The 57,443-nt window shown below is 69.8% G+C and carries 47 protein-coding genes and 1 pseudogene (2 of these 48 cut by a window edge); 22 read left to right on the top strand and 26 right to left on the bottom strand.

All coding sequences use genetic code 11. The features are described from left to right. The 3 genes from bpln_RS14135 to bpln_RS14125 form a co-directional block, all read left to right on the top strand. On the top strand, positions 1-523 hold the 3' portion of the coding sequence (locus bpln_RS14135) for a DNA topoisomerase IV subunit B (protein WP_042625695.1). The gene continues 1,460 nt to the left of window position 1, outside the view; 523 of the gene's 1,983 nt are visible here — the last part of the coding sequence; the start codon falls outside the window, past its left edge; it ends in the stop codon at positions 521-523. 74 nt (positions 524-597) lie between these two features. Then, the gene (gene parC, locus bpln_RS14130; protein WP_055139107.1) at positions 598-2,925 is read left to right on the top strand and encodes a DNA topoisomerase IV subunit A; all 2,328 of its coding nucleotides are present in this window, start codon (positions 598-600) and stop codon (positions 2,923-2,925) included. Between the two features lie 301 nt (positions 2,926-3,226). After that, the gene (locus tag bpln_RS14125) at positions 3,227-3,685 is read left to right on the top strand and encodes a CopD family protein (protein WP_042625693.1); all 459 of its coding nucleotides are present in this window, start codon (positions 3,227-3,229) and stop codon (positions 3,683-3,685) included. A gap of 188 nt (positions 3,686-3,873) precedes the next feature. On the opposite strand, the gene bpln_RS14120 is transcribed toward bpln_RS14125, so the two are convergent. The 7 genes from bpln_RS14120 to bpln_RS14090 all read right to left on the bottom strand — a co-directional run bounded on the left by bpln_RS14120 (position 3,874) and on the right by bpln_RS14090 (position 12,687). Further along, positions 3,874-5,076 carry a chromate transporter gene (locus tag bpln_RS14120; RefSeq protein WP_055139106.1) on the bottom strand — a complete coding sequence of 401 codons (1,203 nt, stop codon included), beginning with the start codon at positions 5,074-5,076 and terminating at the stop codon, positions 3,874-3,876. Positions 5,077-5,350: 274 nt separating this feature from the next. Beyond that, on the bottom strand, positions 5,351-7,711 hold the full coding sequence (locus bpln_RS14115) for a bifunctional diguanylate cyclase/phosphodiesterase (RefSeq protein ID WP_055139105.1): 2,361 nt from the start codon (positions 7,709-7,711) through the stop codon (positions 5,351-5,353). 563 nt (positions 7,712-8,274) lie between these two features. After that, the gene (locus bpln_RS14110) at positions 8,275-9,159 is read right to left on the bottom strand and encodes a PhzF family phenazine biosynthesis protein (protein ID WP_055139104.1); all 885 of its coding nucleotides are present in this window, start codon (positions 9,157-9,159) and stop codon (positions 8,275-8,277) included. Beyond that, positions 9,156-9,614: a RidA family protein gene (locus bpln_RS14105; RefSeq protein ID WP_055139103.1), complete on the bottom strand. Its 459-nt coding sequence runs from the start codon at positions 9,612-9,614 to the stop codon at positions 9,156-9,158. The genes bpln_RS14110 and bpln_RS14105 overlap by 4 nt, the downstream gene beginning before the upstream one ends. Positions 9,615-9,683: 69 nt before the next feature. Beyond that, positions 9,684-10,865 carry an aminotransferase-like domain-containing protein gene (locus bpln_RS14100; protein WP_055139102.1) on the bottom strand — a complete coding sequence of 394 codons (1,182 nt, stop codon included), beginning with the start codon at positions 10,863-10,865 and terminating at the stop codon, positions 9,684-9,686. An 80-nt stretch (positions 10,866-10,945) separates the two neighbouring features. Next, the gene (locus tag bpln_RS14095; protein ID WP_042625687.1) at positions 10,946-11,857 is read right to left on the bottom strand and encodes a DMT family transporter; all 912 of its coding nucleotides are present in this window, start codon (positions 11,855-11,857) and stop codon (positions 10,946-10,948) included. 110 nt (positions 11,858-11,967) lie between these two features. Continuing rightward, positions 11,968-12,687, bottom strand: a complete 720-nt coding sequence (locus bpln_RS14090; protein ID WP_042625686.1) for a VOC family protein — start codon at positions 12,685-12,687, stop codon at positions 11,968-11,970. Between the two features lie 349 nt (positions 12,688-13,036). On the opposite strand from bpln_RS14090, the gene bpln_RS14085 reads away from it, so the two are divergent. The 4 genes from bpln_RS14085 (at position 13,037) to bpln_RS14070 (ending at position 17,773) form a co-directional block, all read left to right on the top strand. Further along, entirely contained in the window at positions 13,037-14,530 is a 1,494-nt protein-coding gene (locus bpln_RS14085) for an aminotransferase-like domain-containing protein (protein ID WP_055139101.1), read from the top strand. 212 nt (positions 14,531-14,742) lie between these two features. Beyond that, positions 14,743-16,641: a molecular chaperone HtpG gene (gene htpG, locus bpln_RS14080; protein ID WP_055139100.1), complete on the top strand. Its 1,899-nt coding sequence runs from the start codon at positions 14,743-14,745 to the stop codon at positions 16,639-16,641. A gap of 14 nt (positions 16,642-16,655) precedes the next feature. After that, the gene (locus bpln_RS14075) at positions 16,656-17,282 is read left to right on the top strand and encodes a chorismate--pyruvate lyase family protein (RefSeq protein ID WP_420807361.1); all 627 of its coding nucleotides are present in this window, start codon (positions 16,656-16,658) and stop codon (positions 17,280-17,282) included. After that, the gene (locus bpln_RS14070; protein WP_055139099.1) at positions 17,279-17,773 is read left to right on the top strand and encodes a DNA-deoxyinosine glycosylase; all 495 of its coding nucleotides are present in this window, start codon (positions 17,279-17,281) and stop codon (positions 17,771-17,773) included. Before bpln_RS14075 ends, bpln_RS14070 begins: the two co-directional genes overlap by 4 nt. Positions 17,774-17,870: 97 nt before the next feature. Here the strand turns inward: bpln_RS14070 and bpln_RS14065 are convergent, their stop codons facing one another. Both bpln_RS14065 and bpln_RS14060 read right to left on the bottom strand, forming a co-directional pair. Next, a complete protein-coding gene (locus bpln_RS14065) occupies positions 17,871-18,458 on the bottom strand; it encodes a hypothetical protein (RefSeq protein WP_055139098.1) in 588 nt (195 codons plus the stop codon). A 33-nt stretch (positions 18,459-18,491) separates the two neighbouring features. After that, complete coding sequence (locus bpln_RS14060; RefSeq protein ID WP_244131959.1) at positions 18,492-19,211, bottom strand: hypothetical protein; 720 nt, start codon at positions 19,209-19,211, stop codon at positions 18,492-18,494. 88 nt (positions 19,212-19,299) lie between these two features. Between bpln_RS14060 and bpln_RS14055 the strand changes: the two genes are divergently transcribed. After that, the gene (locus bpln_RS14055) at positions 19,300-20,238 is read left to right on the top strand and encodes a class I SAM-dependent methyltransferase (RefSeq protein ID WP_055139096.1); all 939 of its coding nucleotides are present in this window, start codon (positions 19,300-19,302) and stop codon (positions 20,236-20,238) included. A 132-nt stretch (positions 20,239-20,370) separates the two neighbouring features. Here the strand turns inward: bpln_RS14055 and bpln_RS14050 are convergent, their stop codons facing one another. From bpln_RS14050 to bpln_RS14030, 5 genes are all read right to left on the bottom strand, one after another. Next, the gene (locus bpln_RS14050) at positions 20,371-20,808 is read right to left on the bottom strand and encodes a VOC family protein (protein WP_055139095.1); all 438 of its coding nucleotides are present in this window, start codon (positions 20,806-20,808) and stop codon (positions 20,371-20,373) included. Between the two features lie 182 nt (positions 20,809-20,990). Continuing rightward, on the bottom strand, positions 20,991-21,944 hold the full coding sequence (gene tal / locus bpln_RS14045; RefSeq protein ID WP_055139094.1) for a transaldolase: 954 nt from the start codon (positions 21,942-21,944) through the stop codon (positions 20,991-20,993). 194 nt (positions 21,945-22,138) lie between these two features. Beyond that, complete coding sequence (locus bpln_RS14040; RefSeq protein WP_055139093.1) at positions 22,139-23,350, bottom strand: benzoate/H(+) symporter BenE family transporter; 1,212 nt, start codon at positions 23,348-23,350, stop codon at positions 22,139-22,141. 156 nt (positions 23,351-23,506) lie between these two features. Beyond that, complete coding sequence (locus tag bpln_RS14035) at positions 23,507-24,682, bottom strand: vWA domain-containing protein (protein WP_042625676.1); 1,176 nt, start codon at positions 24,680-24,682, stop codon at positions 23,507-23,509. Positions 24,683-24,836: 154 nt separating this feature from the next. Continuing rightward, on the bottom strand, positions 24,837-25,679 hold the full coding sequence (locus tag bpln_RS14030; RefSeq protein ID WP_042625675.1) for an AAA family ATPase: 843 nt from the start codon (positions 25,677-25,679) through the stop codon (positions 24,837-24,839). 270 nt (positions 25,680-25,949) lie between these two features. Between bpln_RS14030 and bpln_RS14025 the strand changes: the two genes are divergently transcribed. Together bpln_RS14025 and bpln_RS14020 are read left to right on the top strand one after the other, a co-directional pair. Beyond that, complete coding sequence (locus bpln_RS14025) at positions 25,950-26,309, top strand: c-type cytochrome (protein WP_042625674.1); 360 nt, start codon at positions 25,950-25,952, stop codon at positions 26,307-26,309. 39 nt (positions 26,310-26,348) lie between these two features. Next, positions 26,349-26,717 carry a c-type cytochrome gene (locus bpln_RS14020; RefSeq protein ID WP_042625673.1) on the top strand — a complete coding sequence of 123 codons (369 nt, stop codon included), beginning with the start codon at positions 26,349-26,351 and terminating at the stop codon, positions 26,715-26,717. Between the two features lie 184 nt (positions 26,718-26,901). On the opposite strand, the gene bpln_RS14015 is transcribed toward bpln_RS14020, so the two are convergent. From bpln_RS14015 to rsxB, 3 genes are all read right to left on the bottom strand, one after another. Continuing rightward, the gene (locus tag bpln_RS14015) at positions 26,902-27,336 is read right to left on the bottom strand and encodes a DUF1841 family protein (RefSeq protein ID WP_055139092.1); all 435 of its coding nucleotides are present in this window, start codon (positions 27,334-27,336) and stop codon (positions 26,902-26,904) included. Positions 27,337-27,758: 422 nt separating this feature from the next. After that, positions 27,759-28,403 carry an endonuclease III gene (nth, locus tag bpln_RS14010; protein ID WP_055139091.1) on the bottom strand — a complete coding sequence of 215 codons (645 nt, stop codon included), beginning with the start codon at positions 28,401-28,403 and terminating at the stop codon, positions 27,759-27,761. Further along, positions 28,400-29,260: an electron transport complex subunit RsxB gene (gene rsxB / locus bpln_RS14005; RefSeq protein WP_055139090.1), complete on the bottom strand. Its 861-nt coding sequence runs from the start codon at positions 29,258-29,260 to the stop codon at positions 28,400-28,402. Before rsxB ends, nth begins: the two co-directional genes overlap by 4 nt. A gap of 242 nt (positions 29,261-29,502) precedes the next feature. Here rsxB and bpln_RS14000 point away from each other — a divergent pair, with 242 nt between their 5' ends. Beyond that, positions 29,503-30,135, top strand: coding sequence for a TetR/AcrR family transcriptional regulator (locus bpln_RS14000; protein WP_042625669.1), 633 nt, complete (start codon positions 29,503-29,505; stop codon positions 30,133-30,135). A gap of 154 nt (positions 30,136-30,289) precedes the next feature. On the opposite strand, the gene bpln_RS13995 is transcribed toward bpln_RS14000, so the two are convergent. Beyond that, a complete protein-coding gene (locus bpln_RS13995) occupies positions 30,290-31,810 on the bottom strand; it encodes a polyhydroxyalkanoate depolymerase (protein ID WP_055139089.1) in 1,521 nt (506 codons plus the stop codon). Between the two features lie 313 nt (positions 31,811-32,123). Beyond that, entirely contained in the window at positions 32,124-33,953 is a 1,830-nt protein-coding gene (locus bpln_RS13990; protein ID WP_055139088.1) for a glycoside hydrolase family 15 protein, read from the bottom strand. 224 nt (positions 33,954-34,177) lie between these two features. Here bpln_RS13990 and bpln_RS13985 point away from each other — a divergent pair, with 224 nt between their 5' ends. Continuing rightward, a complete protein-coding gene (locus tag bpln_RS13985) occupies positions 34,178-35,383 on the top strand; it encodes a lactonase family protein (protein WP_055139087.1) in 1,206 nt (401 codons plus the stop codon). 250 nt (positions 35,384-35,633) lie between these two features. Here the strand turns inward: bpln_RS13985 and bpln_RS38405 are convergent. Continuing rightward, positions 35,634-37,673 (bottom strand): annotated as a pseudogene (locus tag bpln_RS38405) (DNA translocase FtsK); the annotation flags it as partial. Between bpln_RS38405 and bpln_RS38400 the strand changes: the two are divergent. The 3 genes from bpln_RS38400 to bpln_RS38390 all read left to right on the top strand — a co-directional run bounded on the left by bpln_RS38400 (position 37,645) and on the right by bpln_RS38390 (position 40,901). After that, positions 37,645-38,376, top strand: a complete 732-nt coding sequence (locus bpln_RS38400; RefSeq protein WP_420807340.1) for a hypothetical protein — start codon at positions 37,645-37,647, stop codon at positions 38,374-38,376. The pseudogene bpln_RS38405 and the gene bpln_RS38400 overlap by 29 nt on opposite strands. Before the next feature lie 348 nt (positions 38,377-38,724). Beyond that, positions 38,725-39,627, top strand: a complete 903-nt coding sequence (locus bpln_RS38395; protein WP_208459460.1) for a hypothetical protein — start codon at positions 38,725-38,727, stop codon at positions 39,625-39,627. Between the two features lie 653 nt (positions 39,628-40,280). Beyond that, the gene (locus bpln_RS38390; RefSeq protein ID WP_420807339.1) at positions 40,281-40,901 is read left to right on the top strand and encodes a hypothetical protein; all 621 of its coding nucleotides are present in this window, start codon (positions 40,281-40,283) and stop codon (positions 40,899-40,901) included. Positions 40,902-40,906: 5 nt separating this feature from the next. Here the strand turns inward: bpln_RS38390 and bpln_RS13975 are convergent, their stop codons facing one another. Further along, positions 40,907-41,476 (bottom strand): META domain-containing protein, encoded by a 570-nt coding sequence (locus bpln_RS13975; protein WP_042625664.1) that lies wholly within the window; start codon positions 41,474-41,476, stop codon positions 40,907-40,909. Between the two features lie 210 nt (positions 41,477-41,686). On the opposite strand from bpln_RS13975, the gene purT reads away from it, so the two are divergent. The 4 genes from purT (at position 41,687) to bpln_RS13955 (ending at position 45,362) form a co-directional block, all read left to right on the top strand. Continuing rightward, complete coding sequence (gene purT, locus bpln_RS13970) at positions 41,687-42,901, top strand: formate-dependent phosphoribosylglycinamide formyltransferase (protein WP_055139085.1); 1,215 nt, start codon at positions 41,687-41,689, stop codon at positions 42,899-42,901. Positions 42,902-42,997: 96 nt separating this feature from the next. Next, a complete protein-coding gene (locus tag bpln_RS37160) occupies positions 42,998-43,159 on the top strand; it encodes a DUF6726 family protein (protein WP_042625662.1) in 162 nt (53 codons plus the stop codon). A 106-nt stretch (positions 43,160-43,265) separates the two neighbouring features. Continuing rightward, positions 43,266-43,652 (top strand): MliC family protein, encoded by a 387-nt coding sequence (locus bpln_RS13960; protein ID WP_055139084.1) that lies wholly within the window; start codon positions 43,266-43,268, stop codon positions 43,650-43,652. Between the two features lie 219 nt (positions 43,653-43,871). Continuing rightward, entirely contained in the window at positions 43,872-45,362 is a 1,491-nt protein-coding gene (locus bpln_RS13955; RefSeq protein WP_055139083.1) for a DEAD/DEAH box helicase, read from the top strand. Between the two features lie 456 nt (positions 45,363-45,818). Here the strand turns inward: bpln_RS13955 and gluQRS are convergent, their stop codons facing one another. Then, positions 45,819-46,763: a tRNA glutamyl-Q(34) synthetase GluQRS gene (gluQRS, locus tag bpln_RS13950; RefSeq protein WP_055139082.1), complete on the bottom strand. Its 945-nt coding sequence runs from the start codon at positions 46,761-46,763 to the stop codon at positions 45,819-45,821. Next, entirely contained in the window at positions 46,760-47,650 is an 891-nt protein-coding gene (locus tag bpln_RS13945) for a sulfurtransferase (RefSeq protein WP_042625658.1), read from the bottom strand. Before bpln_RS13945 ends, gluQRS begins: the two co-directional genes overlap by 4 nt. A gap of 270 nt (positions 47,651-47,920) precedes the next feature. On the opposite strand from bpln_RS13945, the gene dnaE reads away from it, so the two are divergent. Together dnaE and bpln_RS13935 are read left to right on the top strand one after the other, a co-directional pair. Further along, positions 47,921-51,460: a DNA polymerase III subunit alpha gene (dnaE, locus tag bpln_RS13940; RefSeq protein WP_055139081.1), complete on the top strand. Its 3,540-nt coding sequence runs from the start codon at positions 47,921-47,923 to the stop codon at positions 51,458-51,460. Positions 51,461-51,553: 93 nt separating this feature from the next. Beyond that, positions 51,554-52,738, top strand: coding sequence for a glycosyltransferase family 9 protein (locus bpln_RS13935; RefSeq protein ID WP_055139537.1), 1,185 nt, complete (start codon positions 51,554-51,556; stop codon positions 52,736-52,738). A gap of 97 nt (positions 52,739-52,835) precedes the next feature. Here bpln_RS13935 and bpln_RS13930 read toward each other — a convergent pair whose 3' ends face one another. The 3 genes from bpln_RS13930 to bpln_RS13920 form a co-directional block, all read right to left on the bottom strand. Beyond that, positions 52,836-54,116, bottom strand: a complete 1,281-nt coding sequence (locus tag bpln_RS13930; protein ID WP_055139080.1) for an O-antigen ligase family protein — start codon at positions 54,114-54,116, stop codon at positions 52,836-52,838. 205 nt (positions 54,117-54,321) lie between these two features. Next, a complete protein-coding gene (locus bpln_RS13925; protein ID WP_055139536.1) occupies positions 54,322-55,164 on the bottom strand; it encodes a glycosyltransferase family 2 protein in 843 nt (280 codons plus the stop codon). Between the two features lie 299 nt (positions 55,165-55,463). Then, the gene (locus bpln_RS13920; protein WP_055139079.1) at positions 55,464-56,243 is read right to left on the bottom strand and encodes a glycosyltransferase family 2 protein; all 780 of its coding nucleotides are present in this window, start codon (positions 56,241-56,243) and stop codon (positions 55,464-55,466) included. Positions 56,244-56,444: 201 nt separating this feature from the next. Here bpln_RS13920 and msbA point away from each other — a divergent pair, with 201 nt between their 5' ends. After that, a protein-coding gene (msbA, locus tag bpln_RS13915; RefSeq protein ID WP_042625653.1) for a lipid A export permease/ATP-binding protein MsbA crosses the window boundary here: on the top strand, positions 56,445-57,443 show its 5' portion. Its footprint extends 786 nt past the window's final position; 999 of the gene's 1,785 nt are visible here — the first part of the coding sequence; it begins with the start codon at positions 56,445-56,447; its stop codon lies beyond the right edge, outside the window.

Below are 57,443 nucleotides of genomic sequence, written 5' to 3'. Positions count from 1 at the left end.
CGATCCGCACGGCCCCGACGACACCGTCGATCTCTCGAACCTGCGCTACGGCAAGATCTGCATCCTGTCGGACGCGGACGTGGATGGCGCGCACATCCAGGTGCTGCTGCTCACGCTGTTCTTCAAGCATTTCCCGCAGCTGATCGAGCGTGGCAACGTGTTCGTGGCGCGCCCGCCGCTGTTCCGCGTCGATGCGCCGGCGCGCGGCAAGAAGCCGGCGCAGAAGCTCTACGCGCTCGACGACGGCGAACTTGAGGCGATCCTCGACAAGCTGCGCAAGGACGGCGTGCGCGACACGCAGTGGACCATCAGCCGCTTCAAGGGCCTCGGCGAAATGAGCGCCGAGCAGCTGTGGGACACCACCATGAATCCCGACACGCGGCGCCTGATGCCGGTCGCGCTCGGCCAGCTCGACTACGACGCGACGGTCTCGCGCATGACGATGCTGATGGGCAAGGGCGAAGCCGCCGCGCGCCGCAGCTGGCTGGAAGAAAAGGGCAACGAGGTCGAAGCCGACATCTGAGCGGCGGCACGCCCGCCCGAGATGAGCGCCTGCCGCCTCGAACCGATACGAGAAGCATACGGAAGCGATACCCGATGGACGACAACACTCCCGACTTTTTCGATCCGCCGCCGCCCCCGCCGCCCGACGGCGGCGAGGTGCTGACGCTCGGCCATTACGCCGAGAGCGCCTACCTCGGCTACGCGGTCAGCGTGGTCAAGGGCCGCGCGCTGCCGGACGTCTGCGACGGCCAGAAGCCGGTGCAGCGCCGGATCCTCTACGCGATGAACGAGATGGGCCTCGGCGACAACGCCAAGCCCGTGAAATCGGCGCGCGTGGTCGGCGACGTGCTCGGCAAGTACCACCCGCACGGCGACCAGTCCGCCTATGACGCGCTGGTGCGGCTCGCGCAGGATTTCTCGATGCGCTATCCGCTGATCGACGGCCAGGGCAACTTCGGCTCGCGCGACGGCGACGGCGCGGCCGCGATGCGTTACACCGAGGCGCGCCTCACGCCGATCGCGAAGCTGCTGCTCGACGAGATCGACCAGGGCACGGTCGACTTCATGCCGAACTACGACGGCTCGTTCGAGGAGCCGAAGCTGCTGCCGGCGCGCCTGCCGTTCGCGCTGCTCAACGGCGCCTCGGGCATCGCGGTCGGTCTCGCCACCGAGATCCCGTCGCACAACCTGCGCGAGATCGCGACGGCCGCGGTCGCGCTGATCCGCAATCCGAAGCTCACGCACGCCGAGCTGATGCAGATCGTGCCGGGGCCGGACTTCCCGGGCGGCGGCCAGATCATCTCGAGCGACGCCGACATCGCGGCCGCCTACGAGATCGGCCGCGGCAGCCTGAAGGTGCGCGCGCGCTGGAAGATCGAGGATCTCGCGCGCGGCCAGTGGCAGCTGGTGGTCACCGAGCTGCCACCGAACACCTCGGGCCAGAAGGTGCTCGAGGAGATCGAGGAACTGACCAACCCGAAGATCAAGGCTGGCAAGAAGACGCTCTCGCCGGAACAGGTCAACACGCGCAAGACGATGCTCGACCTGCTCGACGCGGTGCGCGACGAGTCGGGCAAGGACGCGCCGGTGCGGCTCGTGTTCGAGCCGAAGTCGCGCAGCCTCGACCAGGCCGAGTTCGTGCAGTCGCTGCTCGCGCACACCAGCCTCGAATCGAACGCGCCGCTCAACCTCGTGATGATCGGCAACGACGGCCGGCCCGCGCAGAAGGGGCTCGGCACGATCCTCGGCGAGTGGGTGCGGTTCCGCCAGCTCACGCTGACGCGGCGCTGCCGCCATCGCTTGAGCAAGGTCGACGACCGGATCCACATCCTCGAAGGGCGGATGATCGTCTTCCTCAACATCGACGAGGTGATCCGCATCATCCGCGAGTCGGACGAGCCGAAGGCCGCGCTGATGTCGGCGTTCGGGCTGACCGAGCGCCAGGCCGACGACATCCTCGAAATCCGGCTGCGCCAGCTCGCGCGGCTCGAGAAGATCAAGATCGAGAAGGAACTGGAGGAGCTGCGCGCCGAGAAGGCGAAGCTCGAGGACCTGCTCGCCAACGAAAGCGCGATGAAGCGCCTGATGATCAAGGAGATCGAGGGCGACGCGAAGCAGTTCGGCGACGACCGCCGCACGCTGATCCAGCAGGAGAAGCGCGCGACGTTCGAGGCGAAGGTGGTGGACGAGCCGGTCACGGTGGTGGTCTCGCAGAAGGGCTGGGTGCGCGCGCTGAAGGGCCACGGGCTCGATCCGGCGAGCTTCACGTTCAAGGCCGGCGACGGGCTCTACGCGGCGTTCCAGTGCCGCACGCCGGACGTGCTGATCGCGTGGGCCAGCAAGGGCCGCGTGCATTCGGTACCGGTGCAGGTGCTGCCGGGCGGGCGCGGCGACGGCGTGCCCGTCACCTCGCTGATCGAACTCGAATCGGGCTCGCACCTGATGCACTATTTCGCGGCCAGCGCCGAGCAGCAACTGCTGCTGGCGTCGAGCAACGGCTTCGGCTTCATCGCGAAGCTCGGCGACATGGTGAGCCGCGTGAAGGCCGGCAAGGCGTTCATGACGATCGACGAGGGCGCCGAGCCGCTCGCGCCGATGCCGGTGATGCCGCTCGCCACGCAGGTGGCCTGCCTGTCCGGGCAGGGGCGCCTGCTGGTGTTCGGCCTCGACGAGATGAAGACGCTCTCGGCGGGCGGGCGCGGCGTGATCCTGATGGCGCTCGAAGACAAGGAGACGCTCGCGCAGGCGCTCGCGATCGACGGCCGCGGCGTCGTGCTGCTCGGCACCGGCCGGGGCGGCAAGGCGCAGGAGCTCACGCTGGCCGGCGCGGCGCTCGCGCCGTGTGTCGGCAAGCGCGCGCGCAAGGGCCGTGCGCCCGACGTGAAGCTGAAGCCGACCGGCCTGCGGCCGATCCTCGACTGACGCGGGCCGCGGGTGCCGGCCGCGGTGGCATCCGTGGCCCCGGTGGCGCCCCCTTACGGGCGCTCCCGGGGCTTTTTCATGAAGGCTTGGCGAGCGGGCACGCGTCTTCGTACATGACGGCCGGCGCGTGCCGCGCGCCGCGATTTCGGGCGATTTCACCCGAAATCGCGCGCCCGGCCGAACCGACCGGGCGCGCGGCGGTCGAACCCGGTCATGCCGCGGCCGTCGCGTCGCCGTTCGCGGCGATGCCGCCGGGTTTTCACCCCGTTTCATCCAATAACGACCCCCCACAGGATTGCTCATGTCCCACGCCATCGCCGTTGCGCTGTTTCTCCACCTTCTCGCCGTCGCGGTGTGGGTGGGCGGAATGGTGTTCGCGCATTTCTGCCTGCGCCCCGCGCTGTCGGATCTCTCGCCGCAGCTGCGGCTGCCGCTCGTGGAAGCCGTGTTCGGCCGCTTCTTCAACTGGGTGGCGGGTGCCGTGATCGTCACGCTGCTCACGGGCGGCTATCTGCTGACGGCGTTCGGCGGCGCGCACGCGACCTGGCCGCTGCACGCGATGGCCGGCATCGGCGTGCTGATGATGCTGATCTTCGGCCATATCCGCTTCGCGATCTTCCCGCGCATCCGTCGCGCCGTGCAGGCGCAGAACTGGCCGGATGGCGCGCGCGCGGTCTCGGCGATGCGCACGCTGGTGATGGTGAACCTTGTGCTCGGCGTCGTGACGATCGCCTTCGCGATCCTCTCGCGCGGCTTCTGACGCGCGCACGGCACGCGCTGCCGGTCGGGCACGACGCCGGCCCGGCCGGTTGCCACCGGCACCGCATCGCGCCGTCGCCACTTTCCCGCGCTCCTCCATCCGTTTTCCCCGCATCGCGCGTTGCCGGAACGGCGGCGCGCGATGCACGGCCCGATCACGCGGCCCGATCGCGCCCCGGGGCGCGCCGCTCAGTGCGCCGCGAACAGCAGCCATCCCCAGCAGCCGGCCGCCACGGTCCCGTACACGGCGTAGACCGGCACGCCGAAGCGCGCGAACGCGAGGCAGGCCAGCGCGCCGATCGCCCAATAGCCGGGCACGGCCGGCATGCCGATCAGGATTCGCACCACCGCGATCGCGAGAAATCCGGTGGTGGCCGCGCGCAGCATCCGCATGCCGTGCTCGAAGCGCGGGTTGCGGCGCAGCCGGTGCAGGTGCCGCTGCGCCAGCACCACCAGGCAGCCCGACGGGATGAACAGCGCGGCCGTGCCGAGCAGCGCGCCGCGCCAGCCGTCCATCAGGTAGCCGAGGAACGGTACGACGTTCAACAGCGGCCCGGGCGAGACCGGCGAGAGCGCGAAGGCCAGCGTGAAATCGCTGTCGGACAGGCCGGTGGCCGGCGTGACGAACAGCGCCTTCAGCACCGGCAGCGCCGAGAAGCCGCCGCCGAACAGCGTCATGCCGGCGCCGGCGAGCCGCATCCACAACAGTTTCGCCTCGACGACGTCCGGCAGCGGCAGCGCGAACAGCACCACCAGCAGTGCCAGCGCCAGCAGGACCGGGCGCTCGGCACCGGCCGGTCGCAGCCTTGGCACCGCGCCGCGCGCCGTGCTGCTGAACCAGCCCCAGGCGAACGCGCCCGCGAGGATCGCGACGAACGCGCCCGGCCGGTGCGCCGTCATCAGCAGCACGGTCGCCACGGCCGCCACCAGCCGCTCGGCCGGCCCGGTCGCGAGCGTGCGGATCTGGCGCCGCCAGGTCACGCCGATCAGCGCGGCGAGCACCATGCCGAACGCGTGCAGCAGCATCGGCGCCGCGAGCGAGCGCACCGCGGGCGCGCGATAGAAGATCGCGAACAGCGTCATCGGCACGAAGAACGGCAGCACGCTCGCGATGCCGGCGAGCCAGGCGCCGGCACGCCCGCGCAGCGCCTGCCCGAGCTGGATCGCGACGTTGCAGCCGACCGGGCCGGGCACGATCCAGGCGAGCGCGACGAGATCGGCGTAGGCGGCGGGGTCGAGCCGCCCGGTGCGCTCGACGTAATGGCGCTCGAGCTGCGCCATCATCGCGAGGCCGCCCCATGACACCGCGGACACGCCCGCGACGATCCAGAACAGCGACCACAGGGATTCCCGCTCGCCGCTCGCGACGGCGCCATCGGTTGTCGTATTCATGTTGTTGTTCGCTCTCAGCGACGTGCGCCGGCCAGCGCGGCGTCGATTCCGCCTTTTTGGCCACGGGCCGGCCCGGTGGTCGGGCGGCCCGCGCTTGTTCACGTCGCCGTGACGCGCGGCCGTGCGGGGCGGGTTTCGCACGGCGGGCGCGGTTGCCGTTGCTGCTGTCGTTACCGCTGTCGTTACCGCTGTCGCTGTCGCATCGCTTCTGCTGCCGTGTTCATCGCGGCGATTGCGCGGCCGCCGCTGCGGCTGCCTCCGCTGTCGCTGTCGCTCACTGCGTGCGGCCGTCGCCCGGCGCGTCGGTGAAGTTGGCGAGCGCGCGCGGCGGCGTATCGCGCGGCTCGCGCGCGCCGCACACGCCAAAGCGCGCGAGCAGGGCGGGAATCGCGTCGGCCGGCACCGGGCGCGAGAACAGGAAGCCCTGCGCCTGGATCGGTCCCAGCGCCGAGAGCCACGCGACCTGCTCGTCGGTCTCGGTGCCCTCGACCACCACCGTCAGCCCGAGCGCGCGCGCGAGATGGACGATCGACGACACCATCACGCAGACGCTGCGGTCGGCCGGGATCGCCTGCACGAACGAACGGTCCACCTTCAGCGTATCGACGGCGAAGCGGTGCAGGTAGGACAGCGAAGAATAGCCGGTGCCGAAATCGTCGAGCGCGATGCGGATGCCGAGCTTCTTCAGCGCGACGATCTTGTCCGAGACGAGGTCGGGGTACTCCATCATCGCGGTCTCGGTGATCTCGATCTCGAGCCGGCTCGCGTTGATGCGCGTTTCGTCGAGCGCGTCCGAGATCGTCTCGATCAGGTCGCCGCGCCAGAACTGCACGGGCGAGATGTTGACGGCCAGCGTCAGCGTGTCGTGGCCTTCCTCGCGCCAGCGCGCGAGCTGCCGGCAAGCGGTGCGCACCACGTAGTCGCCGATCGGCACGATCAGCCCGGTCGATTCGGCGATCGAGATGAACTCGTTGGCGGCGATCACGCCGTGCTCGGGATGGTCCCAGCGCACCAGCGCCTCGAAGCCGGTGATGCAGCGCCGCGCCAGGTCGATCTTCGGTTGGTAGGCAAGGAACAGCTGCCCCTCGGCCAGCGCCACGCGCAGCTGCTGTTCCCAGCGCATCAGGTGGTCGGCGCGATGCGAGAGGTGCGGCGCGTAGAACTGGTAGCAGTTCTTGCCGGCATCCTTGGCGCTGTACATCGCCAGATCGGCCTTCTTGAGCAGGTCGATCTCGCTCTCGTTGGCCACCGAATGCAGCGCGATGCCGATGCTCGCATGCAGCACGAAGGTGCTGCCGCGCACGTCGAACGGCTTGCCGAACATGCGGATCACCGATTCGGCGAGCCGCACCGCGCGCGCCTCGGCGCCGTCGCCCTTGACCACCACCACGAACTCGTCGCCGCCGATCCGCGCGAGCGTGCCCTGGTCGGCCACGGCGTCGGACAGGCGGGCCGCCGTCATCTGCAGCACGATGTCGCCGGCGTTGTGGCCGAGCGTGTCGTTGACGGTCTTGAAGTTGTCGAGATCGATGAACAGGATCGCGAGCCGCTTCAGGCTCGACGGCTGCGCCACCTCGTTGCGCAGCGCGCGCAGCGTGGTGTAGCGGTTCGCCAGGCCGGTCAGCAGGTCGTATTCGGCGAGCTGGGTCATCTCACGCTCGCGCCCGAGCAGCTTGCCGATCAGGCCGGTGGCCACGCCGAAGAACGCCAGCATCGCGAGCGTGATGAAGCTCGTCATCAGCAGATAGACGTTGCGCGTGTGGTTGTAGTCGGCCATTTCCTCGGCCTGCGAGAGGCCCACCAGCACGCCGAGCGGATAGCCGTCGAGGTGCCGGTACGAGACGATGCGCTGGGTGCCGTCGATCGGGTCCGCATAGGTGCCCGAGACGCGTTCGGCGATCGGGTAGACGCCGCTCGCCGAGAACGCGCCCGCCGCGTTGGCCGACGAGCCGGTGCGGCGGGCCAGCACCGCGCCGGTGTCGGACACCACCGCGATCACGCCGTCCCGGCCGATCGCGGCGTTGTTGTAGAAGTCGCTCGTGAAGTAGCTCGGATCCTCGGACACCACCACCACGCCGGCGAACCTGCCGTCGGGGGTGTTGAGGCGGCGCGTCATCTGCAGCGTCCACTGGCCCGACACGCGGCCGAGCACCGGGCGGCTGATGTAGAGCTCGTCGTCGTTGTGGCTCGCGTGGACCTGGAAGTGCTCGCGGTCCGACAGGTCGAGCGGCTTCGGGTGCTGTTCGTTGGTGTTGGCGAGCAGCTGCCCCTCGGCGTTGACGAGCGAGACCTGGATCAGCGTGTCGCTCGGCACCACGCCCTTCTCGACCGTGCTCGCGAGGTTGAAGTGGTCGGGCGACTTCTCGAACTCGTATTTGACGAAGCGCGTGATCTGGTCGACCTGGTGGATCGCCTTGATGGTGTGCTGCTCGAGCGCGGTGGAGAGGATCGCGGCGGAGGCGGCCGCCTCGCGATAGGCGCTGTCCTTCTCGACCGACAGCCGCATGACGATCACCGCCCACAGCAGCGCGAGCGCGATCACGCCGAGCACGGGGATCGCGAACAGCGCGCGGCGGCGGGTCTTGCGCCCACGGGACAGTCGCGCCTGCGCGGCGAGGTGACGGGGAGAATTCATCGGCTGGCTAACGGCTGATCGACATGGATGCGTGTTTGGACACGACGGCAACGACAGCTCGCGATGGCATGCGTGGAACCGGCGGCGCGCCTGCGCGCCGCCCTGGGCGCGGCGGGGCCGGCTCTCTCCCGGCCGCGCTCGCGCGGTGGTGTCGCTCCCGACCTTCGCGGGCTGGGTTTGGTATCCGACTCCTTCAACGACTCGCCGCCCGTGCGCGACGCGCGACAGGCGGTCGATCTTCCGGTTGAACCCGGCGCCGGCCCCGGCCCGGGTGAATGGTCCGGCCGGTACGCGCGGTCCGGCGCGGCGCGCCTGCGGCGACGCCCGAACGCCAGTACCACGAATCATCCGACCATGCCGCCGACGGCTGCAACGGCGACCGATGAGTCCCGATATTACTGGTTGAAAAGGGAATTAGATAGCGAGGGCAAAAACCGAGGCGCGGCGTGCAACATCCGGTGCCCGGCGCCGGCGGCGCGTGTCGCGCGAAGCACCGGCAGGGGGGCGGGCAGCGGTCCCGCGAGCGCGCGGCCGGGCGGCGCGAAATGCCCGCCCGGCGCGGCTCAGGGCAGCAGGAACGTGCCGTCCACCACAGTGACGGCGTCACCGCCTATCCAGATTTTCCCGGTGTCGTCGTATTCGACCGACACGCGGCCATCGCGGCCGATCGCGGTGCCCTGGCGCACCGTGTAGCCGCGCCCGGTCGGCTGGCCGCCGCGGGCGAGCAGGCCGGCGATGGCGGCGTTGGCGCTGCCGGTGACGGGATCCTCGCCGAGGCCGAACTGCTCGCCCGTCATCAGGCAGCGCACCTCGAAGGTGGCCGGGCCGCCGGCCGGGTGCGGCGCGTAGGCGGCCAGTCCGTGCGCGCCGACCGATTCGACGAGCGCGCCGAGCGCCTGCGCGTCGGGGGCGAGCGCGAGGCAGTCGGCGGCCGTGGCGAGACGCACCACCAGCCACGGCGCGCCGTTGTCGACGCCGCACGGCGGCGCGTCGTCGAAGCGGACCGCCGGGCTGCGCAGCGCGGCCGCCAGCGCCGGCCACGCGGCCTCGGGCAGCGGCGTGACGCGCGCGGGCGGCGCCGCGAACGCGCGCCGGCCGTGCTCCGCCTCGCGCAGCTCGACGAGCCCGGCGCCGCATTGCTGGATCAGGCGCCCGGGCGTGCGCGGCGCGAGCCCCGCCTCGCGCACCGCGTGGGCGGTGCCGAGCGTCGGGTGGCCCGCGAACGGCAGCTCGCCGCCCGTGGTGAAGATCCGCACGCGGTAGTCGGCGGCCGGATCGGTCGGCTCGCAGACGAAGGTCGTCTCCGACAGGTTCGCCCAGTGCGCGATCGCCCGCATGTCGGCATCGGACAGGCCGTCCGCGTCGAAGATCACCGCGAGCGGGTTGCCGCGCATCGGCACCGCCGTGAAGACGTCGACCTGCTTGAAGCGAACGCGCCGGGGCGTCATTCGATTTCCGCGATCAGTTCGATCTCGACGCAGGCGCCGAGCGGGATCTGCGCGACGCCGAACGCCGAGCGCGCATGCTTGCCGGCGTCGCCGAACACCTCGGCGATCAGCTCGGAGGCACCGTTCGTGACGAGATGCTGCTCGGTGAACTCGAGCGTCGAATTGACGAGGCTCATCAGCTTGACGACGCGCTTGACCTTGTTCAGGTCGCCGGTGTGCGCATGCAGCGTGGCGAGCAGGTCGACCGCGACGTTGCGCGCGGCGAGCTTGCCGTCGTCGGTGGAGAGGTCCGCGCCGAGCTTGCCGACCCACACCTTGCCGTCCTTCTTGGCGATGTGGCCGGACAGGTAGACGGTGTTGCCGCTCTGCGCGCTCATCACGTAGGCCGCCGCCGGTGCGCCCGCGCTGGGGAGTTCGATGCCGAGTGCCTTCAGTTTGTCGTAGACGTTTGCCATCTGTCGTATTTCCTCGTGGTAGTGAACTATCGGTGCGCGCCGGGACCAGGTCAGGCCCGGCGCGTCGCGTCAGACGCGCTCGCGCAGCAACTGGCCGAGGCGCGCGACGCCCTGCTCGATCTGCTCGGGCGGCACCGTCACGAACGACAGGCGCAGCGTGTTGGCCTGCGCGTCGTCGGCGAAGAACGGTGCGCCCGGCACGAACGCCACGTGCTGCGCGATCGCGGCCTCGAGCAGCGCCATGCTGTCGATGCCCTTCGGCAGCCGCACCCAGATGAACATGCCGCCCTCGGGGCGGTTCCAGGTCACGCCTTCGGGCATGTGGCGCGCGAGCGAGCCGAGCATCGCCTCACATTGTGCGGCATACAGCGCGCGGATGGTCGGGACGTGCGTATCGAGGAAGTTGTCGCGGATCACTTCGTGGGCGATCCGCTGCGTCAGCGACGGGGTGTGCAGGTCGGTGGCCTGCTTGGCCTGCACGAGCTTGAAGTGCAGCACCTCGGGCGCGATCACGTAGCCGATCCGCAAGCCTGGCGCGAGCACCTTCGAGAACGTGCCGAGATGCACGACGTGGTCGGGCGCCATCGACAGCAGGGTCGGCAGCGGCTCGCCCTGATAGTTGAGCGCGCCGTAGGGATCGTCCTCGATCACCGGGAACGCGCTCTCGCGCGCGAACGCGGCGAGCGCCTCGCGGCGCGCCACCGGCATGCGGCGCCCGGTCGGGTTCTGGAAGTTCGGCTGCGCGTAGAGCAGGCGCGCGTCGCGCGTGAGCGCTGGCACGAGCGCTTCGGGCACGAGCCCGGCCTCGTCGCTGGGCACCTGCACGTAGGCCGGCTCGTAGAGCGAGAACGACTGCAGCGCGCCGAGGTAGGTGGGCGTCTCCACCAGCACGCGGCTGCCCGGATCGATCAGCACCTTGCCGAGCAGGTCGAGCGCCTGCTGCGAGCCGGTGGTGATCAGCACCTGCGTGAGGCGCACGCGGTAGCGCTCGGCGATCCATTCGCGCAGCGGCAGGAAGCCTTCCGTCGCGCTGTACTGGAGCGCCGCGGCCGGCGCGTCGCGCAGCACGCGCGCGGCGGCCTCGCGCATGCGCTCGGCCGGGAAGGTGGCCGGCGAGGGCAGGCCGCCCGCGAACGAAATGACTTCCGGGCGCTCGGTGACTTTCAGGATCTCGCGGATCGCGGAGCTGGTCAGCTTGCGGGCGCGCTCGGACAGGCGCCAGTTCGGTTGGGGCAGGTCGCTCGGGTTCATCTCGTTTCCTTGGTCGGTCAGTCAGGCGAAACACTCGTCGAAATCAATGTCGAAACCAGCGTCGGTTATCACGCTCGGGGTCAGCCCGCGCGGGCGGGCAGGGGCAAGGTGCGCACGCTGGCGCGGCGGCCCAGCACGACGGTGGCGATCACGGCGGCCGCGAACAGCCAGGTCGACGGCGCGACCGATTCCCCGAACAGCAGCGCGGAGAACGCGATCGTGAAGAAGATCTGCAGCAACTGCACCTGGCCGACCCGCGCGGTGCCGCCCATCGCGAGGCCCGCGTACCAGGCGAAGAAGCCGAGCAGCTGCGAGAACAGCGTGACGTAGCCGAACGCGAGCCAGACGGCGGGGCGCACCGGGCCGGGGTGCGTGAGGTGATGCTGCCAGCCGAGCCAGCCCACCGGCAGCACCAGAAACGGCGCCGACACCACCAGCGCCCAGCAGATCACCTGCCAGCCGCCGATCTGCCTGGCCAGGCGTGCGCCTTCGGCATAGCCGAGCGCGCCGATGCCGACCGCCACCAGCATCAGCAGGTCGCCCGCGCGCGCGGTGCCGCCGCCGTCGCGCAGCGCGTAGACGATCACCAGCGCGCTGCCGGCGAGCGCGCTCGCCCAGAAGCCGCGCGAGGGCCGCTCGCCCGACAGCCAGGCCGCGTAGAGCGCCACCAGCAGCGGCTGCAGGCCGTTGACGACGGCGCCGTGCGCGGCCGGCACCGTCTTCATCGACCAGGCCGAGAACACCGGATAGGCGACGATCACGCCGGCCGAGACCACCGCCAGGCTTTTCAGCTGGGCGCGCGTCGGCCAGCGCTCGCGGCGCCACCAGAGCAGCAGCGCGGCCGGCACCGCGGCCACCAGCGCGCGGCCGAGGCCGTTGAGCAGCGGGTGGAATTCGGCGACGACGACGCGCGTCATCGGCAGCGTGAGGCTGAAGATCATCACGCCGAGCAGGCCGAGCAGCATGCCTCGGGTTTCGCGCGAATCGGACATGTGGTTGGGGCTCCTGGATCTGGTTGATCTGGTTGATGTGGTTGATGTGGTTGATGTGGTTGGTGTGGTTGGTATCGGAATCGGGCCGGTCGGCGGCGCGTGCGCGCCGTTCAGCGCAGCGTGCGCGGGCCGCGCGGCGTGTCGAAGGTGGCGACCAGCGCGGCGCCCGCGTCGTCGTCGCCGTCCTCGCCCTCGCCGGCTGCGGCGCTCGCGAGCGAGATCAGGTGGCCGACGCCGAGCCGCTCCAGCGGCGCGGCGAGCGCGTCCGCTCGGGGATGGGTCGCCGCCAGCGAGCGCAGCGCGACGTCGCCGTGCGGCAGCGCGTCGGACGGATGGCGCGCGGTGTCCCACTGGATCAGCGACGGCACGACGCCGTGGCCGGCCACGCCCGCCGCGCCCGGCAGCGAACCGTCGGCCGGTACCGTCAGGCTCCAGTGCCAGTCGCCGCGCCGCATCCGCGCGACGGGCGCGATCAGCGCCGGGTACTGGCGCTGCCATCGCGCGAGCTGCCTCGGCGGCTCGACGCGCGCCACCCAGTGGATCAGCGCCGGCCCGCGGTCGAGGCGCGCGCGCATCGCCGGCGCGTCGAGCGCGAACAGGCGCGGGCGCGGCGTCGTGCCGGCCGGCGCGCTCGCGTCGGGATCGATCGCGATCACTTCGAGATAGGCGCCGCCCCACAGGCCGAACAGCCGGTTGTGGGTGCGCATCAGCGGATGCGCGCCGCCGCCGGCCGGCTCGATGCCGAGCGTGTCGACGACATGGGCGGTGCCTTCGTCGAGCGTGCGCGCGGCGACGACGAGATGGTCCAGTTTCAGCGCAGGTGCGGTCATCTTGGGTCGAACAACGAAATCGGTGCGGTGAAAACAGGCGGCGGCCGTTTGCGGTGGCTGCCGTCCCCGGTCGGGGGCACGACAGGCACGGGCTGACGGAGACGGCCGCGCCGCCGGACGCCTGGCGGGCCGTGTCGGCGGGGCCGGGACGGATCGGTCCGCGGGACACCGCACGAAGGGCGGACGGATCGTGCGAGGGTAGCGGGCATCCGTCCGGGCGGCCATGCGCGGCACGTGATGACGACCATCACGCACGCACCGTGGCGCCTGAAAACTGTAATCGCGCCGACCGGAACAGTAACGGTACAATCGGCGCGATACTTTTCTGTACAGTTTTCAAGGGGCCGAGATGTCCACCGTTCCGCTCGACCAGATTCCCGCGCCGCACGACATGGCCACGCTGACGCTGGTCGACCAGCTCGTGCAGTGGGCGCGGCGGCGCATCGACGAGCGCGTGTTCCGGCCCGGCATGCGGATGCCGTCGATCCGCAAGCTCGCGGTGGACAAGAACGTGTCGCGTTTCACGGTGGTCGAGGCCTACGAGCGGCTCGTCGCGCAGGGCTATCTCGACTCGCGGCGCGGCTCCGGCTTCTACGTGCGCGAGCGCACGCCCGCCGCGCTGCCGGGCGAGGCCGCGCGGCGCGCTGGCGGAGCGCCGCCCGTGCCGGTCGACAATCCGATCGACGTGGTCTGGCTGCTGCGCAACATGCTGCACACGGTCAGCCCGGAAAAGGGGCCGGGGCTCGGCTATCTGCCGGCGCGCTGGCTCGACGGCGAACTGATCACCAGCGCGCTGCGCGCGCTCGGCCGCCAGACCGGCGCGCAGATGCTCGGGCTCGGCAGCGCGCAGGGCTTCCTGCCGCTGCGCCAGCAGCTGCAGACGCGGCTCGCCGAATTCGAGGTCGGCGCGACGCCGGAGCAGGTCGTGCTGGTGTCCGGCGTCACGCACGCGATCGACCTGATCGCGCGGCTCTACGTGCGCCCGGGCGACGCCGTGATCGTCGGCGATCCGGCCTGGTTCCAGATGTTCGGGCGATTCGCGTCGCAGGGCGCGCGGCTGGTCGGCATGCCGTACACGCCCGACGGCCCCGATCTCGACGCGCTCGAGGCGCTGGTCCAGCAATGGCGGCCGAAGATGCTGGTGATCAACTCGGTGTTGCAGAATCCCACCGGCACCTCGCTGTCGGCGGCGCAGGCGTTCCGCATCCTGCGGCTTGCCGAGGCTCACGACTTCCTGGTGGTCGAGGACGACATCTACGGCGATCTCTGCCCGGCCCGCTATCCGGCCACGCGGCTCGCGAGCCTCGACCAGCTCAAGCGCGTGATCCTGCTCGGCAGCTTCTCGAAGACGCTCGCGGCGAACCTGCGGGTCGGCTACATCGCCTGCTCGCGCGAGATCGCGGACGCGCTGACCGACCAGAAGATGCTGGCCGGCATGGCCACGCCCGAGCTCAACGAGCGCGTGCTGTACAAGGTGCTGACCGACGGCCATTACCGGCGCCACGTCGAGCGGCTGCGCGGGCGGCTCGACGGCGTGCGCGACAAGACCGCGAGGATGCTCGAGCGCGTCGGCATGCGCCTGTTCACGACGCCGGCGGCCGGCATGTTCCTGTGGGCCGACACCGGCGCCGACGCCGACGCGCTGGCCGCCGCCGCGCACGAGGCCGGCTTCCTGCTCACGCCGGGCAGCCTGTTCTCGCCGCAGCAGTCGCCGTCCACCTGGACGCGCTTCAACATCGCGAATTGCGGCGATCCGGCGCTGGCCACGTTTCTCGCGCGCTATCTCGACTCGGTGCCGCGCCGCGCGGCGGAAGGCGAGCGCGGCGGGCTCGGCGCGGCCTGACGGTGGCGGCCCGCGCCCCGAATTGGCTGGCGGGCGCCCTGGCGGCAAGACATTGTCGGCGGCAGGGTCTTGAAATCGCCGCGGCCGGCCCCATTTCGGTGCCCGAAGACGGATTCGGCGCCCGATCCGGCCCCGCGCACCGCGCCTCGCGCGCGGGGCCGCGCGGCGCCACCGGACATCCATTCAACCCATCCAGCAACGGGAATACGCCCATGGCACATGAAACGATGAGCTTCCAGGCGGAGGTCAAGCAACTCCTCCATCTGATGATCCATTCGCTGTACAGCAACAAGGAAATCTTCCTTCGCGAACTGGTGTCGAACGCGTCCGACGCAGCCGACAAGCTCCGTTTCGAGGCGCTCGAGAACGGCGCGCTCTACGAGAACGATCCGAACCTGCGGATCCGCATCGGCTTCGACAAGGCCGCGCGCACCATCACGATCGACGACAACGGCATCGGCATGAGCCGCGACGAGGCGATCGCGAACCTCGGCACGATCGCGCGCTCGGGCACCAAGGAATTCTTCTCGAAGCTCTCGGGCGACCAGCAGCGCGACGCCGCGCTGATCGGCCAGTTCGGCGTGGGCTTCTACTCGGGCTTCATCGTCGCCGACCGCATCACGGTCGAGACGCGCCGCGCCGGCACCCCTGCCAGCGAAGGCGTGCGCTGGGAAAGCGCGGGCGAGGGCGACTTCACGGTCGACGCGATCGAGCGCGCGCAGCGCGGCACCACCATCACGCTGCATCTGCGCGAGGGCGAGGACGACCTGCTCTCGTCGCACCAGTTGAAGTCGATCATCCGCAAGTACTCGGACCACGTCGGCCTGCCGATCCTGATGAAGCAGGAAGAGTGGGACCAGGAAAAGGGCGAGATGGTCGAGAAGGACGAGGACGAGACCATCAACCAGGCGAGCGCGCTCTGGACCCGTTCGAAGCAGGACGTCAGCGAGGAGCAGTACAAGCAGTTCTACCAGCACGTCGCGCACGACCATCAGGACCCGCTCGCCTGGACCCACAACCGCGTCGAGGGCCGCAGCGAGTACACGCAGCTGCTGTACCTGCCCGCGCACGCGCCGTTCGATCTGTGGAACCGCGACTATCGCGGCGGCCTGAAGCTGTACGTGAAGCGCGTGTTCATCATGGACGACGCCGAGCAGCTGCTGCCGCAGTACCTGCGCTTCGTGAAGGGGATCGTCGATTCGGCCGACCTGCCGCTCAACGTCTCGCGTGAAATCCTGCAGGAAAGCCGCGACGTGCGCACGATTCGCGACGGCGTGACCAAGCGCGTGCTGTCGATGCTCGAGGAGCTGGCCAACGCCGAGGACGATGCCGGCAAGGAGAAGTACAAGACGTTCTGGACCGAGTTCGGCCAGGTGCTGAAGGAAGGCGTCGGCGAGGACCACGCGAACCGCGAGCGCGTGGCCAAGCTGCTGCGCTTCGCCTCGACGCACGGCGAGACCGCCGAGCAGAACGTGTCGCTGGCCGACTACGTCGCGCGCATGAAGCCCGAGCAGTCGAAGATCTACTACGTGACGGCCGACACGTGGCTGGCCGCGACCCACAGCCCGCACCTGGAAGTGTTCCGCAAGAAGGGCGTGGAAGTGCTGCTGCTGACCGACCGCGTCGACGAGTGGCTGCTCTCGTACCTGAACGAGTTCGACGGCAAGCCGCTGGCGAGCGTGGCGCGCGGCGACCTCGACCTCGGCGCGATCGGCGACGAGGAAAAGAAGGCGCAGGAGGAAACCGGCGAGGCGATGAAGCCGGTGGTCGAGAAGATCAAGGAAACGCTCGGCGACAAGGTGAAGGACGTGCGCGTGACGTTCCGCCTGACCGACTCGCCGTCCTGCCTGGTGGCCGACGATAACGACATGAGCGGCTACCTGCAGCGCATGCTGAAGGCGGCCGGCCAGCAGGCGCCGTCGATGCAGCCGATCCTCGAGATCAACCCCGACCACGCGCTGATCAAGCAGCTGGACACCGACGGCGCCGACTTCGCCGACTGGTGCCACCTGCTGCTCGACCAGGCGCTGCTCGCCGAAGGCGGCGCGCTGGAGGACCCTGCCGCGTTCGTCAAGCGCACCAACTCGCTGCTGCTCGCGCGCGGCGCGTGACACGCGTGCCGCGCCTGCAATTCGGCGCGGCCGACGCGAGCTGGTGCGCCACCCCGCGCCCCGGCCTCGCGGCCGCGCAGAAGGACTGGCTCACGCGCGGCGGCTCGCTGACCGCGCATCTCGCCACGCTCGGCAAGGTCAGCGTGGCCGTGACGCGCGAGACGGTGGCCGCGCCGTGGGCCGACGAGCCGGCCGCGCTGGGCGGCGCCTCGCGCACCGCGTGCTGGGTACGCGAGGTGGTGCTCAGCGTCGACGGCGAGCCTTGCGTGGCCGCGCACAGCCTGACGCCGCTCGGCGCGAGCCGCGGCGTCTGGCAGGCGATCCGGCGGCTGCGCACGCGGCCGCTCGCCGAGCTGCTCTACAGCGACCCGCAGGTCGGGCGCTCGGCGCTCGTGAGCCGGCGCGTGATCGCCGGGCATCCGCTGCATGCGCTCGCGGCGCGCGCGCTGCCCGCCGGTGAAACGCCGCCGCATGCGTTCGTCGCGCGGCGCTCGGTGTTCGAGCGGCATCGGGCGCCATTGATGGTCACCGAATGCATGCTGCCGGGCTTGTGGCGGCATGTGATGGGTAGCGACAACGAGCCTGCCGGCGCGCGCGGCACGCACGACCTGCGATCGCATCGGCGGGACGTCCGGCCGTGACGCTCAAGCGCAGCTTTGCGCCGGTGGTCGATGCCCACACGCGCGTGCTGATCCTCGGCAGCCTGCCGGGCGAGGTCTCGCTGGCGCAAAGCCAGTATTACGCGCATCCGCAGAACCGTTTCTGGCGCCTGCTCGGCGACGTGCTCGGCATCGAACTGGCCGCGCTCGACTACGCGAGCCGGCTCGACACGCTGCTGCGGCACCGCGTCGGCCTGTGGGACGTGGTGGCCGAGGCCACGCGGATCGGCAGCCTCGACAGCCGGATTCGCGATCACGCCAGCAACGATCTGGTCGCGCTCGTCGACACCCTGCCGAACCTGACCACCATCGCGTTCAACGGCGGCACGGCCGCGAAGCTCGGCACGCGCGCGCTGGGCGAGCGCGGCGCGCGCTATCGGCTGCTGCGGCTGCCGTCGAGCAGCCCGGCCTATGCGGCGGTTCCCTACGCGGACAAGCTGCTTGCCTGGCGGGAGCTGCTGCCGGCGGATTGAGCGTCGAGCGCCGCGCACGGGCCGCTGAACGGCCCGGGCCTCGGCGCCGGCGTGTGACGCGCCTGGCATCGCGCAGCCGGCCGGCAGCTCCGCTTCCTTATTTCTGCAGTTCGGGCGCCTTGGCCAGCGCCGCCTGCAGCTTGGTGACCGCATCGGCCGTCGCCAGTTGCCCGGACAGCCCGAAGTTGCGCTTGAACTCGCTGAACTCCGCGTGGCCGGTGCCCGTCACGTCTTCGGTGAGTACCGTCTGGCCGTTCGGGTCGGTGACGGTGCAGGCGAGCGTGACCGAGAAATCGGTGGGCGGCCAGGTGACGATGCTCGGCGACGACGAGGTGGTCTTGATGGTCGGCGTGAGCACGTAGTCGAGATGCTTGGCCTGGATCGTCGCTGCGTCCGGAACGCTCTTGAGCTTGGCGACGTTCTTGAACACGTGGCCGAGGCCGATGTAGATCGGCAGTTCGAGGTCGTGGTACGGGTGATAGCTCACCTTGTCGCCACCGCCGCCGGGCGTGACCGCCTCGCTCGCCAGTTGCTCGTCGGTGATGACGAGGCCGATCGTCTTTTCGAGCGGCGGCGTCGATACGGCGGGAATCTTGTTCGTGTCGCCGGTCAGCGAAATTTCATGCGCGCAGCCTGACAGGGCTGCCACCACGCCGGCGGCGGCGATCGTGCGAATCAATGTCATTGCGTCAGGTTCCTCTCGTTGTGGTTGGTAACGTTATTGGATGGCTTCGAGAAAGCTCGGGTCGGCGTACAGTTCGCCCAGCAGCTTCTGCACCGCGAGCGGATATTCCTCGCGCGCCTTGGGGATCGCGATCGCCCCCATGAAGGTCGAATCCCACTGCGTGTGCGCGCTCTTGACCTTGTCGAAACGCACCTCGCCGGCCCGCAGCACGACGAAGCGTGCCGACAGGCGCGCGGCGCCGGTTGCCATGCCGACGTCAATGTCGTTTTCCAGCAGCGTGGCCTTGATCTCGACATCGCTCTGCGCGGCAAGCTTGCCGGCCAACTGCAGTTCCCGCGTCATTGCGTCGGCCAGGTAGTCGCCGAACGAATTGCCGACCGGCGACCGCATGGCATCGGCGCGTAGCGGAACGGGATACGGATTGCGGACGTCGGGACGTGATTCGAACGTGCCGACTTTCGCGTTGGCGTGCGCGACGTTCTTCAGCGATTGGATGTTGTCGACGGCGGGTGCATAGGGCGGGGCGAGCATCGAGCAGGCGCTCAACAGCGCGGCGGCCACCCCCGGGCCGACTGCGCGGATAACGCTGGACATAGCGGATTTTTCTTGTGATTGTTCGATTCCGGTACGGCAGGGAAGGCGGCCCGGAGCAATCCGGTTTCGCATCCCTTCGGCAATGTCGGTGGCGGCTTGTGAATCTTTAATCAGGCCGACGATGGCCTGCAAGACGGCCGTGATGATCGTGACCGTCACACCGGAAGCCGGTTGCCTCGCCCAGCGATGCTATGCTCTCGTTCCCGCCGTTTTTCACCGAGTCGCGCCGCCCAGCGCGAAATACCAGATGACCCGACTGATCAAGCGCGCGTCCGCCGAGGCGCGCGCGTTTCGCCGCGACGATGCGCGGCCCGAAGCCCGCGCCGAGCGCGCCCAGCAGCGTGCCGGCGCCCGTGCCAATCCGCGCCTGAAGTCGCGCGCGAACCACGACGACCTCAGCGACGCGCCGGTCATCGAGGCGCCGCGCAAGCCGCGCTTCGCACCCGTCACGTTCTCCGAGGAGCAGGGCGTGCGCTACCTGCATTTCGGCACCGAGTGGGTGCAGGGCGCGATGCGGCTGTCGAAGCCGCTCGCGATCGAACTCGAATACGCGCAGCAGATGATGGCGTGGCTGCTGTTCCTCGAAACGCCCGAACGCGTCGTCCAGCTCGGGCTCGGCACCGGCGCGCTGACCAAGTTCGCGCACGCCTTTCTGCCGCGCGCGCGGGTCGAGGCCGTCGAGCTGAATCCGGCCGTGATCGTGGCGGCGCGCACGATGTTCGCGATGCCGCCCGACGACGAGCGGCTGAGCGTGCATGAGGCCGACGCCTGGGATTTCGTCAACGACGCGGCCAACCGCGGCACCATCGGCGCGCTGCAGATCGATCTCTACGACGCGACCGCGCGCGGCCCGGTGCTCGACACCGTCGCGTTCTATCGCGCGGCGCGCGCCTGCCTGACCGAGGCCGGCATCGCGACGATCAACCTGTTCGGCGATCACCCGAGCTTCGTGCGCAACATGAAGCATCTGAACACGGCGTTCGACCAGCGCGTGATCGCGCTGCCGGAAGTCCACGACGGCAACCGGATCGCGCTCGCGTTCTCCGGCCCCGCGCTGTCGGTGCCGTATGCGCAGCTCGAGGCGCGCGCGAACCAGATCGGCGCCCAACTGAAGCTGCCCGCGCACAAGTGGGTGGACGCGCTGCGCGCGTCGGCCGGCGGCGATCGGAATACGTTCACGATCTGAGCGATCTCGCGCGTGTCGTCACGCAGCCTGGATCGTTGTTCACGCAACCATTCGGACGGCGCGCGTGGAGAGGACGGCGCGTTCACGAAGCGTGGAAAGCGGGCCGCAGCAACGATGCCGCGGCCCGTTTTTTCATGCGACGGGGCGCGCGGCCGGGTCCTCGACGTTGATCATCCAGTGGACGCCGAAACGGTCGCGCAGCATGCCGAAACCGAGCGCCCAGAACGTCGGGCCGAACGGCATGACGATCGTGCCACCGGCCGCGAGCGCGTCGAACCGGCGGCGCCCCTCGTCGAGCGTGGCGGGATTCAGCGACAGCGAATAACCGTCGTGGACCTGCGGCGCGGCCTGCCGGACATCGCCGTCCGAGCACATCAGCATCGATTCGCCGATGCGCAGGCTCGCGTGCATCACCTTGTCGGCCGCGGCCGCGTCGACCGGCATGTCGGGGTTCGGCGGCGCGTCGCGGTAGCGCATCAGCAGCTGGACCTGCGCGCCGAGCGTGTCGCGATAGAACGCGATCGCCTCGTCGCAGCGTCCGCCGAAGAACAGATACGGTTGAACTTGCATCGTCGTCTCCTGAAAACATCATTCGTCATACTGATGAGACCGGATCGCGGCATGGCGCCGCCTCGACGATTGTAGTGCGTCGAACGCGGCGCGGACGTGAAGACGGCCGCGCGAGGCGGCCGTCTTCAGGCGGGGCGGGCGCGCGGCGCGGGCGGTCGAACACCGCCCGCGCCGCGCTTCGATCAGCGCAGCGCTTCGATCAGGCCCTCGAGCTTCACCGCGTCGGCGGCGAACGCGCGGATGCCTTCGGCCAGCTTCTCGGTGGCCATCGCGTCGTCGTTGAGCTGGAAGCGGAACGACGATTCGTCGATCGCCACGCGATCGGCCGGCGCGTCGCCGGCGTGGTCGGCCGACAGCTTGCGCTCGACCTTCTCGCTGCTCTCGTGCAGTTTCTGCAGCAGGTCGGGGCTGATCGTCAGCAGGTCGCAGCCGGCGAGTTCGGTGATCTGGCCGGTGGTGCGGAAGCTCGCGCCCATCACCTCCGTCTTGTAGCCGAACTTCTTGTAGTAGGCGTAGATGCGGCGCACCGACTGCACGCCCGGATCGTTCGCGCCGCCGTTCTTCGCCTCGTCCCAGTCGGCGCCGGCCTGCTTCTTGTACCAGTCGTAGATGCGGCCGACGAACGGCGAGATCAGCTGCGCGCCCGCTTCGGCGCAGGCGGCGGCCTGCACCAGCGAGAACAGCAGCGTCATGTTGCACTTGATGCCTTCCTTCTGCAGCACCTCGGCGGCGCGCACGCCTTCCCAGGTCGAGGCGAGCTTGATCAGCACGCGCTCGCGGCCGATGCCGGCGGCTTCGTAGAGACGGATCAGCTCGCGGCCCTTGTCGATCGAGGCCTGCGCGTCGAACGACAGGCGCGCGTCCACCTCGGTCGAGACGCGGCCCGGGATCAGCTTGAGGATCTCGGTGCCGAACGCCACCAGCAAGCGGTCGATGATCACGCCGGTGGTTTCGCCCGCGTGGTCGCGCACGGTCTTTTCGAGGAGCGGCTTGTAGGCGTCCTTCTGGACCGCCTTCAGAATCAGCGAAGGATTGGTGGTCGCGTCCTGCGGCTGGTATTGCGCGAGCTGCTGGAAATCGCCGGTATCGGCGACGACGGTCGTGTACTGCTTCAGCTGGTCGAGTGCGGTAGTCATGGCGAGTCGTGGGATGGGCGCAGCGCGCCGGGTTCGACGAAGGGCCGCGCGGCGGGGCGCGCGGCGGCGAAGCGGGCCGGCCGGACCGGGTGGGCCCGGCTGCCGTAAACCCCTATTCTAGGCCCGATTCGCCGGCGCGTCCGTGACGCGCCGCTGCGATTCGCGATGTCCCGGGCGAGAGGGGGCTGGCGCCGTCAGGCGCGCCGCGCGTTCAGAATGACCTGCGTGGCGATGCCGGCCACGAGCCCCCAGAACGCCGAGCCGATCGACAGCAGCGTGAGCCCCGAGGCCGTCACCATGAACGTGACGAGTGCCGCCTCGCGCTGCCGGACCTCCTGCATCGCGTTGGCGAGGCCGCTCATGATCGAGCCGAACAGCGCGAGCGCGGCCACCGACACCACCAGCGCCTTCGGCAGCGCGTCGAACAGCGCGGCGATGGTCGCGCCGAACACGCCCGCGATCAGGTAGAACAGCCCGCACCAGATCGCCGCGGTGTAGCGGCGGCCGTGGTCGGCGTGCGCCTCGGGGCCGGTGCAGATGGCCGCCGTGATCGCCGCGAGATTGATGCCGTGCGAGCCGAACGGCGCGAACACGAGCGAGGCGATGCCGGTGGTGGAGATCAGCGGCGAGGACGGCGTGCGATAGCCGTCGGCGCGCAGCACGGCGATGCCGGGCACGTTCTGCGACGCCATCGCGACGATGAACAGCGGAATCCCGATGCTGATGATCGAGGCAACCGAGAAGGCCGGCAGGGTCAGCACGGGATGCGCGAGCGCGACGTGGAAGCGGCTGAAGTCGAGCAGGTCGAGCGAACCCGCAACGGCCGTGCCCGCGGCGAGCGTGGTGACGATCGCGTAGCGCGGCACGAAGCGCTTGATCATCAGATAGGTGAAGAACATCGTGATGACGAGCGCGGGCTGGATCTGCGCGGCGTGGAAGATCTCGATGCCGATCTCGAACAGGATGCCGGCCAGCAGGGCCGAGGCGATGCCGGCCGGAATCCGCTTCATCAGCGCATCGAACACGCCGCTCACGCCCACCGCCGTCAGCAGCAGCGCGCAGACCACGAACGCGCCGATCGCGTAGGGGTACGGCACGCCCGGCAGCGAGGCGATCAGCAGCGCGGCGCCCGGCGTCGACCACGCGGTGACGATCGGCGCGCGGTAGCGCAGCGACAGGCCGACCGTGGTCAGGCCCATGCTGATCGACAGCGCCCAGATCCACGACGAGATCTGCGCGTCGCTCAGGTGCGCGGCGCGGCCGGCCTGGAACATCAGCACGAGCGCGCTGGTGTAGCCCGTCATCATCGCGACGAAGCCGGCGACGAGCGCGGACACCGAGGTATCCGCGAAGAAACGCGAAGGGGAAGCGGCGGGCGGCGTGCCTGGCGCGTGGGACGAATTCATGTGGCGAGAACTCCGGAGAGGCGGGGCGGCAACAACGGATCGGGCGCCGCGGCGAACGTAGCAGAATGCACGCCGGCGTGGAAAAACGGAAGAGCGGAAAAAGGCGGAAACGCGAAAAAGGCGTCAGGCTGTCCGGAGAAAAAGGGAACGACGCCGCTATTTGCTCAACTGGCGCATCGCGGCTTCCAGTCCGGCGAGCGTGAGCGGGTACATCCGCGTGCCGAGCAGGTCGCGGATGATCGCGATCGACTGCCGGTATTCCCAGAGCCGTTCGGGCTCGGGATTGAGCCAGGCGTGATGCGGGAACTGGTCGGCGAGGCGGCGCAGCCACACCGCGCCGGCCTCGGGGTTGTTGTACTCGACCGAGCCGCCCGGCTGCACCACCTCGTAGGGACTCATGGTGGCGTCGCCGACGAAGATCAGCTTGGTGTCGGGCGTGAACTTGTGAAGGATGTCCCAGGTGGGGGTGCGTTCCGCGTGGCGGCGGCGGTTGTGCTTCCAGAGGAAGTCGTAGACGCAGTTGTGGAAATAGTAGAACTCGAGATGCTTGAACTCGGCCTTCGCCGCCGAGAACAGTTCCTCGGTGCGGGCAATGTGATCGTCCATCGAGCCGCCCACGTCGAGCAGCATCAGCACCTTCACGTTGTTGTGCCGCTCGGGCACCATCCGCAGGTCGAGCCAGCCGGCGTTCGCGGCGGTGCTGCGGATCGTGCCGGGCAGGTCCAGCTCGTCGGCCGCGCCCTCGCGCGCGAAGCGGCGCAGCCGGCGCAGCGCGACCTTGATGTTGCGGGTGCCGAGTTCGACCGAATCGTCGTAGTCGCGATAGGCGCGCGCCTCCCACACCTTCAGCGCGGTGCGGTTGCCGGCCGACGGGCCGCCCATGCGGATGCCTTCCGGGTGATAGCCGCCGTGCCCGAACGGCGAGGTGCCGCCGGTGCCGATCCACTTGTTGCCGCCTTCGTGGCGTTCCTGCTGCTCGTCGAACAGCTCGCGCAGCCGCTCCATCAGCTTGTCGAGGCCGCCGAGCGCCTCGATCTGCGCCTTCTCCTCGGGCGTCAGCTCGCGCCGCATCTTCTGTTCGAGCCAGTCGGCCGGCAGGTCGAACGCCTCGGCCGGCAGCGACGCGACGCCCTTGAAATAGGCGCCGAAGGCCTGGTCGAAGCGGTCGAAATACTGCTCGTCCTTCACCAGCGTCATGCGCGCGAGATAGTAGAACGCGTCGATCGACGGCGGGATCACGTCGCGGCGCAGCGCGTCGAGCAGCGTCAGGTATTCCTTCACCGAGACCGGCAGCTTCGCCGCGCGCAGCGAATAGAAGAAGTCGATCAGCATCGCGGCCTCCGGGCGTCGGGCCTGCCGCCGCTGGTGGGGAGGGTGCCGCCGGCCGGCCTCGCGGCGCGCGTCCCGGCCGGTGCGTACACGGCCTGGGCGAGTGTCACGAAAGCGCGGCGGGACATGGCGGGCTCTCCTCGGGCGCGGCGGCCGGTCAGCGGTTGTGGCGGTTCATCTGCACGAGCCGCTCGAACAGGCTCAGGTCCTGCTCGTTCTTCAGCAGCGCGCCGGCCAGCGGCGGCACCGCCAGCTTGTGGTCGGTCGAGCGCAGCGCCTCGGGCGGGATGTCCTCGGCGAGCAGCAGCTTGAGCCAGTCGAGCAGTTCGGAGGTCGAAGGTTTCTTCTTGAGCCCCGAGACGGCGCGCAGTTCGAAGAAGCTCTCGAGCGCGGTGCGCACCAGCGCCTGCTTGATGCCGGGATAGTGGACCTCGATGATGCGCTGCATCGTGGCCGGCTCGGGGAACTGGATGTAGTGGAAGAAGCAGCGGCGCAGGAACGCGTCGGGCAGCTCCTTCTCGTTGTTCGAGGTGATGATGACGAGCGGCCGGTGCTTCGCGCGCACCAGTTCGCGTGTCTCGTAGACATGGAACTCCATGCGGTCGAGCTCGCGCAGCAGGTCGTTCGGGAATTCGATGTCGGCCTTGTCGATCTCGTCGATCAGCAGCACGCACGGCTCGTCGGCCGTGAATGCCTGCCACAGCACGCCGCGCACGATGTAGTTGCCGATCTCCTTGACACGTTCGTCGCCAAGCTGCGAATCGCGCAGCCGCGAGACCGCGTCGTACTCGTAGAGCCCCTGCTGCGCCTTGGTGGTGGATTTCACGTGCCATTGCAGCAGCGGCATGCCGAGCGCGGCGGCCACTTCCTCGGCCAGCATCGTCTTGCCGGTGCCGGGCTCGCCCTTGACGAGCAGTGGCCGCTGCAGCGTCAGCGCGGCGTTGACGGCGAGCTTCAGGTCGTCGGTGGCGACGTATTGCGAGGAGCCTTCGAAGCGCATGGCGGCGGATTTCCGGGCGAAAAATCCCAGTATAAGTCAGAAGCGCTGTTGCGTCGGCGCGTCGCTTGCTATCGTTGCGGCGCTGTCGGGCCGGGGCCTCGCGGCCTGTCGACGGCGGGCTTGAGGGTGCGGTCGGCACGGGTGGACTGCGTCGTCGGCAGCGCGGTACAATCGGCCGACTTTCGGCCCGCGTGTCTCACCTATAAGCAAAATGACGCGGTCCGTTGCCTTACCGGGCGACAGGTTTTCCCCTCAAGCTAGGTACAAGCTATGAACAAATTCGTCGGCAAACAGGTCGTGGCCGCGGCGCTCATGGCGCTGTCGGCCACCTCGCAGGCGGCTGGGGTGGTGGGCAACCCGGAAAACGGGGCCAGCAAGGCTGCGATGTGCATCGGCTGTCATGGCATCGAAGACTACCGCACGGCGTATCCGGAGGTGTACCGGGTGCCGCTGATCGGCGGACAGAATCAGCAATACCTGGAAAACGCGCTGAAGGCGTACCGGAAGAAGGACCGCCATTTCGCGTCGATGAACGCGATCGCGGCGTCGCTCAGCGACCAGGACATCGCGGACCTCGCCGCGTACTACGCGTCCCGCAAGCCCGATTCGAAGACCAATCCCTACAAGTGACGCCTGCGCTGGCCTTTGCTCAGCAGGACAGGAGCCCTCATGAACACGCTTCAACCGGCATTCCGCACCGCGGCGGCGCTCGCGCTGGCCGCCTGTTTCGCGGCGGGCACCGCGCACGCGGCCGACGCGGCCAAGGGCAAGCAACTCGTCGAGTCGCACAACTGCGCCGCCTGCCACGGCGCCACCTTCGACAACCCGATCAATGCCGAATATCCGCGCCTCGCGGGGCAGCACGCCGACTACCTGGTCTGGGCGATGCGCCAGTACCAGATGGGGCTCGACAACCCGATGCTCGGCCGCAACAACGCGATCATGCGCGCGCAGGTGCAGAGCCTGTCGGTCAACGACATGAAGGACATCGCCGCCTATCTGGAGACGCTGCCGGGCAGCCTGGTGTTCAAGAAATGACGACGCGCGGCGCCGGCCGGCCGCCGGCCTGGCGATGATCGGCGCGATGCCCCGCCTGGCGGGGCATTTTTTTGGCGCGGCCGGGATGGGGCGCGCGTGCGTGCGCCTGAGTTCGTGACTGCCCGATGATTTCGTGATCGCCCGGGGCGGCGCGGCGCACGCGAGGGCCGCGTGGAGGGCCGCGTCAGTCGCGCGAGGCGCGGCGCAGGATGCGCTGCAGGTAGGCGTCGGTGTCGGGCGGCGTGTTGGTGCGCTGCGCTTCCCAGATCGTTTCGCCGAGGCATTCCATGATTGCGTGCTGCGCGTCGTGCGCCGACGGCAGGCGCGCGGCGAGCCGCTCGTGGGCGGCGCGGATGCCGGGCGGCTGGTCGATCGACAGTTGCTCGCTGATCGCGAGATGCATCGACAGGTGCAGGAACGGATTGGTGCGGCCGCTTTCGGGCGGATATTCGCGCGTGCCGGCGCTTTCGTCGTCGTCGAGTTCCGCGTGGTATTCAGGATGCTCGACGATCCAGTCGGCGGCGATCGCTTCCAGCGGCGTGAGGATCTCGCCCTTGCGCTGCTTGCGGCGGGCGTCGGTGAAGAAGCGACGGACTTCGTCGCGGCTCGGATTGAACATGATGGGGGACTCTGGTGCGCCGCGGCATGCCGCGCGAAACGGCCATTCTACGCCGGCTTGCCGGGGGCTGCCGGCGCGCCGCGAGGGGCCGCCGGCGTGCCGCCCGGAGGCGCGGCCGGCACCGGCCGCCGGGTTCGCGCGCGATTCGGGCGAAGCGGGCTGACGTGGCGCGGATGCGCGGCGCTCGCCGGGTGCCACCGGCCGTTCCGCGCGGGCGGCCGAACGGGAGCGTCGGTATCGACGGATCGGCGCGACGCATCGCGTCTTCACTGCATTGCAGCACGCGCGGTGTCCGACACCGCGCGCGAGACGCAGTGCGGATCGATCGGAATCCGAATTGATGGAACTTCGGGATGGAACCGCGGGATCGGTCGCCAGCCGAAGCCGGCCCGGTGACTCGACGGATCACGGCTGGCGCGCGCCTATTCGAGCGGCGGCGGCGTCTTCGGTTTGAATTCGCAGAGCGGCTCGATCGCGCAGTGCCAGCACTCGGGGCGGCGCGCCTTGCAGACGTAGCGGCCGTGCAGGATCAGCCAGTGGTGCGCGTCCTGGCGGAACTCGGCCGGCGTGAATTTCTCGAGCGCCGCCTCGACGGCGCGCACGTCCTTGCCGGGCGCGAGCCCGGTGCGGTTCGCGACGCGGAAGATATGCGTATCGACGGCGATGGTCGGGTGGCCGAACGCCGTGTTCAACACCACGTTGGCGGTCTTGCGCCCCACCCCGGGCAGGCCTTCGAGCGCCTCGCGATCGGCCGGCACCTCGCCGCCGTACTGGTCGAGCAGAATCCGGCAGGTCGCGACGACGTTCTTCGCCTTGGTGCGATACAGGCCGATCGTCTTGATGTAGTCGGTGACGCCCTCCTCGCCGAGCGCGAGTACCTGCGCGGGCGTGTTCGCCACCGGGAACATCCGGCGCATCGCCTTGTTGACCGACACGTCGGTGGCCTGCGCCGACAGCATCACCGCGATCAGCAACTCGAACGGCGTCGAGTACTCGAGTTCCGTGGTCGGATGCGGGTTCAGGCTCCGCAGCGTTTCGTAGATCGCGTGGCGTTTCTTCGGGTTCATGCGTCGCGAGGCTCGGAGGCGGGCGGCGTGCCGTCGGGATGATCGACGTCGGGCGCGGCGTCGGCCGCGCGACGTTCCTGTTCGATGCGCCGGCGGCGTGCTTCGGCGGCGTCGATCTGCGCCTGCACGGCCGGGCTCACGTTCTCGGTGTTCTTCGGCGCGTTGCCGAGTGCGGCCAGTTCTTCCTTCTTCTTGCGCGCTCGCTCGAGCGCGGCCGCGATGATCGCGCGTTTCTTCGCTTCGGGATCGTCGGCGGGCGCGCTGTTCGCGGCGTCCGCGCCGGCGGCACCGGCCGTACTCGTCGCGCTGGCCGCGCGCCGGGCCGCGGCACGCGCCTCGGCCGCTTCGCGCTCGCGGCGCTGGCGCGCGAGGCGCCGGTCGTGGCGCGCGCGCGCGTCGTCGGCCTGCTGCTGGCTCCAGGCATCCCAGCCGGTGCGCTCGCCCGTGACCGGAATCAGCGCGATGCAGTCGACCGGGCACGGCGGCACGCAGAGATCGCAGCCGGTGCAGAGCGCGGCCACCACCGTATGCATCTGCTTCGGCGCACCGACGATCGCGTCCACCGGGCAGGCCTGCATGCAGAGCGTGCAGCCGATGCAGAGCTGTTCGTCGATCACGGCGAGCAGGCGCGGGTGTTCCTCGCCGTGCTCGACGGCGAGCGGGATCACGGGCTTGCCGAGCAGCGCGGCGAGGCGTTCGATGCCCTGATGGCCGCCGGGCGGGCACTGGTTGTAGCCGGCGCTGCCGGCGGCGATCGCCTCGGCATACGGACGACAGCCGTCGTAGCCGCACTTCGTGCATTGCGTCTGAGGCAGCAGATCTTCGATGCGATCCGCGAGTTTTCTGGTGTCGGTCACGGTGACTGCGTGGGGTGGCGCGCGCCGGGCGGGTGGGGTTCGGCGCGGCCCGAATCGTTCGTCAAGGCGCAATTATCGCCGATTTCCTACCTTGCGCTCGGCAGCGGCTATGCGCATAATCAAGGCGCATTTTCTGCTCGACCGCAGCAGGGCGCGACGCCTATCCGGCCTTGCCCGCGCCGGTGCCGGAGACGACGAGGCATTGCCGGCACGAGCCGACAGGATCCACGCGAGCCCAACTCATGACTCAGCCGAAAATCAAAAGAGATCCCGAAGGAACGCGGCGCCGTATCCTGCTGGCCGCCGCCGAGGAGTTTGCGAGCGGGGGCCTATTCGGTGCCCGCGTCGACCAGATCGCCCGGCGCGCCGAAACCAATGAACGCATGCTCTATTACTACTTCGGTAGCAAGGAGCAGTTGTTTACCGCCGTGCTCGAACACGCGTTTTCCGCCCTCAACGAAGCCGAGCGCGTGCTCGATTTCGACGGCGTGCCGCCGGTGGATGCCGTCACGCGTCTGGCGCATTTCATTTGGGATTACTACAGGGATCATCCGGAGCTGCTGCGGCTCGTCAACAACGAGAACCTGCACGAGGCGCGCTACATGCTGAAGTCGCCGCGCATCCGCGAGATGATCTCGCCGCTCGTGCAGACGCTCGGCAACGTGCTCGCACGCGGGCAGAGCGCCGGGCTGTTTCGCTCCGACGTCGATCCGCTGCGTTTCTACGTGACGCTGTCCGGGCTCGGCTACTACATCGTGTCGAACCGCTACACGCTCGCCGCGATGCTCGGCCGCGATTTCAGCACCGAGGACGAACGCAACGCGATCGTGCGGATGAACACCGACATCCTGCTCGCCTACCTGCTGCGCCGCTGACGGCGCCCCGCCGGCGCGCCGTTCCGCTCGCCGGCTTTGCCTGCCTGTCAAACACCACGCGCCGCGCGGCTCTCGAGGCCGGGCGGCGCGTGATGGTGAACAATGCGCGGCGGCGTTTCGCTGCCGCGCTGGCGATGGCGGGCTAGCGCCCGCGTCAGGCCGGCTTGCGGGCGCGCGGCGAGGCGGCCTTCGGCGCGGCCTGCTTGGCGGCGGGCTTGGCCACGGCCGACTTCGCCGCCGATTTCGCGCTCACTTGAGACGCGCGACGCGCGGCCGGCGTGCCGCGCTTGGGCGCCGCGTTGCGTGCCGCGCTCGATGCCGTGCCGTGCGGGCTCGCACCGGCCGTGGCCGGCGCGGCGGCGGCCGGCGTCACCGGTTCGGCGTCGTCGCTGCCGGGCGCGACGGGCGGCGAGCCGGCCGGGGTCTTCGTCACGGGCTGATGCTCGCGGATGAACTCGCGCAGCTGCGGATAGATGATGGTGCGCCAGCGCCGGCCCGAGAAGATCCCGTAGTGGCCGCACTTCTCGGCGGTCAGGTTGCGGCGGTGCTCGGCCGGAATGCCGGTGCAGAGCGCCTGCGCGGCGTGGGTCTGGCCGCTGCCCGAGATGTCGTCGAGTTCGCCCTCGATCGTCATCAGCGCTGTCTCGCCGATGTCGGCCGGATTCACGCGTTCGCCGCGCACCTGCCAGGTGCCCTCGGCGAGGCCGAACTCCTGGAACACGATGCGGATCGTGTCGAGGTAATACTCGGCGGCCATGTCGAGCACGGCGTTGTATTCGTCGTAGAAGCGGCGGTGCGCCTCGGCGTCGTCCTCGTCGCCGCGCAGCAGGCTCTGGTAGAAATCCCAGTGCGATTGCGCGTGGCGTTCCGGATTCATCGCGACGAAGCCGGTGTGCTGCAGGAAGCCCGGATAGACGTGGCGGCCCTCGCCCGGATAGTTGGCCGGTACCGTGTGGATCACGTTGTTCTCGAACCACGCGAGCGAATGGTTGGTGGCGAGCGAGTTGACCGAGGTCGGGCTCCTGCGCGCGTCGATCGGGCCGCCCATCATCGTCATCGTCAGCGGCGTGGGTTCGCCGCGGCTCGCCATCAGCGAGATCGCCGCGAGCACCGGCACCGTCGGCTGGCACACCGAGATCACGTGCAGGTTGCGTGCGCCGATGTGGCGGATGAATTCCTGGATGTAGTCGACGTAGTCGTCGAGATGGAACGGGCCGGTCTCGACCGGCACCATGCGCGCGTCGATCCAGTCGGTGATATAGACCTTGTGGTCCTGCAGCAGCGTGCGCACCGTATCGCGCAGCAGCGTCGAGTGGTGACCCGACAGGGGCGCGCAGACCAGCACCACCGGCTCCTCCTTGAGCTGGCCGACCGCCACCGAATCGTCGGCGAAGCGCTTGAAGCGCAGCAGGCGGCAGAACGGCTTCTCGATCACGGTCTGCTCGACGATCGGAATGTGATGGCCGTCCTTCTCGATCTGGTGCAGGTTGAATTCGGGCTTTTCGTAATCCTTGCCGAGCCGGTACAGCAGTTCGTAGGCGGCGGCCCAGCGCGTCGCGCCCGGCATCAGCGAAAGCGGGCTGGAAGGATTCGCGAACGACTTGGAGGCGGCCTGTGCCCAGGCGGTCAGCGGGCTCAGCAGCGCGCGCTGGAATTCGTGCATTTGATAGAGCATGAAGGCTCCCGAGGGGAGGACGACGCGGGAGCGGCGCTCGATGCCGCGGCGCGTTGTGGGTCCGGGGCCGGATCGCGCTGGGCGGCCGGCCAGTCGCGTCGATCATAGCGGGTTCCCGGCTTTGCCGCAATGCAGCATTTTCCCGGAGATCACCTGATTTTCCGTGCTTTCGCGAATCGTCGGGACGACACGCCGGCGTCGTGAAACCGTGGGCCGGCGAGCGTGCGCCAGGGGAGCCCGGGCCAGGTCCCGGCGGCCCGGCTCGGCCGGCGCCCGGCTCGCGGACGCCGGCCGTTCACCCCGGCCGCGCGGCTCAGCGGCCGTCGGTTTCCATCGCGATCGGCTGGCCGGCCGCCTGCGCCATTTCCTCCTCGTGGTGCATCAGGTTCATCGCCGTATGCACGAGCGCGACGTGCGAGAACGCCTGCGGGAAATTGCCGACCAGTCGCCCCTCGACCGGATCGTATTCCTCGGCGAGCAGGCCGAGATCGTTGGCGAGCGAGAGCAGCCGGCGGAACAGCCGGTGCGCGTCGTCGATCCGGCCGAGCAGCGCGTAGTTGTCGACGAGCCAGAAGCTGCAGGCGAGGAACGTGCCCTCGCCGGGCGGCAGGCCGTCGTCGAAGTCGGTGGTGCGATAGCGCATCACGAAGCCGCCGTGCAGCAACTCGCGCTCGATCGCCTCGACGGTGGTCGCCACGCGCGGGTCCGACGGCGGCAGGAAGCCCACCATCGGCAGCATCAGCACGCTCGCGTCGAGTTCGTCGCTGCCGTAGCTCTGCGTGAACGCCTGCTTGCGCTCGTTCCAGGCGTTCTCGCAGACGTCGGCATGGATCACGTCGCGCAGCTCGCGCCAGTGATCGAGCGGTGCGGACAGCCGGAACTGCTCGGCCGACTTGATCGCGCGATCGAACGCGACCCAGGCCATGATCTTCGAGAACGTGAAGTGCTTGCGGCCGCCGCGCGTCTCCCAGATCCCTTCGTCGGGTTCGCGCCAGATTTTCTCGAGGTGGGTGAGCAGCGTGCACTGCACCGACCAGACCGTGTCGTCGGCCTGCAGGCCGCCCACGCGCGCCAGGTGCAGTGCCGACATCACCTCGCCGAACACGTCGAGCTGGAGCTGGTCGGCCGCGTTGTTGCCGATCCGTACCGGCTTCGAGTTCTGGTAGCCGGGCAGCCAGCCAAGCTCCATCTCGGGCAGGCGCCGCTCGCCGGCGATGCCGTACATGATCTGGATCTGCTCGGGCGAGCCCGCCATCACGCGGCCGAGCCAGGCGCGCCACGCGCGCGCCTCGTCGTAGTAGCCGGCGCGCATCAGCGCGAGCAGCGTGATGGTGGCGTCGCGCAGCCAGCAGTAGCGGTAGTCCCAGTTGCGCGTGCCGCCCAGCTGCTCGGGCAGCGAGGTGGTGGGCGCGGCCACGATGCCGCCGGTCGGTTCGTAGGCGAGCGCCTTCAGCGTGATCAGCGAGCGGCGCACGGCGGCCGCGTAGCGGCCCTGGACCGGACAGCGCGACGACCATTCGAGCCAGTGGTTCTCGGTGCGCGCGAGCATCGACAGCGGCTCGCGCGCGGGCGGCGGGCGCAGGTGCGACGGCGCGTAGCCGAGCGAGAACGGCACGCGTTCCTCGGCATGCACGGTGAACTCGGCGACGGTGCGCAGGTTCTCGCCGGCCAGCTTGACGGGCGTGCGCAGCACCACCGTGTCGGGGCCGGCGATCGCCTTCATGCCCGCCTCGCGCGGCAGGCGCGTGACCCACGGGATCGAGAAGCCGTAGTCGAAACGCAGCACCAGTTCCATCTGCATCGGTACGTGGCCGCGCTTGCCGACCACGATCCGCACGAGTTCCGACCAGCCGTTGCCGGGCGGCATGAAGTCGATCACGGTGACGGCGCCCGTCTCGCATTCGTAGTCGGTTTCGAGGATCAGCGTCTCGCCGCGATAACGGCGCGTGCTCGACAGGATCTTCGCGTCGGCCGCGGGACGGATCAGCCAGCGGCCGTGATCGGGCGTGCCGACCAGCGCGGCGAAGCAGGCGCCCGAATCGAAGCGGGGCCAGCAGAGCCAGTCGACCGAGCCGTCGCGTGAGATGAGGGCGGCCGTATGGCCGTCTCCGACGAGCGCGTAGTCTTCGATGAGGGCTGGCATGGTGGGGAATTCTCCGCTGAGGCTGACGATTGGCTTTCCGGGCCGCGCGCGCCGCCGGTCGACGGCGACGCGCGAGGCCCCATATACTTGCGCACTGGCGATACGGGCAGGGCCGCCCGAATCGTTGAACAATCACAACACTTGAGGCGTTCCGGTGCAAGGAAGTTCCAACGGCCTTGATATTCCTGCAACGACGCCGCGCCAACTCGAGAGGATCAACCTCAATGTCTTCGCTCAGGCTGGGTCACTGGATCAAGGGTTTTGCCGTGGTGCTGTCGTTGTCCGCCGGACACGCGTTTGCGCAGGATACCGCCAATGCGCCAAACGATGCCGTCTACAATCTGCTGGTCGGGACCTATACCGACGCCGGCAGCGACGGCATCTACGTCTACCGGTTCGATACGCGTACCGGTGAGGTCGCCCCCGTGAGTTCGGCGAAGACGGTGAATCCGTCGTACCTGTTGCCGAGCCGCGACGGCCGCTTCGTCTACGCCGTCAACGAGCTGCCCGGCGACAACGGTCCCGCGAGCCAGCGCGGCGGCGTGAGCGCGTTCGGCTTCGATGCGAAGACGGGCGCGCTGACGTTCCTCGATCGCGTCTCGTCGGAAGGGAACGATCCGTGCTATCTGAGCCTGTCGCCGGACGGCAAGTACCTCGTCACCGCCAACTATTCGGTCGCGGCCGACCCGGGCGGCAGCTTCACGGTGTTCCCGGTCGAGGCCGACGGCAAGGTGGGCGAGTCGGTGCTGAACGTGCATCACGAGGGCAGCGGGCCCGTGAAGGGCCGCCAGGACGGCGCGCACGTCCACTCGACGGTGTTCTCGCCCGACGGGCGCTACCTGTTCGTGCAGGATCTCGGCGCCGACAAGATCTTCGAATACCGCTACACGCCCGACGGCAGCCGCGGCCTGATCAGCCCGACCGACTCGCGCTACACGCTGGTGCCTCCCGGCACAGGCCCGCGCCACATGGTGTTCGCGCGCAGCGGCCGCTTCGCCTACGTGACCAACGAGCTGAAGGGCAGCGTCGACGTGTACGGCTATCACGACGGCAAGCTGACCCATCTGCAGAACGTGCCGATGGCCGCGCCGGGCTTCCACGGCCAGGAGGGCGGCGGCGCGCTGCATCTGTCGCCGGACGGCCGCTTTCTCTACGTGACCAATCGCGGCGACGCCAACGAGATCGTCGCGTATGCGGTGGACCCGGCGAACGGCCGGCTCAGGTTCGCGAGCCGCCAGTCCACGCTCGGCAAGACGCCGCGCGAATTCCTGATCGACCCGACCGGCAAGTGGCTGATCGTCGGCAACCAGGACAGCGGCAGCTTCTACGTGTTCCGCCGCGACATGGCGAGCGGGCGGCTCGATCCCGAGGCGCGCAAGGTCGCGCTGAGCCGGCCGGTCGATTTCAAGCTGGTGCCGGTGCAGCCGTGACGGCATGCTGAGCGACGGCCGGCGGCGGATCGTTCGCGCCGCGCCGAAGTAAAAAAGGCTGGCCACTTCGGTGGCCAGCCTTTTTTGTCGATCGTGAAGACGGCGGAAAAGGTTGCGTCAGCAACTTTCCGGGAGCTTTCACGGCACCCGCGGCGGGGCGATGAAACGATGCGCGTGCAGCAATTTCGGTGCCTCGACCGGGCGCTCGCGAAGCGGTGCCGGCCGCTTCACGAGCCTCACCTCGCGGGCCTCATTCGGGCAGCGGCGGCGCGAGCACTTCGCGGCTGCCGTTGATGCCCATCGGCGAGACGAGGCCGGCCGTTTCCATCTGCTCGACCAGCCGCGCGGCGCGGTTGTAGCCGATGCGCAGCTGGCGCTGCACCGACGAGATCGACGCGCGCCGCGTGCGCACCACGAAGGCCACCGCTTCGTCGTAGAGCGGATCGGCCTCGGCGTCGGGCGCGTCGCCGAACAGGTCCTGCGGGCCGCTGCCGTCCGGCTGCGGGCCGTCGAGGATGCCTTCCTCGTATTGCGGCTCGCCGAACTGCTTCAGGTATTCGACGATGCGGTGGACTTCCTCGTCGGCCACGAACGCGCCGTGGACGCGCTGCGGATAGCCGGTGCCGGGCGGCAGGAACAGCATGTCGCCCTGGCCGAGCAGCGACTCGGCGCCCATCTGGTCGAGGATCGTGCGCGAATCGATCTTCGACGACACCTGGAACGCCACGCGGGTCGGGATGTTGGCCTTGATCAGGCCGGTGATCACGTCCACCGACGGGCGCTGGGTGGCGAGGATCAGGTGGATGCCGGCCGCGCGTGCCTTCTGCGCGAGCCGCGCGATCAGCTCTTCGATCTTCTTGCCGGCCACCATCATCAGGTCGGCCAGTTCGTCGATCACCACCACGATCAGCGGCAGCGGCGAGAGCGGTTCGGGATCCTCGGGCGTGAGCGAGAACGGGTTGCCGATCTTCTTTTCCTTCGCCGCCGCGTCGCGCAGCTTCTGGTTGAAGCTCGCGAGGTTGCGCACGCCGACGGCCGACATCAGCCGGTAGCGCTTCTCCATCTCGCCGACACACCAGTTCAGCGCGTTCGCGGCGAGCTTCATGTCGGTGACGACGGGCGCGAGCAGATGCGGAATGCCTTCGTAGACGGACAGTTCCAGCATCTTCGGATCGATCATGATCAGGCGCACTTCCTCGGGCGTCGCCTTGTAGAGCAGCGAGGCGATCATCGCGTTGATCGCCACCGACTTGCCCGAGCCCGTGGTGCCGGCCACCAGCATGTGCGGGGCCTTGGCCAGATCGGTGACCACCGGATTGCCGACGATGTCCTTGCCCATCGCGATCGTCAGCTGCGAGGCCGAGTGCTGGTACTGGCGCGAGGCGAGGATCTCGGAGAGGCGGATCATCTGGCGCTTCGCGTTCGGCAGTTCGAGGCCCATGCAGGTCTTGCCGGGAATCGTCTCGACCACGCGGATCGAGGTCAGGCCGAGGCCGCGCGAGAGATCCTTCATGAGGCCGACGATCTGGCTGCCCCGCACGCCGAGCGCCGGCTCGATCTCGAAGCGCGTGATCACCGGGCCGGCCGACGCGCCGACCACCGTCACCGGCACCTTGAACTCCTGCAGACGCTGCTCGATCACCTGGCCGGTCTGGGCGAGATCGGCCTCGGAGATCGTTTCGATGTCGTCGGAGGCCGGTTCGAGCAGGTCGAGCGGCGGCAGTTCGACGTTCGAGGCGGCGGGGGCGCGGAACTCGAAGGCGTTCGGCGCGGGCGGGCGCGCGACGGGTTGGGGCGCGGGCGGCGGCGCGGCGGTGGCTGGATCGGACTGCGCGGCCGGCGCGGGTGCGAAGGTGGGCGGCAGGCCTGGTTCGACGGGGGGCGCTGCCGGCGCGGTGCCGGTGGACGCGGGGGCGTGCGCCGACATGGGCGCGCCGGTGGCGAGCGGGGCCGCGACGGGCGAGGCGAGGTTCGCGGGCGCTGCGGGCGACGTGACGAAGCCGGCCGTCGGCGCGGGCGTGAGCGTCGCGACGAGCGGGGTGCTCAGGGTCTGCGCGGCCGCGGCACCGGACGTGGCCGCGCCGCTCAGGAACGTCGCCGGGGTCAGCGCGCCGGTCAACGTGGTCATGCCGGGGAACGACGTTGCGGCAGGGCTGGATGCGTGGGTGGCGTTGGTTGTTGCGTCGATGGCGCTGCTGCCTGCCGGCGTGGACGTGCGCGCGGCGGGCGGCAGGCTTGCTGGCGCGGGTTCGGATGTCGACGTGCCGGCCGGTCGGGTCGGCGATGTCGTCGGCGACATCGCGTTCCATGCCGGTTCGGCGTGGCTTGCCGGCGTCGCCGGGATGACGGGCTTGGCGTCGGCGGCAGGTATCGCTTCCCAGGGCGGAATGGCGCTCGCCGGCGGGGCTGCCGTGGCGGTGGGCGCGGCGGTGGGCGGCGCGTTGGTCCGCACCTGCGAGTTCACCGGTTGCGCCGCCGAGGCGACCGTCGATGCGACGGGTACGCCGAACGTCGGGGCTGCCGAAGGGGCATCGATACCCGATCCGGCAGGACTTGCCGGGGACGAGAGGCCGGCATTCCTGCTGCCGATGGCGGTCGCGGCTTCAGCGCCTGACGGGGCTGCGGACCGTGCAGCGGAGGCAAACGCCGAGCTGCCGGGAAGGGACGGCGAAACCGGCGCGGGCGCGGCGGCAGCCGGGAACGTACCCGTCGTGCCGGCCGAAGCGGCCGCCGGCGGCAGGGTTGTCGAGACGGTGAAATCCGTCCTGCCGGGCGTGCCGGCAGGCGTGGCCCAGGCAGCAGGCACGTTCGCGCCGATGGCGCCGGTCGACGGCGTCGCGGCCGCCGCGGGCGTCGAGCGCGTGGTGCTCGTCGGGCCGGTGGCGATCGTTGAAGGTACCGCCGTTTCGTATGCGAAGGTCTGGGCCGGCGTGGCGCCGCTCGACGCGAGCGTCGCCGGACGAGCGGTTGCGTTGGCCGCGCCTGGTGCTTGAACTGTCGCTGCGATCCCGGATGTGCTCGCGAGCGGCGCCGACGGTGCGGAATTCGTCGGGGACGTGGCCGCGGTGCTTGAATTCGCCGTTTGAACCGGCGATGCGGCATGGGGCGTACGCACCGCAGACATCGGCGTCACGAAATTCGCCGATTGCGTGGCCGGACCATTCGCCATATCGCCCGTCGGCACCGCTCGGGCCGATGTCGCGGCGCGGGCCAGACTCGCTGGAAGCGGCGGCGCGACGGAATCCGCCAAGCGCGTTGCCGAGCCGTTGGCCACGTTGCCCGCAACCGCGCCCCGAGCCGCCGATGCAGCGCTGCTCGTGCTTGCCGGATACACCGGCGCCGTGGAACTTGCCGAAGGCGAAGCCGAACCGACGGCTGCGCCGTCCGCCGCCATCGAGAGGGGCGCGGCGGTCGCGCCGGAGGGCGTCGACGCAGCCGCGAGCGGCGCCGGCGAAGCGATCGCCCCGGCCGTGGCGCCATTTGTCGTCGTCGCGGGGGCCGACGCCGACGCTTCGCCGGCGCTTGCCTGCATTGCCGAAGCTGCTGGAGGCGTCGGCGCCGTCGTGCCGACCCGATCCGCAACCGCGCCGGTCGCCGCCGACGTCACGGAATCCGTTTCGCCGGACAACGGTTGCGCAGCCGGAACGTCCACGGCCTGCGCGGCCGTCGTGCCGAACGTGACCGGCACCGCCCGCGCGGTGGCAACGCTTTGCGCGACGGCGTCGGTCGACCGCGCCGGCAATGATTGCGCATCCGCCAGCCCGATATCGGGCGAGGGGAGGGCCGCCGTATCGAGATCATCGAGACCCGGCAGCGGCGTACCGGCGTTTTCGGCGACCGGCATGAACGTGCCGACATCAATGACCGGATCGGCATCGACATCCGCATCCTGCCCGTCGAGCTCACCGACCGATGCCGTCGACATCACCGACGCCGCATCCGCATCCATCGCCATCTCGAACGCGAGTGGGGCATCGTTCGCGGACGGCACGGGGACATCAGCCCCACCCGCCGTCCCTGGCGGTGCATCACTTGCGGAGTCCGGCGCGGCGCGCGTCGTAAACATCCCGGCCGCCTGGGCACTGCCGGCCGCCGCCGCGGCCGCCGGATCGCCGGCGTGTGCCGCGACGGTCGTACCGGCCAGCGCGGCCCATTGCGCGGTGCTCGCATCGATCGAACGCAGCGTGTCCTGCAGGCTCGGCGACGGCGTGACCGGTTGCGCGGGCGCCTCGTTCCATGCGTAGAGCGGCGCGCGCGCCGGCGGCGTCGGGCGTCGCCGCACGGCCGGGTTTGCGGGCTGCGCAGTGGCCGCGGGCCGTACCGGCGACCGCGCGGGCGCTGCCTGCGGAGTGCCGGAGCGCGCCGGCATCGGCGCGTGCGGCTGCGTGGCCGACGCAGGCGCGAGGTTGGGCTGCGCGACCGGCGCCACCACCGGACGGATCGGCGCGGCGGCCGGCGTCGCGCGGCGCGTCGACGGGTAGCGTTCCTGCAGCGTCTTCACCGCCTGCGCGGCCTGCACGGCCGACGACGCGAGGTTCGGCGGTGCCGGCGGCATCGGCACCGAGGACGGCACGAACGGCGGCGCGCCTGCCGACGCGGCGGCGGCCTTCGCGGCCTTCGCGGCCTTCGCGGCCTGCGCAGCGGCCGCGCCGGACTCCCCGGCGACACCGCCCACGGCCCCACCTGCAGCGCCCGAGCCCGCGCGACCCGCCGGATTGAGCCACCCCGACGGCGCGGACGGTTCGACCATCTGCCGCGGCTGTTGCGGCAGTGGCGCGCTCCAGCCGCGCGGTTCCTCGCGCCGCGGCTCGCGCCTCGTTTCACGCTTCGCGTCGGGGCGCCACAGCGTGGGCCGCGCGAAGCGTCCGTTGCGTTGCGGCGCCATCGAATTGACGGTGTGGGCGGTCGACGGCTGCACGTCGGCGGCGCGCCGCACGCGGCGATCCTCGTCGCGATGCAGCGCGCTGCGCGGCAGGTCGGCGATGCCGCGCGGCTCGTCGTCGACGCGGCGCCCGGCGCGCCCGAGGCGCACGCCGAACGATGCGTCGAGCCAGTCGTTGGTGCTGCGCCAGTCGAGCCCGAACAGCCAGGGCAGGCCGGCGACGAGCAGCGCCACCATCACGAGCGGCGTGCCGATATGGCCGAACACGCGCTCGAAGCCGGCGGCGAGCGCATGGCCGAACGCGTCGCTGGTGTCGCCGCCCGGCAGCGCGGTGGCGAGCGTGCAGCTCGCCACGAACACGCAGGCGAAGCCGAGCCAAAGGCGGATCGAGCCGCGTCCGGTGCGGCTGCCCGGCAGCATCGTCTTCACGAGCCGCCAGACCAGGGGGAGGAACCAGACGGCCGATACGCCGAACCAGCCGAAAACTACCGTATGCATACCAGGAAACGTCGAGTCACGAGGACGGGCGCCACGCGCGGCCCATCGGGGTTAACCGGTCGAAGCATCCGGCGCCCGCGCGCGGGCACCACACGCCATGCAGGCGCGCGGCCGAATGCCCGCGCGCGCAGCGACTGACAGGATTACGGAGCGTCGCGACGCGCGAATGTCAGCGTCGCGCCGCTTTCGGTCACGAGATAGAGCTGCTGCGGCGCCTGCATCTGCAGGCCGGCCTTGGCGATGTGCGCGAGCGCGTCGAGATAGGCCGGCTCGAGCCGCCCGGCCGGGCCGGCGCAGGCACGACGCGTGCCGGCGAGCGGGCCGAAGCTGAGCAGGCCGTTCTTCACCATGTAGGTGCCGGTGTAGCGATTGCAGCCGGCGAAGCCCGACGCGCGGCGCACGCCGTCGGCCGTCGAGAGCCGCAGCCGGATCGACGGGTCCTGCGCCGCGCCGGCGCCGTTCGCCTCGGCACCGCCGTGCGGCACCTCGCGCTGCGAACCGTCGGCGTCGCGCCAGTTCGTGAGTTCCCAGCTCGTATCGTCGACCAGCTGGATCGCGGCCGGGTTGAACGGGTCGGACGGCGGCGCGGACGCGTCGGGATGGGTGGGAATCGCGCAGGCGGCCAGCGCGGCGAGCGCGGCCGCGGCAAGCGGTGCGCGCAGCGAACGGACGAAGCGTAGGCGCGCGGACACGGCCGCGGAGTGGGTAAGCATGGCCTCGTTCCTCGAATTCATCGTGATGCCGGCAGTGATGCCGGCAAAGGCGTAAGAGTAACGCAGTCGGCCTGCGCTAGGCGAGCGGCCCCGGCGCCGGAAAATCTTCAGCGGGACGGCTCCACCGGCCGGTCGGGGCGGGGGCGCGTGTTAACATCGCGGCTCGGTTGTCATCCTCTCTTCACCCCAATCTTTTCAGCGGGAAATCTCATGCAGATCGGTCAGCGGCTCGGTACGCCGCTTTCGCCCTGCGCCACGCGCGTCATGCTGCTGGGCGCGGGCGAACTCGGCAAGGAAGTCATCATCGCGTTGCAGCGGCTCGGCGTCGAAGTGATCGCCGTCGATCGCTACGCGAACGCGCCCGGCCACCAGGTCGCCCACCGCGCGCACGTGATCGACATGACCGACGCCGCCGCGCTGCGCGCGCTCGTCGACGCCGAGCAGCCGCACCTGATCGTGCCCGAGATCGAGGCGATCGCCACTGACGCGCTGGCCGCGATCGAGGCGGCCGGCGTCGCCGAGGTGATCCCGACCGCGCGCGCGACCCAGCTGACGATGAACCGCGAGGGCATCCGCCACCTCGCCGCCGAGGAACTCGGCCTGCCGACCTCGCGCTACGCGTTCGCGCAGTCGTTCGACGAATTCCGCGCGGCGGTGGCCGCGATCGGCTACCCGTGCGTGGTGAAGCCGGTGATGTCGTCGTCGGGCAAGGGCCAGTCGGTCGTCAAGGGCGACGCCGACGTCGAGCCGGCCTGGCAGCACGCGATGGCGGGCGGGCGCGTGAACCACGGCCGCGTGATCGTCGAGGGCTTCGTCGATTTCGACTATGAGATCACCCAGCTGACCGTGCGCGCGATCGACCCGGCCAGCGGCGAGACCCGCACCTATTTCTGCGACCCGGTCGGCCACGTGCAGGTGGCCGGCGACTACGTCGAATCGTGGCAGCCGCAGCCGATGAGCGAGATTGCCCGGGAACGTTCGCGCGAGATCGCACACCAAGTGACGACGGCGCTCGGCGGGCGCGGCCTGTTCGGCGTCGAGCTGTTCGTGCGCGGCGACGAGGTCTGGTTCTCCGAAGTCAGCCCGCGTCCGCACGACACCGGGCTCGTCACGCTGGCCTCGCAGCGGCAGTCGGAGTTCGAACTGCACGCGCGCGCGATCCTCGGCCTGCCGGTCGATCCGACCCTGAGTTCGCCGGCCGCCTCGGCCGTGATCTACGGCGGCATCGACGAGGCCGGCATCGCGTTCGAAGGCGTGGCCGAGGCACTTGCCGTGCCGAGCGCGGACCTGCGCCTGTTCGGCAAGCCGGAGAGTTTCACGAAGCGGCGCATGGGCGTGGCGGTGGCCACCGGCGCCGATATCGACGAGGCGCGCGAGCGCGCGAAACGGGCCGCGGCGGCGGTGCGGCCGGTATCGGCGCGCTAGCGGCGCCTCGCCCGGGGCGGGCGCCGCGGCGCGCCGCCCGGGCAACACGAATCACAGGCCGGCGCGGCATGCGCCGCCCGGCCGGGGAGTAGCGAAATGAAATGGGTGCTCATCGCGGTGCTGTGCCTGTCGGCTTCGGGCTGCGGCCTGGCCGCGGCGCCGTGCCGGGTCGCGTCGGCCGGCCTCAAGATCGTGCCGCTGGTCGGGCATGCGGCCGCCACGCCGACCGATGCCTGCGCGGATGTCATCGATCCGTGATTGTCCGGATCGCGTCGCCGATTCGATTCCCGCGCCGTCTTGCCTGCCGGGCGCGGATCGCTCCCCGGTCGCGGCCTGCCCGTTGCCCACTGAGGAAGGATCTGTCATGAAGAAACGCATCGTCTGGGCGCTCTGCCTGCTGGCCGGTCTGGCGGGCACGCGGGCGGCGCTGGCCGCGCAGCTGACGGTCGAGGAAATCGACGCCGACGCGCGCACCATCGCCACCTACCGTTGCGCGAACCAGCCGAAGCCGGTGCGCGTGGCCTACTGGCTGGCCCGCAACGGCCAGAGTTTCGCGCTGGTGCCGGTCAACGGCCAGCCGATGCTGTTCGTCGATACCGTGTCCGCCTCGGGCGCGCGCTACCAGGCCGGACGCTATACCTGGTGGACCAAGGGGCCGGACGGCAACCTGACCGACGAGATCGCCGGATCGTCCGCGCCGCCGTTGCTCGCCGATTGCGAGGAAATCAAGCCGAAGCGCAAGCCCCGCTGACGGCCCGACCGGGCTTGTCACGAGCCAGTGCTACAATACTGCCCTTTCCGTCGGCGTTCGGCCGCACGGGGCGGCGCGTCTGCCGGATTCGGTGGCGCGGCGGCGTCGCGCGGCGCGCCGCAGCAGTTCCGTCATGTCCATCCGTTGTTCGCGCGGCCGCTGCCAGTCAGCCGGGGCCGCCCTGGAATCCCCGCCGCGCCACTTGAGCGAAACGCCACCATGTCCGATGCAGCAGTCACGTCCGTCGATGCAACTTTCGATCAGTTCGGCCTCGCGCCCGACATTCTGAAGGCCATTGCGGAACAGGGCTATACGACGCCCACGCCGATCCAGGCGAAAGCGATTCCAGTCGTGCTGTCCGGGCGCGACGTGATGGGCGCCGCGCAGACGGGCACCGGCAAGACCGCCAGCTTCTCGCTGCCGATCATCCAGCGGCTGCTGCCGCAGGCCAACACCAGCGCCTCGCCCGCGCGCCACCCGGTGCGCGCGCTGATCCTCACGCCGACGCGCGAGCTGGCCGACCAGGTGGCCGCCAACGTCCATGCCTACGCGAAGCACACGGCGCTGCGCAGCGCCGTGGTGTTCGGCGGCGTCGACATGAACCCGCAGATGGCCGAGCTGCGGCGCGGCGTCGAGATCCTGATTGCCACGCCGGGCCGGCTGCTCGACCACGTGCAGCAGAAGACGGCCAACCTTGGACAGGTGCAGATGCTGGTGCTCGACGAGGCCGACCGGATGCTCGACATGGGCTTCCTGCCCGACCTGCAGCGGATCCTGAACCTGCTGCCGAAGGTGCGCCAGACGCTGCTGTTCTCGGCGACGTTTTCGCCCGAAATCAAGAAGCTGGCCTCGACCTACCTGATCAATCCGCAGACCATCGAAGTCGCGCGCAGCAATGCGACCGCGACCAACGTCACGCAGATCGTCTACGACATCCCCGAGGGCGACAAGCAGGCGGCCGTGGTCAAGCTGATCCGCGATCGCGCGCTCAAGCAGGTGATCGTGTTCTGCAACAGCAAGCTCGGTGCGAGCCGGCTCGCGCGCCAGCTCGAACGCGACGGCGTGATCGCCACGGCGATCCACGGCGACCGCTCGCAGAACGAGCGGATGCAGGCGCTCGACGCGTTCAAGCGCGGCGAGGTCGAGGCGCTGGTGGCCACCGACGTGGCCGCGCGCGGGCTCGACATCGCCGAACTGCCGGCCGTGATCAATTTCGATCTGCCGTTCAGCGCCGAGGACTACGTCCACCGGATCGGCCGGACCGGCCGCGCGGGCGCCTCGGGCGACGCGCTGTCGCTGTGCAGCCCGAACGAGCGCAAGCAGCTCGCCGACATCGAGAAGCTGATCAAGCGCGACCTACCGCTGCAGCCGCTGGCGATCGACGCGCCGGTGCGTGCGCGCCGCGAGCACGGCGAGCGTAGTGAACGCGGTGAACGTAGCGAGCGCGGTGAACGTAGCGAGCGCGGTGAACGCGGTAGCCGTGACGAGTCGCGCGCGCCGCGCCGCGCGCACGGCGGTGAACGCAGCCATCATCACCATTCGCGTCGCGAAGCGCCGATCGACGAGTTTTTCCTCAAGCCCTACGAGCCGGCGCCGAGCGCGCGTCAGCCGGAAGAGGCGACCAAGCCCGCGCAGCCGGAGAAGAAGTCGAAGCAGCCGCTCGCGGCTTTGCTTGGCGGCTTCGGGATGCCGCGCCGCTCGTCGTCGTAAGGGCGGGGTCGCGGCTTCGCCGAGGGCGGTGAAGGCGGCGGGAAGATTATGGAAAGCGGGTGGATGCGCGAGCATCCGCCCGTTTTTATTTGGCCGGGAGATCGTGGCGTGGTCGGGGCTCGCGGTAGCAGGCGGGGCGCTCGAGCGTGAGTCGGGCCTGGAAGTGGCGAAGCGGCCGCGGGACGCCCGGACGGGCGGTGATTGAGTGGCGCTTGGGTGGGGCGACGACGGGTCATGCAGGCATGCTCGGCAGCGCGGGCGGTTCGCGAAGATGGAGCGGCGAACGGTTCGCCGACGCCTGTGCGTCGAGGTCCGGCGAGGCACCAGCGGCCGGATGCGTCAGGCCGATGATGTTCCGCGCGATCGCCAGCACGGCTGTCGTGCCGGCTCGTCGGCCCGCTCGCCCGCTCCGCCGCCCGGCGCGGAATACGGCACCCGTCGCACGGGTCGCGACGATCAGGCCGATCGCGCATCCATCCCGAAACGCGACGCCCATGCGGCGATCGCCATCGGAAAGAACGTCTCGAGCGAGGTGCGCGCCGACGGCGCGAGCGCGAGCCCGAGATGATCGGCCGCCGCGGCGAGCGCGACGAGCGGCGCGCGCGTGTCGAGCGCCGTCGCGCCGGTCTGCTTGCTGAGCTTCTCGCCGTTCGCGTCGACCACCACCGGCACATGCAGATAAACGGGCGTCGGCGCGCCGAGGCACCGTTGCAGATAAATCTGCCGCGCGGTCGAATCGAGCAGGTCCGCGCCGCGCACGACGTGCGTGATGCCCGCGTCGCGATCGTCCACCACCACCGCCAGCTGATAGGCCCACTGGCCGTCCGCGCGCTTGAGCACGAAATCACCGACCTCGGTGGCGAGGTCCTGCGTCTGCCGGCCCTGCCAGCGGTCGTCGAACGTGATGCGGGCCGCCGCGCCGTCGGGCACGCGCAGCCGCCACGCGCGCGCCGGCTTGCCGTGCAGGCCGGTGCGGCAGGTGCCGGGGTAGGCGAGCGTGGTGTGCCGCTCGTGCGCGGCGTGCAGCGAATCGGCGATTTCCTTGCGTGTACAGCCGCACGGGTAGACGAGGCCCGCCCGCGTCAGTGTGTCGAGCGCGCTCGTATAGAGCGCGTCGCGGCGGCTTTGCCAGATGGGCGGCTCGTCGGCGACGAGCCCGAACGCGGCGAGCGTCGCGAGAATCGCGTCCGCCGCGCCCGGCACCGTGCGCGGGCCGTCCACGTCCTCGATCCGCACCAGCCACGCGCCGCGATGCGCGCGGGCATCGAGCCAGCTCGCGAGCGCGCCGACCAGCGAGCCGAAATGCAGCGGGCCGGTCGGCGACGGCGCGAAACGGCCGCAATAGCGGCGCGGCCCGTCGCGCCGCGGTTGGTCGTGGCCCCGTTCGCCGGCTGGTTTCAAGCGAAGCGGCCGAGCGGTCCGGCGCCGGCCCGAGCGCCCGCGGTGCCGCCCACGTGGCAGGCCGGGCACGAGCGGCCCGGCACGTACAGCGGCGACTGCTGGTCCTGCGCGGACACCACCGCGCGGCAGGCGAAACAATTGACGTCGGCGGTCGGCTCCAGCTGCGGATTGAGGGCCGTGCGGTAATCGAACACGAAGCAGTCGCCGTGGTAATGCGCGCCGCCGACTTCCTCGAAATACTTCAGGATGCCGCCCTCGAGCTGGTAGACGTGCTCGATGCCGACTTCCTTCATGTGGATCGCGGCCTTCTCGCAGCGAATCCCGCCGGTGCAGAACGACACCACGGTCTTGCCCTCGAGATCGGCGCGATTCGCCTCGATCACGGCCGGGAATTCGCTGAACTTGTCGATCCGGTAATCGAGCGCGGCGTCGAACGTGCCGACATCGACCTCGAACGCGTTGCGCGTGTCGAGCATCACCACCGGCCGGCCTTCGTCGTCGTGGCCGCGATCGAGCCAGTCCTTCAGCGTGCGCGCGTCCACCGACGGCGCGCGGCCGAGTTCGGGCCGGATCGCCGGCTTCTTCATCGTGATGATCTCGCGCTTCAGGCGCACCAGCATGCGCCGGAACGGCTGCGAGTCGGACAGGCTTTCCTTGAACGACAGGTCGGCGAACTTGCCGGCGAACAGGGGATCGTCGCGCAGATAGGCGACGAACGCATCGGTCGCGTCGCGCGGCCCGGCGATGAACAGGTTGATGCCTTCGGGCGCGAGCAGGATCGTGCCGCGCAGCCCGAGCGCCTGGCAGCGTTCGGTGACGAGCGGCCGCCAGGCTTCGGGCGATTCGATCGTGACGAAGCGGTAGGCGGCGAGGTTGACGATGGACATGATGAACCGATGAAGGGCGGGGCGGCACGGCTCGCGGGCGCCCTCCGTGACGCCGCGCGCGGACGCAGCAAATGAGGGTGCGATGCCATGCGGCAGCCGCCGCGTGAATGACCAAAACGCGTATTATCCCGCAAACGCGCGCGGGAACCAGCCACCCGGACGGCTGAGGCGGCGTGTCGCGGCCGGCGCCGACCTGTCCGGATGGCCAGCGCGGCGATTTTTGCGCCGGGCCGGCGATGCCCGTGCCGCGACGCGGCTACAATAACGCCCATGTCAGATCCCCGTTTCGTACATCTTCGCGTTCACTCCGAATTCTCGATTGCCGACGGCATCGTGCGTCTCGACGACATCGTCAAGGCGGCGGCGGCCGACGGTCAGGGCGCGCTCGCCCTGACCGATCTCGGCAACGCGTTCGGTCTGGTCCGCTTCTACAAGGAAGCCCGCGGCAAGGGCATCAAGCCGATCGCCGGCTGCGACGTCTGGGTCACGAACCACGACGATCGCGACAAGCCCGCGCGCCTGTTGCTGCTGGTGCGCGACAAGGCCGGCTACCTGAACCTCTGCGAGCTGCTGTCGAAGGCGTGGCTCACGAATCAGTACCGCGGTCGCGCCGAGATCGACCCGCAGTGGCTCGAATCGGAGCTCGGCGGCGGCCTGCTGGCGCTGTCGGGCGCGCAGCAAGGCGACATCGGCATCGCGCTCGCGGCCGGCAACGCCGAGTCCGCGCGCCGTCACGCGCAGCGCTGGGCGCGCGTGTTCCCGGGCGGCTTCTACATCGAGCTGCAGCGCTACGGCCAGCCGGGCGCCGAAGCCTACATCCAGGAAGCCGTCAAGCTCGCGGCCGAACTGAAGCTGCCGGTGGTGGCCACCCATCCGCTGCAGTTCATGGGCGACGAGGATTTCACGGCGCACGAGGCCCGCGTCTGCATTTCGGAAGGCGACATCCTCGCCAATCCGCGCCGCCAGAAGCGTTTCACGACCGACCAGCGGTTCCGCACCCAGGCCGAGATGGCCGAGCTGTTCGCCGACCTGCCGTCGGCCGTGCTGAACACCGTCGAGATCGCGAAGCGCTGCAATCTGACGATCGAGCTCGGCAAGCCGAAGCTGCCGCTGTTCCCGACGCCCGACGGCATGTCGCTCGACGACTACCTCGTGCAATTGTCGAAGGAGGGGCTCGAGAAGCGCCTCGTGCAGCTGTACCCGGACGAGGCCGAGCGCAGCGCGCAGCGCGACACCTATTACCAGCGCCTCGATTTCGAGTGCGGCACGATCACGAAGATGGGCTTCCCCGGCTACTTCCTGATCGTCGCGGACTTCATCAACTGGGCCAAGAACAACGGCGTGCCGGTCGGCCCGGGCCGCGGCTCGGGCGCCGGTTCGCTGGTCGCCTATTCGCTCGGCATCACCGATCTCGATCCGCTGCGCTACAACCTGCTGTTCGAGCGCTTCCTGAATCCGGAACGGGTTTCGATGCCCGACTTCGACATCGACTTCTGCCAGCACGGCCGCGATCGCGTGATCCAGTACGTGAAGGAGAAGTACGGCGCGGACGCGGTCTCGCAGATCGCCACGTTCGGCACGATGGCCGCGAAGGCGGCCGTGCGCGACATCGGCCGCGTGTTGGACCTCGGCTACATGTTCACCGACGGCGTCGCGAAGCTGATCCCGTTCAAGCCGGGCAAGCACGTCACGATCGCCGACGCGATGAAGGAAGAGCCGCTGCTGCAGGAGCGCTACGACAACGAGGACGAAGTCCACCAGCTGCTCGATCTCGCGCAGCGCGTGGAGGGCCTCACGCGCAACGTCGGCATGCACGCGGGCGGCGTGCTGATCGCGCCGGGCAAGCTCACCGATTTCTGCCCGCTCTACGCGCAGGGCGACGAAGGCGGCGTGGTCAGCCAGTACGACAAGGACGACGTCGAGGCGGTCGGCCTCGTGAAGTTCGACTTCCTGGGCCTGACCACGCTGACGATCCTCGACTGGGCCGAGCGCTTCATCCGCCGGCTCGATCCGGCCAAGGCCGACTGGTCGCTCGCGCAGGTGCCGCTCGACGATCCGGCCTCGTTCCAGATCCTCAAGAAGGCGAACACGGTCGCCGTGTTCCAGCTGGAAAGCCGCGGCATGCAAGGCATGCTGAAGGACGCCCAGCCCGACCGCTTCGAGGACATCATCGCGCTGGTCTCGTTGTACCGTCCCGGCCCGATGGACCTGATCCCGAGCTTCTGCGCCCGCAAGCACGGGCGCGAGAAGGTGGAGTACCCGGATCCGCGCGTCGAGCCGGTCCTGAAAGAGACCTACGGCATCATGGTCTATCAGGAGCAGGTGATGCAGATGGCGCAGATCATCGGCGGCTACTCGCTCGGCGGCGCCGATCTGCTGCGTCGCGCGATGGGCAAGAAGAAGGCCGAGGAGATGGCCAAGCATCGCGAGATCTTCTACGAGGGCGCGGCGAAGAACGGCCTCACGCGCGAGAAGTCCGACGAGATCTTCGACCTGATGGAGAAGTTCGCGGGCTACGGCTTCAACAAGTCGCACGCGGCCGCCTACGCGTTGCTCGCCTATTACACGGCCTGGCTGAAGGCGCATCACCCCGCCGAATTCATGGCGGCCAACATGACGCTCGCGATGGACGACACCGACAAGGTGAAGATCCTGTTCGACGATTGCGTCCTGAACGGCCTCAAGGTGCTGCCGCCCGACATCAACCGGTCCGAATACCGCTTCGAGCCGGTCGGCGAGGCCGACGGCAAGCGCTCGAGGACGATCCGCTACGGGCTCGGTGCCGTGAAGGGCAGCGGGCAGAACGCGATCGAAGAAATCCTGCGCGCGCGCGGCGAAGGCGGTCCGTTCAAGGATCTGTTCGATTTCTGTGAGCGCATCGACCGCCGCATGGTCAACCGCCGTACCGTCGAGGCGCTGATCCGCGCCGGCGCGTTCGATTCGCTGACGCCGAACCGCGCGCAGCTGTTCGCCTCGGTGCCGCTCGCGATGGAAGCGGCCGAGCAGGCCGCCGCGAACGCGATGCAGGCGGGCCTGTTCGACATGGGCGCCGAGTCGCCGCACGCGCATGCGCTCGTCGACGAGCCGGCCTGGGACGACAAGCGCCGCCTGCAGGAAGAGAAGGGCGCGCTCGGCTTCTACCTGTCCGGGCACCTGTTCGACGCCTATCGCGAGGAAGTGCGCCGCTTCGCGCGCATGAAGCTCGGCGAGCTGAAGGAAGGCCGCGACAAGCTGGTGGCCGGCGTGATCGCGTCGCTGCGCACGCAGATGACGCAGCGCGGCAAGATGATCATCGTGCTGCTCGACGACGGCACCGGCCAGTGCGAGATCACGGTGTTCAACGAGCAGTTCGACGCGAATCGCGGACTGTTCAAGGAAGACGAGCTGCTGATCGTGCAGGGGCAGGCGCGCAACGATGCGTTCACGGGTGGTATCCGCTTCACGGCCGATGCGGTGATGGACCTCGAGCGTGCGCGCAGCCGCTACGCGCAGGCGGTGCGCATGACGATGAACGGCAACGCCGATGCCGGCGCGCTGCGCCGCGTGCTCGAGCCGCACGTCGCGAAGCCGGAGGCCGAGCCGGCCGCGCCGCCGGCCGCTCCCGCGCGTGGTGGCCGCGAGGGGCGCGATGGCGGTCGGCGCGCACCGCCGCCGATGCCGAACGGGCTCGCCGTGCAGATCCTCTACAACAACGCGCGCGCGCAGGGTGAGATGCGGCTCGGCGAGGCGTGGCGCGTGAGGCCGAGCGATACGCTGCTGGCCGATCTGCGCGCGACCTTCGGCGACGGTTCGGTCGAAATCGCGTATTGACCGGCTCCGGTTCCGCTGCCGCGCCCACGGGCGCGGCAGCGCGGAATCGAGTACAGTGCGTGCCTCGTGAGTCCCCACAACAGAACGACCGCCGTGGCTGCCCTGTTTCCTGATCATCCGCCCCGCAGCATTCTCGTCGTCGCGACGCGCCGGATCGGCGACGTCCTGCTGACGACGCCGATCGTCCGCTCGCTGAAGGCGCGCTGGCCCGACACGCCGATCGACATGCTGGTGTTTCGCGGCACCGAAGGCGTGCTCGAAGGCAATCCCGACGTCCGCAACGTACTCGTGGTCGCGCAGCGCGCGAAGCTCGGCGAACGCCTGCGCGACGCGGCGCGCCTCTGGCGCCGCTACGATCTGGCCTGCGCGGCACTCAGTTCGGATCGGCCGCGTTACTACACCTGGTTCGCCGGGCGCCGCCGCGTCGGGCTGGTCGATCCGGAGCGCGTCGGTCTCTGGCCCCGTCTGCTGCTGAACCGGATCGCGCTCAACGATCACCAGCGCGAGCACACGGTGGCCAGCACGCTCGCGCTGGCGCCGCAGATCGGCATCGAGCCGGTGCCCGAGGTGGTGGCGCCGCGCCTCGGTGACGATCCCGCGCAGCGCGCGCGTTTCGACGCGCTGCTGGCCACCTCGCCCGCCGTCGCGGCGCGGCGGCCGCTCGTCGTGCTGCATCCGTACCCGATGTTCGCGTACAAGCAATGGCGCCGCGACGGCTGGGTCGAGCTGATCGACTGGCTGCGCGGGCTCGGCTACGCGGTTGCGCTGAGCGGCGGGCCGGCCGGCAACGAGCGTGACTACGCCGAACGCGTCGTGAGCGATGCCGGCGGCGACGTGCTGAATCTGGTCGGGCGCCTGTCGTTTGGCGAAAGCGCCGAGCTGGCGCGGCGCGCGAAGCTGTTCATCGGGACGGATACCGGGGCGACGCACGTCGCCGCCGCGACCGGTACGCCCGTCATCGCGCTGTTCGGGCCGTCCGATCCGGTGCGCTGGGGGCCGTGGCCGCAGCGCTGGCAGGGCGGTGGTAGTCCGTGGCCGCTGGCGGGTTCGGCGCGCCGCGGCAACATCTATCTGCTGCAGGGCGAGGGCAGTTGCGTGCCGTGCCGCCAGGAAGGCTGCGAGCGCAACGTCGCGAGCTACAGCGACTGCCTGATGCAGATGTCGACCGCGCGTGTCGCGACGATCGCGGCCGAGATGCTCGGCTTGCCGGCCGAGGCGGCGCGCACGGCGCCGTCGACGGTGATCGACACGACGGGTCTGGTGCGGCCGCGAGCCTGAACGCGCGGCTCGGGGATTGCTTGCCCGCGTATCGCCGCCATGCCCTGCCTTACCCTGATTGCTTTACCGCCGGCCCTTTCGGGCGCGGCGGTGTCGCTCACGCGCGCGCCGCCGAGGTCGCCTGCGCCGCGCCGTCCGTCCGCCATCCGCAGCCGATCAGGATTCCGGCCAGCAGCACCAGCATGTGCCCCTCGGCGAAGTCGAGCAGCAGCGAATTCGCCAGGCTGCCGATCGCGAAGATCGTCAGCCACGCGAGCAGCAGATGCCGCGAACGCGCGTCGAGCGTCCGGCTGCCGGCCCAGACCCGCACCAGCAGGTTGACGAACAGCACGAGGCCGAGCGTGCCGAGCTGCACGGCCATCAGCAGGTATTCGTTGTGCGGATTCTCGGTCAGCTTGGCGTCGGCGAGCGTCTTGCCGGCCGACAGCTTCTGGAATTCGACACCGAGGCCGCCCGCGCCGTAGCCGATGAGCGGCCGTGCCGTGTAAAGCTGGAGCGCGCGCTTGTACCAGTCCAGACGCAGGCCGCTGGAGGTGGCCGCGTCGCTCTGCTCGTACTGCTGGACCTCGGTGCCCACCTGCATCAGGCGCCCGCCGTGCATCGTGGCGAGCATGCCGACCACCGCCGCCGCCAGCGCGACGAACAGCACGACGGTCAGCGCCGCGAGCCGCGACGATCGCCGGCGCGCCGCGATGAAGATTCGCAGCCCGATCACGGCCATCAGCAGCAGCGCGATCACCTGGCCGGTGCGGCCCTGCAGCATCACGAATACATCAACGAGCGAGAGCGCGACGATCGCGCCGAACACGAACCGCGCGCGCGACGTGCGGGCCGCGAGCATCATGTCGGCCGCCTGGTAGAACAGCAGCGCACCGAACATCCCGGCCGCGATGTGATTCTTGAACACCCAGGCGCGCGACAGCGGCAGCTCTATCCGGTGTGCCGGTCCGATCGCGGTCAGGCCGAGGTAGTTGGTGGTGGACAGCAGCAGGATCAGGACCAGCGTCGAGAACAGGCTCCAGCGCGTGATCGCGCGCCAGTCAGGCGTGGCGTCGCGGAATGCAAGCACCGCGAACGGCAGCAGCAGCAGCTTGTCGTATTTGCCGATCCATTCCCAGGCCGAGCGGGCCGGCGCGACCGAATAGGCGACGCTCGCGGCCAGCGCCGCGAGCAGCAGCAGCGCGGCGAGCGCGGCCGGCTGGCGGAGCAGCTTTGGCAGGCCGCGCCAGAACTCGGGCGCGCTCAGCGCCGCCACGGCGAACAGCGCGCAGAAGACGTTGGTGAGCGCGGTGGAGACGGGCACCATGCACAGCGCGGCGACGGCGAGCGCGCGGGCTGTCGTCAGGCGCCGGGAGACGGGCGGGGCAAACGATGACATCGGCAGGGGTTCAACGAGAGTGGAAGGGCCTTGCCCTGGCGCGACGAGCCGCGAAAACGGGGCGCGCCCGAGCAACGACGTGCGGAGTATACGCGACCGACCACGGGCCGGGACAAATCGGCGCCCGACGCGTGGCGCTACGTGACGCCATGTTGTCGTAGCGCAACCGCCGGCCTGCTCGAAGCGGGCGGCGGCCCGGCCGGTGTCAGGAGAAGGCGCGCTTGATCCGCGAGCGCAGCAGCGCGCGCTTCAGGGGGCCTTCGACGGCCGGCTCGCTCAGCGCGAGCGTGGCGCCGAGCGGCTGGCCGCGGCGCAGGTAGAAGCGGTCGAAGGTCGACTGCGTCATGCCCCACTTGTTGAGGAACTGGCGGCGGCCGTCGTTCTTGACGACCTTGCCGGTGCTCTTCTGCTGGAAGTGATAGACGAGGCTGTCGCCGACTCCGATGAAAATCCGGCAGCCGGCATCCCACATCTTCATCGACAGGTCGTTGTCGCTGCTCATGCCCGGGCTCAGCTCGCTGCTGTAGCCGCCCACGCGATGCCACCAGTCGCGGCGCACCAGCGTCGGCGGCCAGGTGGCGCCGATCCAGTCGGCGCGCCGCAGGTCCGGCGTGGCGGCCGCGAGCGCGTCGAGGTCGAGCGCCGCCGCGTCGCGGCCGAAGTCACGCACCACCACGCAGGGGTTGCCGCTGTCGACCGGCTCGACCATCGTGCCCGACAGCATGAACAGGTCGGTCGGCATGGCCGCGGCGCGCCGGGCGAGCGCGGTGTCCCAGCCGGGACAGACGGCCATGTCGTCGTTCATGTAGACCACGTACTCGTGCGCGGCGCGCGCCGCCGCGAGATTGACTGCGTGGCAGATGCCGATGTTGGTCGGCGACGCGGTGTGCTCGATGCCCTCCTGCCTGACCCAGTCGAGCGAGCCGTCCGAACCGTCGTTGACGTGGACGATGACCTGGTGCTCGTAGGCGGAATGGCGGCGCAGGCTCGCGACCACGCATTGCAGGTACGGCAGGTTGTTCCAGGTCGGGATGATGATGGAGAACATGAAGGCCAGCTTCGGAAGCGGAGCTTGGGAGCCGGCGGCGCGCAATGAACCGGCTCCGCCACGCGCTCGGTGATGGCCCGCATTGTACCTGTGACGTGACCTAATGTCTCAGAGATTATTTGCCGCGATGAGGGCGTGTCGTGTGGCCTGTCGCGTCGTGGTACCGGAGGTGGTGCCGCGTTCGTCGTCCCGAAGTGGCGCGGTTGGGTTGCCGCGGTGTGCAGGATCTTCAGTGCAAGGAGGTGCCGATGAGGAGCCGAGTCGACACCATTCGCGTCGGTATGACGGGACGTCCGATCTCAGGTTTCCGGATTTCTTCCGGGCGCTGGATTTTGCGCCCGCGCCCCGAGCTTGAGAAACCGGTAATAGACCGTTTCCGCGTTGAACACCGCGATCATGAAGCCGGCGCGGCCGTCGAGGAAGCCGCGCCGCAACACGTAGGTGCGCACGAAGGCCCACAGCCCGCGCCCGAGCGCCTTGCCGAAGCCGCCGCGCTGGCCGGCCGCGTGACGCTGCCGCGCGCCCGCGCTCGAATAGCTGTCGAGCTTGCGCAGCACCGCTTCGAAGTCCTCGTAGGAGTAGTGCAGCAGCTTGCCGGCGAGCCGCGCGGCCGGACCGTCGTGGATCAGCCGCTCATGCACCAGGTCGTCGGAGAAGCGCGCGGTGCCGCGCCGGAACAGGCGTGGAATCCAGTCCGGATACCAGCCGCCGTGGCGAATCCAGGTGCCGCAGAAGCTCGACAGCCGGTCGATCGCGTAGATGTCGGCGGCGGGCGCGCGGATCGCGGCACGGATCGACGCGGCCAGCTCGGGCGTGACGACTTCGTCGGTGTCGAGCGAGAGGATCCAGTCGGTGGACAACTGCGCGACCGCGCGATTCTTCTGCGGGCCGAAACCGGGCCATTCGCGCTCGATCACGACGCGCGCGCCATGTGCCTGCGCGATCTCGACGGTCGCATCGGTGCTGCCGCCGTCGATCAGCACGACTTCGTCGGCGAAGCCGAGCGCGGCGAGACAGTCGGGCAGGCGGGCGGCGGCGTTCAGCGCGATCAGCGCGACGCCGAGGGTGGGTTCGGCCATGCGAGGAGACGATAAGCGGGGCAGGAGGTGTGCGCGAGTATACCCGCCCGCCTGCACGACGGCGCCGCGTTGCCGGCCGGCATGGGGTGGCACAGGGGGCAGGGGCTATAATACTTCGCCATTTTGACGTGCGACGCCTCGCCGTCGGGCACCGTGCCGCCTCGCCATTCGGCATCGCGCCACACTGGAGAAAGATTGTCCTTGGAAACGCAGAACTCACTCCGCAAGTCGATCGGCCCGAGCGGGTCCACTTCGCCGCAGGCGGTGCTGCGGCGCCTGTGGCCCTACATCAAGCCGCTGGTCGGCATCCTCGCGCTGGCGATCCTCTCGATGGGGATCGTCGCCGCGACCGAGGCGGGGATTCCCGCGATGCTCAGGCCGCTGCTCGACCACGGTTTCGGCGCGCACAGCAACGAGAACGCGAAGTGGCTGGTGCCGGCCGCGATCATCGGGCTGGCGTTGGTGCGCGGCTTCGCGCAATACGCCTCGAACTACCTGCTCAACTACGTCTCGAACCGCATCCTGCTGAAGCTGCGCCTCGAGATGTTCGAGCGCATGATCCACACGAGCGCGTCGTTCTTCATGCGTGAAACGGCCAGCACCGTGATCAACGCGGTCGTGTTCGAGGTCAACCAGATCCTCGGCGTGCTGACCGGCGTGATGGTCACGCTGGTGCGCGACTCGATGACGGTGTTGTTCCTGCTCGCCTACCTGTTCTACCTGAACTGGCGGCTCACGCTGATCGTCGCGGTGATCCTGCCCGGGATCGGCTGGCTGGTCAGCAAGATCAACCGGCGCCTGCGCCGGCTGAACCGCGAGCACCAGACGCTCACCAACGAGCTGTCGTACATCGTCGAGGAGACCGTCGGCGGCTACAAGGTGGTGAAGATCCACAACGGCGAATCCTACGAGATCAGCCGCTTCACGGAGATGAGCAAGCGCCTGCGCGGCTACGCGATGCGCATGACGATCTCGGGCGGGCTCGCGCAGCCGGTCACGCAGTTCCTCGCCTCGATCGCGCTGGCGATCGTGATCACGATCGCGGTCGTGCAGTCGGCCAACGACCAGACCACGGTGGGCGGCTTCGTCGCGTTCGTCACCTCCATGCTGCTGGTGATCTCGCCGCTCAAGCACCTGATCGACGTGAACCAGCCGCTGCAGCGCGGCATGACCGCGGCCGAACTGATCTTCGGGCTGATC

Source organism: Burkholderia plantarii (assembly GCF_001411805.1).
Taxonomy (GTDB): Bacteria; Pseudomonadota; Gammaproteobacteria; order Burkholderiales; family Burkholderiaceae; genus Burkholderia; species Burkholderia plantarii.
This window is presented reverse-complemented; position numbering and strand designations above follow the sequence as displayed.

What these genes read in the sequence shown, in the direction of transcription:
- parC (WP_055139107.1), top strand. Translation starts at nt 598, where the DNA reads ATGGACGACAACACTCCCGACTTTTTCGATCCGCCGCCGCCCCCGCCG.
- bpln_RS14125 (WP_042625693.1), top strand. Translation starts at nt 3,227, where the DNA reads ATGTCCCACGCCATCGCCGTTGCGCTGTTTCTCCACCTTCTCGCCGTC.
- bpln_RS14120 (WP_055139106.1), bottom strand. Translation starts at nt 5,076, where the DNA reads ATGAATACGACAACCGATGGCGCCGTCGCGAGCGGCGAGCGGGAATCC.
- bpln_RS14115 (WP_055139105.1), bottom strand. Translation starts at nt 7,711, where the DNA reads ATGAATTCTCCCCGTCACCTCGCCGCGCAGGCGCGACTGTCCCGTGGG.
- bpln_RS14110 (WP_055139104.1), bottom strand. Translation starts at nt 9,159, where the DNA reads ATGACGCCCCGGCGCGTTCGCTTCAAGCAGGTCGACGTCTTCACGGCG.
- bpln_RS14105 (WP_055139103.1), bottom strand. Translation starts at nt 9,614, where the DNA reads ATGGCAAACGTCTACGACAAACTGAAGGCACTCGGCATCGAACTCCCC.
- bpln_RS14100 (WP_055139102.1), bottom strand. Translation starts at nt 10,865, where the DNA reads ATGAACCCGAGCGACCTGCCCCAACCGAACTGGCGCCTGTCCGAGCGC.
- bpln_RS14095 (WP_042625687.1), bottom strand. Translation starts at nt 11,857, where the DNA reads ATGTCCGATTCGCGCGAAACCCGAGGCATGCTGCTCGGCCTGCTCGGC.
- bpln_RS14090 (WP_042625686.1), bottom strand. Translation starts at nt 12,687, where the DNA reads ATGACCGCACCTGCGCTGAAACTGGACCATCTCGTCGTCGCCGCGCGC.
- bpln_RS14085 (WP_055139101.1), top strand. Translation starts at nt 13,037, where the DNA reads ATGTCCACCGTTCCGCTCGACCAGATTCCCGCGCCGCACGACATGGCC.
- htpG (WP_055139100.1), top strand. Translation starts at nt 14,743, where the DNA reads ATGGCACATGAAACGATGAGCTTCCAGGCGGAGGTCAAGCAACTCCTC.
- bpln_RS14065 (WP_055139098.1), bottom strand. Translation starts at nt 18,458, where the DNA reads ATGACATTGATTCGCACGATCGCCGCCGCCGGCGTGGTGGCAGCCCTG.
- bpln_RS14055 (WP_055139096.1), top strand. Translation starts at nt 19,300, where the DNA reads ATGACCCGACTGATCAAGCGCGCGTCCGCCGAGGCGCGCGCGTTTCGC.
- bpln_RS14050 (WP_055139095.1), bottom strand. Translation starts at nt 20,808, where the DNA reads ATGCAAGTTCAACCGTATCTGTTCTTCGGCGGACGCTGCGACGAGGCG.
- tal (WP_055139094.1), bottom strand. Translation starts at nt 21,944, where the DNA reads ATGACTACCGCACTCGACCAGCTGAAGCAGTACACGACCGTCGTCGCC.
- bpln_RS14040 (WP_055139093.1), bottom strand. Translation starts at nt 23,350, where the DNA reads ATGAATTCGTCCCACGCGCCAGGCACGCCGCCCGCCGCTTCCCCTTCG.
- bpln_RS14035 (WP_042625676.1), bottom strand. Translation starts at nt 24,682, where the DNA reads ATGCTGATCGACTTCTTCTATTCGCTGCGCGCGGCGAAGCTGCCGGTC.
- bpln_RS14030 (WP_042625675.1), bottom strand. Translation starts at nt 25,679, where the DNA reads ATGCGCTTCGAAGGCTCCTCGCAATACGTCGCCACCGACGACCTGAAG.
- bpln_RS14025 (WP_042625674.1), top strand. Translation starts at nt 25,950, where the DNA reads ATGAACAAATTCGTCGGCAAACAGGTCGTGGCCGCGGCGCTCATGGCG.
- bpln_RS14020 (WP_042625673.1), top strand. Translation starts at nt 26,349, where the DNA reads ATGAACACGCTTCAACCGGCATTCCGCACCGCGGCGGCGCTCGCGCTG.
- bpln_RS14015 (WP_055139092.1), bottom strand. Translation starts at nt 27,336, where the DNA reads ATGTTCAATCCGAGCCGCGACGAAGTCCGTCGCTTCTTCACCGACGCC.
- nth (WP_055139091.1), bottom strand. Translation starts at nt 28,403, where the DNA reads ATGAACCCGAAGAAACGCCACGCGATCTACGAAACGCTGCGGAGCCTG.
- bpln_RS14000 (WP_042625669.1), top strand. Translation starts at nt 29,503, where the DNA reads ATGACTCAGCCGAAAATCAAAAGAGATCCCGAAGGAACGCGGCGCCGT.
- bpln_RS13995 (WP_055139089.1), bottom strand. Translation starts at nt 31,810, where the DNA reads ATGCTCTATCAAATGCACGAATTCCAGCGCGCGCTGCTGAGCCCGCTG.
- bpln_RS13990 (WP_055139088.1), bottom strand. Translation starts at nt 33,953, where the DNA reads ATGCCAGCCCTCATCGAAGACTACGCGCTCGTCGGAGACGGCCATACG.
- bpln_RS13985 (WP_055139087.1), top strand. Translation starts at nt 34,178, where the DNA reads ATGTCTTCGCTCAGGCTGGGTCACTGGATCAAGGGTTTTGCCGTGGTG.
- bpln_RS13975 (WP_042625664.1), bottom strand. Translation starts at nt 41,476, where the DNA reads ATGCTTACCCACTCCGCGGCCGTGTCCGCGCGCCTACGCTTCGTCCGT.
- purT (WP_055139085.1), top strand. Translation starts at nt 41,687, where the DNA reads ATGCAGATCGGTCAGCGGCTCGGTACGCCGCTTTCGCCCTGCGCCACG.
- bpln_RS37160 (WP_042625662.1), top strand. Translation starts at nt 42,998, where the DNA reads ATGAAATGGGTGCTCATCGCGGTGCTGTGCCTGTCGGCTTCGGGCTGC.
- bpln_RS13960 (WP_055139084.1), top strand. Translation starts at nt 43,266, where the DNA reads ATGAAGAAACGCATCGTCTGGGCGCTCTGCCTGCTGGCCGGTCTGGCG.
- bpln_RS13955 (WP_055139083.1), top strand. Translation starts at nt 43,872, where the DNA reads ATGTCCGATGCAGCAGTCACGTCCGTCGATGCAACTTTCGATCAGTTC.
- bpln_RS13945 (WP_042625658.1), bottom strand. Translation starts at nt 47,650, where the DNA reads ATGTCCATCGTCAACCTCGCCGCCTACCGCTTCGTCACGATCGAATCG.
- dnaE (WP_055139081.1), top strand. Translation starts at nt 47,921, where the DNA reads ATGTCAGATCCCCGTTTCGTACATCTTCGCGTTCACTCCGAATTCTCG.
- bpln_RS13930 (WP_055139080.1), bottom strand. Translation starts at nt 54,116, where the DNA reads ATGTCATCGTTTGCCCCGCCCGTCTCCCGGCGCCTGACGACAGCCCGC.
- bpln_RS13925 (WP_055139536.1), bottom strand. Translation starts at nt 55,164, where the DNA reads ATGTTCTCCATCATCATCCCGACCTGGAACAACCTGCCGTACCTGCAA.
- bpln_RS13920 (WP_055139079.1), bottom strand. Translation starts at nt 56,243, where the DNA reads ATGGCCGAACCCACCCTCGGCGTCGCGCTGATCGCGCTGAACGCCGCC.